General features: G+C 69.1%; 47 protein-coding genes (1 of these 47 running past the window's edge). 18 read left to right on the forward strand and 29 right to left on the reverse strand.

The window, feature by feature from the left end; all coding sequences use genetic code 11:
* Positions 1-558: 558 nt before the first annotated feature.
* The 6 genes from ABD156_RS27580 to ABD156_RS27605 form a co-directional block, all read right to left on the reverse strand.
* Positions 559-1716 (reverse strand): cystathionine gamma-synthase, encoded by a 1158-nt coding sequence (locus tag ABD156_RS27580; protein ID WP_344279839.1) that lies wholly within the window; start codon positions 1714-1716, stop codon positions 559-561.
* A 102-nt stretch (positions 1717-1818) separates the two neighbouring features.
* Entirely contained in the window at positions 1819-2478 is a 660-nt protein-coding gene (locus tag ABD156_RS27585; protein ID WP_344279844.1) for a hypothetical protein, read from the reverse strand.
* Between the two features lie 85 nt (positions 2479-2563).
* Positions 2564-3109: a hypothetical protein gene (locus ABD156_RS27590; RefSeq protein ID WP_344279847.1), complete on the reverse strand. Its 546-nt coding sequence runs from the start codon at positions 3107-3109 to the stop codon at positions 2564-2566.
* Positions 3110-3336: 227 nt separating this feature from the next.
* Positions 3337-4668 carry a hypothetical protein gene (locus ABD156_RS27595; protein ID WP_425546119.1) on the reverse strand — a complete coding sequence of 444 codons (1332 nt, stop codon included), beginning with the start codon at positions 4666-4668 and terminating at the stop codon, positions 3337-3339.
* Positions 4669-4903: 235 nt separating this feature from the next.
* Complete coding sequence (locus ABD156_RS27600; RefSeq protein ID WP_344279851.1) at positions 4904-6274, reverse strand: cystathionine beta-synthase; 1371 nt, start codon at positions 6272-6274, stop codon at positions 4904-4906.
* Between the two features lie 33 nt (positions 6275-6307).
* The gene (locus ABD156_RS27605; protein WP_344279854.1) at positions 6308-7210 is read right to left on the reverse strand and encodes a pentapeptide repeat-containing protein; all 903 of its coding nucleotides are present in this window, start codon (positions 7208-7210) and stop codon (positions 6308-6310) included.
* A gap of 120 nt (positions 7211-7330) precedes the next feature.
* Here ABD156_RS27605 and ABD156_RS27610 point away from each other — a divergent pair, with 120 nt between their 5' ends.
* Positions 7331-8551 carry an acetyl-CoA C-acetyltransferase gene (locus ABD156_RS27610; protein ID WP_344279857.1) on the forward strand — a complete coding sequence of 407 codons (1221 nt, stop codon included), beginning with the start codon at positions 7331-7333 and terminating at the stop codon, positions 8549-8551.
* A 170-nt stretch (positions 8552-8721) separates the two neighbouring features.
* On the opposite strand, the gene ABD156_RS27615 is transcribed toward ABD156_RS27610, so the two are convergent.
* The 4 genes from ABD156_RS27615 to ABD156_RS27630 form a co-directional block, all read right to left on the reverse strand.
* The gene (locus tag ABD156_RS27615) at positions 8722-10254 is read right to left on the reverse strand and encodes a DHA2 family efflux MFS transporter permease subunit (RefSeq protein ID WP_344279860.1); all 1533 of its coding nucleotides are present in this window, start codon (positions 10252-10254) and stop codon (positions 8722-8724) included.
* A 185-nt stretch (positions 10255-10439) separates the two neighbouring features.
* The gene (locus tag ABD156_RS27620) at positions 10440-11717 is read right to left on the reverse strand and encodes a YeeE/YedE family protein (protein WP_377925987.1); all 1278 of its coding nucleotides are present in this window, start codon (positions 11715-11717) and stop codon (positions 10440-10442) included.
* Positions 11718-11869: 152 nt separating this feature from the next.
* Complete coding sequence (locus tag ABD156_RS27625; protein WP_344279866.1) at positions 11870-12487, reverse strand: LppU/SCO3897 family protein; 618 nt, start codon at positions 12485-12487, stop codon at positions 11870-11872.
* A gap of 147 nt (positions 12488-12634) precedes the next feature.
* The gene (locus tag ABD156_RS27630; protein ID WP_182889914.1) at positions 12635-13495 is read right to left on the reverse strand and encodes a Bax inhibitor-1/YccA family protein; all 861 of its coding nucleotides are present in this window, start codon (positions 13493-13495) and stop codon (positions 12635-12637) included.
* Between the two features lie 319 nt (positions 13496-13814).
* On the opposite strand from ABD156_RS27630, the gene ABD156_RS27635 reads away from it, so the two are divergent.
* The 4 genes from ABD156_RS27635 (at position 13815) to ABD156_RS27650 (ending at position 19554) form a co-directional block, all read left to right on the forward strand.
* A complete protein-coding gene (locus tag ABD156_RS27635; RefSeq protein ID WP_344279872.1) occupies positions 13815-15302 on the forward strand; it encodes an MSCRAMM family protein in 1488 nt (495 codons plus the stop codon).
* A gap of 19 nt (positions 15303-15321) precedes the next feature.
* Complete coding sequence (locus ABD156_RS27640) at positions 15322-16035, forward strand: class F sortase (protein WP_344279875.1); 714 nt, start codon at positions 15322-15324, stop codon at positions 16033-16035.
* Positions 16036-16251: 216 nt separating this feature from the next.
* Complete coding sequence (locus ABD156_RS27645) at positions 16252-18243, forward strand: SDR family oxidoreductase (protein ID WP_344279877.1); 1992 nt, start codon at positions 16252-16254, stop codon at positions 18241-18243.
* Positions 18244-18363: 120 nt separating this feature from the next.
* Complete coding sequence (locus ABD156_RS27650) at positions 18364-19554, forward strand: coiled-coil domain-containing protein (RefSeq protein ID WP_344279879.1); 1191 nt, start codon at positions 18364-18366, stop codon at positions 19552-19554.
* A gap of 311 nt (positions 19555-19865) precedes the next feature.
* On the opposite strand, the gene ABD156_RS27655 is transcribed toward ABD156_RS27650, so the two are convergent.
* The 4 genes from ABD156_RS27655 to ABD156_RS27670 form a co-directional block, all read right to left on the reverse strand.
* Entirely contained in the window at positions 19866-21188 is a 1323-nt protein-coding gene (locus tag ABD156_RS27655; protein WP_344279881.1) for an amidase family protein, read from the reverse strand.
* A 10-nt stretch (positions 21189-21198) separates the two neighbouring features.
* Entirely contained in the window at positions 21199-21834 is a 636-nt protein-coding gene (locus ABD156_RS27660; RefSeq protein ID WP_344279883.1) for a response regulator transcription factor, read from the reverse strand.
* Between the two features lie 102 nt (positions 21835-21936).
* Positions 21937-22200 carry a hypothetical protein gene (locus ABD156_RS27665; protein WP_344279885.1) on the reverse strand — a complete coding sequence of 88 codons (264 nt, stop codon included), beginning with the start codon at positions 22198-22200 and terminating at the stop codon, positions 21937-21939.
* Positions 22197-22490 (reverse strand): WXG100 family type VII secretion target, encoded by a 294-nt coding sequence (locus tag ABD156_RS27670; RefSeq protein WP_344279888.1) that lies wholly within the window; start codon positions 22488-22490, stop codon positions 22197-22199. Before ABD156_RS27670 ends, ABD156_RS27665 begins: the two co-directional genes overlap by 4 nt.
* A gap of 319 nt (positions 22491-22809) precedes the next feature.
* Between ABD156_RS27670 and ABD156_RS27675 the strand changes: the two genes are divergently transcribed.
* The 3 genes from ABD156_RS27675 to ABD156_RS27685 all read left to right on the forward strand — a co-directional run bounded on the left by ABD156_RS27675 (position 22810) and on the right by ABD156_RS27685 (position 30880).
* Positions 22810-26049, forward strand: coding sequence for an ATP-binding protein (locus ABD156_RS27675; protein ID WP_344279891.1), 3240 nt, complete (start codon positions 22810-22812; stop codon positions 26047-26049).
* Between the two features lie 64 nt (positions 26050-26113).
* Entirely contained in the window at positions 26114-29734 is a 3621-nt protein-coding gene (locus ABD156_RS27680; RefSeq protein WP_344279894.1) for an ATP-binding protein, read from the forward strand.
* Between the two features lie 69 nt (positions 29735-29803).
* Entirely contained in the window at positions 29804-30880 is a 1077-nt protein-coding gene (locus ABD156_RS27685) for an alpha/beta hydrolase family protein (protein ID WP_344279895.1), read from the forward strand.
* Between the two features lies 1 nt (position 30881).
* Here ABD156_RS27685 and ABD156_RS27690 read toward each other — a convergent pair whose 3' ends face one another.
* The 4 genes from ABD156_RS27690 to ABD156_RS27705 are packed head-to-tail and all read right to left on the reverse strand — an operon-like array spanning position 30882 to position 34469.
* Complete coding sequence (locus tag ABD156_RS27690) at positions 30882-31709, reverse strand: carbohydrate ABC transporter permease (protein ID WP_377925988.1); 828 nt, start codon at positions 31707-31709, stop codon at positions 30882-30884.
* Complete coding sequence (locus ABD156_RS27695; RefSeq protein WP_344279897.1) at positions 31706-32590, reverse strand: carbohydrate ABC transporter permease; 885 nt, start codon at positions 32588-32590, stop codon at positions 31706-31708. Before ABD156_RS27695 ends, ABD156_RS27690 begins: the two co-directional genes overlap by 4 nt.
* A 5-nt stretch (positions 32591-32595) precedes the next feature.
* Complete coding sequence (locus tag ABD156_RS27700) at positions 32596-33861, reverse strand: ABC transporter substrate-binding protein (protein ID WP_344279900.1); 1266 nt, start codon at positions 33859-33861, stop codon at positions 32596-32598.
* Positions 33862-33875: 14 nt separating this feature from the next.
* Positions 33876-34469, reverse strand: coding sequence for a helix-turn-helix transcriptional regulator (locus ABD156_RS27705; protein WP_344279903.1), 594 nt, complete (start codon positions 34467-34469; stop codon positions 33876-33878).
* 401 nt (positions 34470-34870) lie between these two features.
* Here ABD156_RS27705 and ABD156_RS27710 point away from each other — a divergent pair, with 401 nt between their 5' ends.
* Together ABD156_RS27710 and ABD156_RS27715 are read left to right on the forward strand one after the other, a co-directional pair.
* Complete coding sequence (locus tag ABD156_RS27710; protein ID WP_344279906.1) at positions 34871-35842, forward strand: glycoside hydrolase family 3 N-terminal domain-containing protein; 972 nt, start codon at positions 34871-34873, stop codon at positions 35840-35842.
* A 155-nt stretch (positions 35843-35997) separates the two neighbouring features.
* Positions 35998-36240 (forward strand): hypothetical protein, encoded by a 243-nt coding sequence (locus ABD156_RS27715; protein ID WP_344279909.1) that lies wholly within the window; start codon positions 35998-36000, stop codon positions 36238-36240.
* 3 nt (positions 36241-36243) lie between these two features.
* Here ABD156_RS27715 and ABD156_RS27720 read toward each other — a convergent pair whose 3' ends face one another.
* Positions 36244-37665 carry a tetratricopeptide repeat protein gene (locus ABD156_RS27720; protein WP_344279912.1) on the reverse strand — a complete coding sequence of 474 codons (1422 nt, stop codon included), beginning with the start codon at positions 37663-37665 and terminating at the stop codon, positions 36244-36246.
* 99 nt (positions 37666-37764) lie between these two features.
* On the opposite strand from ABD156_RS27720, the gene ABD156_RS27725 reads away from it, so the two are divergent.
* Positions 37765-38673 (forward strand): CE1 family esterase, encoded by a 909-nt coding sequence (locus ABD156_RS27725; RefSeq protein WP_344279915.1) that lies wholly within the window; start codon positions 37765-37767, stop codon positions 38671-38673.
* Between the two features lie 102 nt (positions 38674-38775).
* Here the strand turns inward: ABD156_RS27725 and ABD156_RS27730 are convergent, their stop codons facing one another.
* The gene (locus ABD156_RS27730) at positions 38776-39936 is read right to left on the reverse strand and encodes an FAD-dependent oxidoreductase (RefSeq protein WP_344279918.1); all 1161 of its coding nucleotides are present in this window, start codon (positions 39934-39936) and stop codon (positions 38776-38778) included.
* Positions 39937-40144: 208 nt separating this feature from the next.
* Between ABD156_RS27730 and ABD156_RS27735 the strand changes: the two genes are divergently transcribed.
* Positions 40145-41509, forward strand: a complete 1365-nt coding sequence (locus tag ABD156_RS27735) for a purine-cytosine permease family protein (RefSeq protein ID WP_344279921.1) — start codon at positions 40145-40147, stop codon at positions 41507-41509.
* Here the strand turns inward: ABD156_RS27735 and ABD156_RS27740 are convergent.
* From ABD156_RS27740 to ABD156_RS27760, 5 genes are read right to left on the reverse strand one after another with little or no spacing between them, the layout of a single operon-like run.
* Positions 41478-42353 (reverse strand): hypothetical protein, encoded by an 876-nt coding sequence (locus tag ABD156_RS27740; RefSeq protein ID WP_344279924.1) that lies wholly within the window; start codon positions 42351-42353, stop codon positions 41478-41480. The genes ABD156_RS27735 and ABD156_RS27740 overlap by 32 nt on opposite strands.
* Entirely contained in the window at positions 42350-44839 is a 2490-nt protein-coding gene (locus tag ABD156_RS27745) for an Hsp70 family protein (protein WP_344279927.1), read from the reverse strand. Before ABD156_RS27745 ends, ABD156_RS27740 begins: the two co-directional genes overlap by 4 nt.
* Positions 44832-45332 carry a hypothetical protein gene (locus tag ABD156_RS27750; protein ID WP_344279930.1) on the reverse strand — a complete coding sequence of 167 codons (501 nt, stop codon included), beginning with the start codon at positions 45330-45332 and terminating at the stop codon, positions 44832-44834. Before ABD156_RS27750 ends, ABD156_RS27745 begins: the two co-directional genes overlap by 8 nt.
* A complete protein-coding gene (locus ABD156_RS27755; RefSeq protein ID WP_344279933.1) occupies positions 45332-46672 on the reverse strand; it encodes a hypothetical protein in 1341 nt (446 codons plus the stop codon). The genes ABD156_RS27750 and ABD156_RS27755 overlap by 1 nt, the downstream gene beginning before the upstream one ends.
* Positions 46673-46722: 50 nt before the next feature.
* Positions 46723-47751, reverse strand: coding sequence for a LacI family DNA-binding transcriptional regulator (locus ABD156_RS27760; RefSeq protein WP_344281206.1), 1029 nt, complete (start codon positions 47749-47751; stop codon positions 46723-46725).
* A 130-nt stretch (positions 47752-47881) separates the two neighbouring features.
* Here ABD156_RS27760 and ABD156_RS27765 point away from each other — a divergent pair, with 130 nt between their 5' ends.
* The 5 genes from ABD156_RS27765 (at position 47882) to ABD156_RS27785 (ending at position 52789) form a co-directional block, all read left to right on the forward strand.
* The gene (locus tag ABD156_RS27765) at positions 47882-49201 is read left to right on the forward strand and encodes an ABC transporter substrate-binding protein (protein ID WP_377925989.1); all 1320 of its coding nucleotides are present in this window, start codon (positions 47882-47884) and stop codon (positions 49199-49201) included.
* Between the two features lie 2 nt (positions 49202-49203).
* On the forward strand, positions 49204-50184 hold the full coding sequence (locus ABD156_RS27770) for a carbohydrate ABC transporter permease (RefSeq protein WP_344279938.1): 981 nt from the start codon (positions 49204-49206) through the stop codon (positions 50182-50184).
* 8 nt (positions 50185-50192) lie between these two features.
* Positions 50193-51035 (forward strand): carbohydrate ABC transporter permease, encoded by an 843-nt coding sequence (locus tag ABD156_RS27775; protein ID WP_344281209.1) that lies wholly within the window; start codon positions 50193-50195, stop codon positions 51033-51035.
* Positions 51036-51037: 2 nt separating this feature from the next.
* Positions 51038-52420 (forward strand): GH1 family beta-glucosidase, encoded by a 1383-nt coding sequence (locus ABD156_RS27780; protein WP_344279941.1) that lies wholly within the window; start codon positions 51038-51040, stop codon positions 52418-52420.
* Positions 52421-52555: 135 nt separating this feature from the next.
* A complete protein-coding gene (locus ABD156_RS27785; RefSeq protein WP_344279944.1) occupies positions 52556-52789 on the forward strand; it encodes a hypothetical protein in 234 nt (77 codons plus the stop codon).
* Positions 52790-53322: 533 nt separating this feature from the next.
* Here ABD156_RS27785 and ABD156_RS27790 read toward each other — a convergent pair.
* Positions 53323-53550: a hypothetical protein gene (locus ABD156_RS27790; protein WP_344279947.1), complete on the reverse strand. Its 228-nt coding sequence runs from the start codon at positions 53548-53550 to the stop codon at positions 53323-53325.
* Between the two features lie 268 nt (positions 53551-53818).
* The gene (locus ABD156_RS27795) at positions 53819-54667 is read right to left on the reverse strand and encodes an ion transporter (RefSeq protein WP_344279950.1); all 849 of its coding nucleotides are present in this window, start codon (positions 54665-54667) and stop codon (positions 53819-53821) included.
* Between the two features lie 705 nt (positions 54668-55372).
* Here ABD156_RS27795 and ABD156_RS27800 point away from each other — a divergent pair.
* Entirely contained in the window at positions 55373-56578 is a 1206-nt protein-coding gene (locus ABD156_RS27800) for a glycosyl hydrolase family 8 (protein WP_344279953.1), read from the forward strand.
* A gap of 21 nt (positions 56579-56599) precedes the next feature.
* On the opposite strand, the gene ABD156_RS27805 is transcribed toward ABD156_RS27800, so the two are convergent.
* Both ABD156_RS27805 and ABD156_RS27810 read right to left on the reverse strand, forming a co-directional pair.
* Positions 56600-57136, reverse strand: a complete 537-nt coding sequence (locus tag ABD156_RS27805) for a M15 family metallopeptidase (protein WP_344279956.1) — start codon at positions 57134-57136, stop codon at positions 56600-56602.
* Positions 57137-57220: 84 nt separating this feature from the next.
* A protein-coding gene (locus ABD156_RS27810) for a family 1 encapsulin nanocompartment shell protein (RefSeq protein WP_344279959.1) crosses the window boundary here: on the reverse strand, positions 57221-57671 show its 3' portion. The gene runs 347 nt beyond the window's last position; only the last 451 of its 798 coding nucleotides appear in the window; the start codon falls outside the window, past its right edge; it ends in the stop codon at positions 57221-57223.

Below are 57671 nucleotides of genomic sequence, written 5' to 3' on the forward strand. Positions count from 1 at the left end.
CGAAACCCCACGCGGGATCCGCCGAGACGGCGAATTAGCGAGGTTCCGCCGCCGAAGCGCCCCGAAACGAGCAAGAACCGGGTACGGCAAACGGCTTTGACCAGGCAGACTCCGGCCGAAGCCACACACCAGATTCCGCGCGACGGGCCGATCCAACCACGGCAAGCTCCACCGAAACCCCACACGGAATCCGCCGACACAGCGAAGTAGCAGGTTCCGCCGCCGAACCGCCCGGAAACAAGCAAGAACCGGGTACGGCAAGCGGCTTTGACCAGGCAGACTCCGGCTGAAGCCACGCACCGGGTTGCGCGTGACGGACCACTTCGGTCGCAGCAAGGTCTGCCGAAGGCTCACGCGGGATTCGCTGAGGCAGCGGAGTCCGGCTGCCGGGGTCGCTGCGGGACGAACGAGGACTCGGGCCGTGCGAGCAGCTTTGGGCCAAGCAACCTTATCTGAAGCCGCGCGCTGGACTCCGGATTCGGCTGCCGTTAAGGACGAACCCCACCTAGGAACGGGGCACCAGAAACCAGCCCCGTGCCCCGTCCAAAGAAGAAAAGATCAGCCCAGCGCCTGCGTAAGGTCGGCCACCAGATCGCGGCCGTCCTCGATGCCCACCGAGAGCCGGATCAGGTCTTCCGGGACTTCCAGCGTCGAGCCTGCCGTCGAGGCGTGCGTCATCTTCCCCGGGTGCTCGATCAGGCTTTCGATCCCGCCCAGCGACTCCGCCAGCACGAACAGCTTCGTCCTGGACGCGACCTCCAGCGCGGCTTCCTCGCCGCCCGCCACGCGGAACGACACCATTCCGCCGAAGCGGCGCATCTGCTTAGCCGCTACCTCGTGGCCGGGGTGTTCCGGGAGGCCGGGGTAATAGACCTTGGTGACCTTCGGGTGCTTCGCCAGCGTGCGGGCGACCAAATCGGCGTTGTCGCTGTGCCGTTCCATCCGCAGGGCCAGCGTCTTGAGACCGCGCAGGGTCAGCCACGCGTCGAACGGGCCGGGGACGGCACCGGCGGCGTTGCGCAGGTAGAAGAGCTGCTCGCGCAGTTCGTCCTCGTTGGTGACGACCGCACCGCCGACGACGTCTGAGTGGCCGCCCAGGTACTTGGTGGTCGAGTGCACCACGATGTCCGCGCCGAGGGCCAGCGGGGTTTGCAGGTACGGCGTCGCGAAGGTGTTGTCCACGACCAGCCGGGCGCCCGCGTCGTGGGCGGCGCCGGCCAGCGCGGCGATGTCGGCGATGCCCAGCAGCGGGTTGGTCGGCGACTCGCACCAGATCAGCTTGGTCTCCGGGCGCATCGCGGCCCGTACGTCGTCGATGCGGCTCAGGTCGGCTACCGTGTGCTCGACGCCCCACAGGCTGAGCACCTTGTCGATCAGCCGGAACGTGCCGCCGTACGCGTCGTTGCCAAGCACGAGGTGGTCGCCGGGGCGCAGGACCGTGCGCAGCACCGCGTCGGACGCCGCCATGCCGGACGCGAACGCCAGCGTGTGCCGGGCTCCCTCGAGCGAGGCGAGGGCTTCCTCCAGCGCGGTCCGCGTGGGGTTCGCGGTGCGCGAGTACTCGTAGCCGCCCTCGCGGGTGCCGCCTACGCCGTCCTGCGCGTACGTGGACGTTTGGTAAATCGGCACGATGACGGCACCCGTGCGGGGATCGGGCTGCTGCCCGGCGTGGATCGCGCGTGTTTCAAAACCCAGGACGGAGTAGTCGTCGGCCATGGTTCCCAGGGTACGGGGCACCCCCGACAATCCCATCAGCTGGGAGGCAACTCACCATGCGGGAGAGGCTGCCGGTACAAACCCGCACCGGCAGCCCCGCGGTCACCAGCTCTGCGGCGGCGGGTACGCGCCCTGCTGCGCGGGCGCGCCCGGACGGTAGTTGACCCAGTCGACGGTCGGCTTCACGATCGCCAGCACCAGGGTCGCGACCGGCGGGATCAGCCTGACCAGCGCGGCACCGATGCCCGCGCCCAGAATCTGCGCGCTGCTGCTGCCGTGGAAACCCGAGGTCGCGGCCGAGAAGATGATGATCGACACGATTTGGAACGCGATCGCCAGCCCACAGCCGACAATCGTGCACAGCCGCGCGGACGGCTTGTGCAGAAACAGGCCGATGCCGCCGTAGAACAGCAGGCCGACGAGGGCCGCCTCGACGACCAGCGTCAGGTAGAACTGCCAGAGCAACGTGTCGATGTTCGAGATCACCACGACCGAGGCGATGACCGCGATGATCGCGAAAACGCCGCCGAGGATCGCGAGAATCCCCGCGATGATCGCGGTCGCGCCGTTCGGTTTCGGCTGGTACACGCCAGGCCCGCCCGCGTAGGCCGGGTACGGCTGCCCGGCGGCCGGCGGGGCGAACGGCTGCTGCGGCGCACCGGGGTACGGCTGCGCCGGCGTCGGCTGGCTCGCCGGGTAAGGCTGCCCGGGGAACGGGCCGCTCTGCGGCTGCTGATCCTGCGGGTTCTGGGGGTAGGTCACGGGGAGTCCTCGGTATTTCTGTTCCCGCCGGGCGGCGGGTGGAATGCCTGTATCGTGCCAGGCCCGCCCCGTTTTCGGGGCGGATTTACCACTGTCGCGACGGTGACGAAGCAGGCACCACGGGTACGCGATAACGCAGGTAGCCGAAGGTCCGCGGCAACCCCGCGAACACGAGCACCAGCAGCACCGCGGCCGTCAGCGCGACGCGGTCGAGCGCGGCGAAATTCTCGAAGCGCAGCAACGTCCGGAAGTAGTCGACGTACGCCGGGGAACCGCTGAGCGCGGGCTCCAGCAGAAGCGCGCCGAGTGCGAGCAACGCGCCCGCGATCAGCAGCACAGCTCCTGCTGTCGCACGGAAAAAGGTCGCGATCGCACCGATCAGCAAGACCAGCGAAGCGCCCAGGTACGCGGCGAGATCGGCGAGGGTCAGCGGCGAGAGGTCGCCGAGGCTGAACCCGGACGGAATGTCGAGGAACAGCCTTGCCGGAAGATAGCCGGACGTCGCGGCGGCGATGAGCCCGAACAGCGCGGCGGCGATCGCGGTGCTCCCGTTCGGCCGGTACGGCACCGGATCCGCCGCGGGCGATTCCCGTTCCCGCTGCCGTGCCGGAAGTCCGTGCAGGCCGCTCACGGGAGGTCCCCCTCGGGCTGGGAAGGCGATTCGGACGGCGCTCACCCTAGCCCGGAAATGCGCGATTGGGGACCGGCTTGAGCGCATGGGCGCCGCAATTCCCCCGGCTGCCGGAACGGCCGGGAAAAGGCCACCACCTTTCCCGGAATCCCGCGAAAAACGGACCGGAAACGACGAAGGGCGCCGCCGTCGTGAGACGGAGGCGCCCTTCGCGGAAATTCAGCGGCTCACCACTGCTGCGGCGGCTGCTGGCCCGGCTGGCCGTAACCGGGAGGAGGCTGCTGCCCGCCCGGCGGCGGGTACTGGCCCGGCTGGCCGAAACCGCCCGGCTGCTGCGGCGGCTGGCCGTAACCCGGCTGCTGGCCCGGCTGGCCGTAGCCGGGAGGCGGCTGCTGCCCGAAGCCCGGCTGCGGGTTCGCGCCGCTGCCCGGGTTCGGCCCGCCCGGCTGCGGGAAGCCCCCGCTGCTCGGGTTGGGTCCGCCCGGAGGCGGGAACCCGCCCGGCTGCGGCTGGCCGAAGCCCGGCTGTCCGCCGCCGAAGCCGCCCGGCTGCTGCGGTCCGCCGGGGCCTGCCGGTCCGCCGGGGCCGCCCGAGGACGAGCCGAGGCCGACGTACTGCGAGGTCGCCGGGATGATCGCGACCACGCCGACGATCAGGATGATGATGCCGAGGATCAGCGTCAGCATGCCGCCGCCGCTCGTCGCGCTGGAACCCGCGCCGCCGTACTTGTCGGCGAAGGAGCTGCTGACCGACGTCCCGGACTTCGCCAGGATCGAGAACAGCAGCAACAGCACGCCGCCGACCAGCACGGCGATCGGAGCGAGCTTGCGCATCACGGCCGCCCGCGAGGCCATCGCCAGCGCGACGCCGCCCGCCAGCGCGACCACCGCACCGACCAGGATCATGATCACGTACAGCCAAAGCGTGCCCGGCGAAGCGAGACCGGCCTCGTCGAACAGCTTCTGGTACCGGCTCGAGCTGTCGTACAGCTTCGAGTAGTCGCTGGTGTCGCTCATGTAGCTGAACGAGACGATCAGCGCGATCAGGGCGAGCACCGCGGTGACGCCGCCGGCGATGTAGCCGTACAGCGCGTTGCCGCCGCCGCTCGCGGGCGCGGCGGACGCGCCGAACGGAGCGGGCTGGCCGAAGCCCGGCTGACCCGGCTGCCCGGGCTGGCCGAACGCGCCCTGCGGCGGAGCGCCGAAGCCGCCCTGGTCGTACCCGCCCGGCTGGCCGAAGCCCTGCGGCGGCTGACCCGGCTGACCCGGCTGCCCGGGCTGACCCGGCTGGCCGAAGCCCTGCGGGGCGCCGAACCCGGCGACCGCGGCCGGGTTGTCCGCGGCGCTCGGCGGCGGGGCGTAGGGGATGTTCTGCGGCTGCTGGCTCGGCGGGACGAGCTGCGTCGACTCGGCGTTGCCCTCGGCGCTCACGGGGTTGACCACCTGGGTGGCGTTCGCGTCAGCCGGCTGTCCCGGCTGCACGACCTGCGTCGGTTCCGGGGTGTCGCCGAACGCGCCGCCGCCGTGGGAAGGCTGCTGCGGCTGGCCCGGCTGGACCACCTGGGTCGGCTCCGACGCGCCGAAGGGACTGTCCTGCTGCGGTGTAGGACCACTCGACGGGCCCTGCGGCGGCTGCTGTCCGCCGTCCCAGGGCTGGTTCGGTGGCTGCGGAGCACTCATGTGGGTCTTGAACCCCCTTGACGAGGACGCGAAAAAGTTCTATTCGGCCGTAACGCTATCGGATGCCCGGCCGGGACGCGCGAAGACGCCCCGACCGGCAGCCGTGAGGTTAGACCTATCGGCCCGCGAGGAACGCGAGCAAATCGTGCCTGGTGACGACGCCCGCCGGCTTGCCGTCGATCAGCACCAGCGCGCCGTCGGCCCCTTCGAGCGCCTTCATCGCGGCGCTCACCTGCTCGCCGGCCCCGATCGTGGGCAGCGGCGGCGACATGTGCGTCTCCAGCCGGTCGGCCAACTGGGCCTTGCCGGTGAACAGCGCGTCGAGCAGGTCGCGCTCGTTGACCGCGCCGACCACCTCGGCGGCCATCACCGGCGGTTCGGCGCTGACCACGGGCATCTGGCTCACGCCGAATTCCGACAGGATGGCCACCGCCTCGGCGACCGTCTCGTTCGGGTGCGAGTGCACGAGGCTGGGCAGCGCGCCGGACTTGCGGGTCAGCACGTCGCCGACCGTCGCGCCGGAGGAATCCGGCGGGAGGAAGCCGTAGGACGACATCCAGGCGTCGTTGAAGACCTTGGTGAGGTAGCCGCGGCCGCCGTCGGGCAGCAGCACGACCACGACGTCGTCCTCGGTCAGGTTCTCGGCCAGCTTCAGCGCGGCGGCCACGGCCATCCCGCACGAACCGCCGACCAGCAGGCCCTCCTCGGTCGCGAGCCGGCGCGTGGTCTCGAACGAGTGCGCGTCGCTGACCGGGATGATCTGGTCCGCGACGTTCCGGTCGTAGGTCTCCGGCCAGAAGTCCTCGCCGACGCCCTCGACCAGGTACGGCCGTCCGCTGCCGCCGGAGTACACCGAGCCCTCGGGATCAGCCCCGACGACCTGGACGCGGCCGTCGCTGACCTCCTTCAGGAACTTGCCGGTGCCGGAGATCGTGCCGCCGGTGCCGACGCCCGCGACGAAGTGGGTGATCTTGCCGTCGGTCTGCTTCCAGATCTCCGGGCCGGTGGAGTGGTAGTGGCTGGCCGGGTTCTCCGGGTTGGCGTACTGGTTGGGCTTCCAGGCGCCCTCGATCTCGCGCACGAGCCGGTCGGACACGTTGTAGTACGAGTCGGGGTGCTCCGGCGCGACCGCGGTCGGGCACACGACGACGCGGGCGCCGTACGCGCGCAGCACGTTGCGCTTGTCCTCGCTCACCTTGTCCGGGCAGACGAACACGCACTGGTAGCCCTTGCGCTGGGCGACCATGGCGAGCCCGACCCCGGTGTTGCCCGAGGTGGGCTCCACGATCGTGCCGCCGGGGCGCAGCTCTCCGGAGGCCTCGGCGGCTTCGATCATCCGCAGCGCGATCCGGTCCTTCACGCTGCCGCCCGGGTTGACGTACTCGACCTTGGCGAGCACGAGCGGCTTGAGCCCCTTGGTCAGCGAGTTCAGCTTGACCAGCGGGGTGTTGCCGACGAGGTCCACGATGTGTTCTGCGTACTCCACGCGACCAGCCTAAACAGACGGGTGCCGGACCGGCTAGCGCGGGACCAGGCGGAGCCAGCCGTCGTCGCCGGGTTCCTCCGCCCAGCCGCCGGGCCAGGCGCGGCGGTAGCCGGGTTTCGCGAGGGCTCCGGCCAGCCGGACTCGCGCGTCCTCGGCGAATTCCGCGTGCTTTTCGAACTTCGCGCCGCGGAATGCGTCGCGTTCGCCGCCGATGACGACGCCGCGGAAGTCCGCGCGTTCTTTGAAAGTCGCTTCGGTGAAATCCGCTTTGGTGCGGAATTCGGTGTAACAAAAGGTTGATTCTTCAGTGAACGTAGTTTCGTGGCAGACGATGGAACGGATCCGGCAGTAGGTGAGCGTCAGCTCGACGAGCCGCGCGCCGGAGAAGTCGAGGTCGATGTCCGGCCAGTACGACCCGGCCGGCTCCTCGCCGCCGCCCGGGCGCAGGTGCAGCATCAGGATCCGCTGCGCAGCCTTGCGCACCTGCACCTCTTCGGCCGTGCCGTCCAAGGGCATCCGCAGGTACGCGCAGACGACGTTGACGATGGTCTGCCGCTGGTCCGCGTGGTCCTGGGCGAGCCGTTCGAGCGCGTAGAGCCCGGCCAGCCGGACCGGGGCCTTGTCGCTGCCGAGCTGGTCGGCGGCCTTGCCGTACATGTCGGTGATCCGGCGCTGGGTCGCGTCGTGGTCCTTCTGTTCCAGATCCAGTTCCGCGGACCGCTGCCGCCGCGCGGCGAGCAGGAGCGCGGCCGCGCCGCCGGTCCCGACGACGATGCTCGAGGCCGTGCGCAACGCGTCGAGCCGCGACGAATCCGCCGGAGTGCCGCCGCCGAGCAGCCACAGCAGCAACGCCGCCGCGACAGCCGCGAGCAGCACGATGCCGGTCCCCCACCACGCGATCGTGCGCGTGGACAACACCCGGTTGCGCTCTGTCACGGCGGAAATCCTCCCACGGACGCAAGGTGGTGCATGTCGCCTTCGGCTTTCGGACGGACGCCGGACGCGGCAAGATGGTGAGCAACCGCTTAGTGCCGCCGACCCGAGGATGTGTCTGTCATGCCCGAAGCCGTCATCGTCTCCACCGCCCGCTCCCCGATCGGCCGTGCGGGGAAGGGCTCCCTGGTCGGGATGCGCCCCGACGACCTGGCCGTGCAGATGGTGCGCGCGGCGCTGGACAAGGTGCCCCAGCTGGACCCCGCCGACATCGACGACCTGATGCTCGGCTGCGGCCTTCCCGGCGGCGAGTCCGGCTTCAACATGGGCCGCGCGGTGGCCGTCGAACTCGGCTACGACCACCTGCCCGGCTGCACGATCACCCGGTACTGCTCCTCCAGCTTGCAGACCACCCGGATGGCGCTGCACGCGATCAAGGCGGGCGAGGGCGACGTCTTCGTCTCGGCGGGCGTCGAGGCCGTGTCGCGGTTCGCCAAGGGCAGCTCCGACTCCTGGCCGGACACGCACAACCCGCTGTTCGCCGACGCCGAGGCGCGCACCAAGGCGACCGCCGAGACCGGTGCGGACAGCTGGCAGGACCCGCGCGAGAACGGGCAACTCCCGGACGTCTACATCGCGATGGGCCAGACCGCGGAGAACCTCGCGCGGCTCAAGGGCGTCACCCGCGAGGAGATGGACGAGTTCGGCGTGCGGTCGCAGAACCTCGCCGAGAAGGCCATCGCGGACGGCTTCTGGGCCAAGGACATCACGCCGGTCACGCTGCCGGACGGCACGGTCGTGTCGAAGGACGACGGGCCGCGCGCGGGCGTAACGATCGAGGGCGTGTCCGGGCTGAAGCCGGTCTTCCGCCCCGACGGCCGGATCACCGCGGGCAACTGCTGCCCGCTCAACGACGGCGCGGCGGCCGTCGTGATCATGTCCGACACGAAGGCGCGCGAGCTGGGCCTGACGCCGCTGGCGCGCGTCGTGTCCACCGGCGTCACCGGGCTGTCGCCGGAGATCATGGGCTACGGACCGGTCGAGGCGTCGAAGCAGGCGCTGTCCCGCGCCGGACTGTCCATTTCGGACATCGACCTGGTCGAGATCAACGAGGCGTTCGCCGCGCAGGTCATCCCGTCCTACCGCGACCTGGGCATCGACCTCGACCGGCTGAACGTCAACGGCGGCGCGATCGCCGTCGGCCACCCGTTCGGCATGACCGGCGCGCGGATCACCTCGACGCTGATCAACTCCCTGCAGCACCACGACAAGCAGTTCGGCCTCGAGACGATGTGCGTCGGCGGGGGCCAGGGCATGGCGATGGTGCTGGAGCGGCTTTCCTGAATCCCCGGCCCGGCCTGGCTCAGCTCCCGGGAAAAGTCCGTGAGGGGAACCCTGAGGGACTCTGATTCCCTCAGGGTTCCCCTCACGGACCTCCGGGGCGCATTTCCGCTTGAGCAACGAGAAAGGGCCGCCCGCGAGCGCAACGCGGACGGCCCTTTCCAGGTGAAGCGTCAGTGCATCAGCACCGGCGGAGCGACCTCATCGGTTTCCGTCTCCGTGGGCACGACGCGCTTCTTCGGCAGGAAGAACGCGGGCACCAGGCACAGCGCCAGCAGGACCGTGCCCCACAGGAACGTCGTCGCGAACGACTCGCCCGCGAGGCCGGCCGCGGCGTCGTGGGTGGCCGGGTTCATCGTCGCCGCGGTGGCGACCAGCTGGCCCTGGCTCGTCGGGACGCCGAACTTCCCGGCGAGCAGCGCCGCCAGGATGATCGACATCACCGCGGATCCGATCGCGCCCGCGGTCTGCTGCAGGATGTTCGTCGCGGTCGAGGCCTTCGCCATGTCCTTGGACTGCAACGTCTGCAGCGCGGCCGAGGTGATCGGCATCATCGTGCAGCCCATGCCGATGCCCATCACGAACAGCGCGGCCAGCAGCTGCCAGTACGGCGTGGTCGCGGTGACCTGGGTGAACACCACCATGCCCAGCGCGATCAGGACCAGGCCGGGCACCACGATCCGGCGCGGAGCGATCTTGTCCGCCAGCCGTCCGGTGATCGGCATCGCCAACATCGCGCCAAGGCCCTGCGGGGCCAGCAGAAGACCCGCGTTCAGTGCGCTTTCACCGCGCACCAGCACGAAATACGTCGGCAGCAACAACATCGCCCCGAAGAACCCGACGCAGAACACGGCCATGGTGATCATCGCGACCGAGAACGACCGGTTGCGGAACAGCTTCAGGTCGATCAGCGGGTGTTCCATGGTCCGCGCGCGGAGGACGAACGCGACCAGCAGCACGATGCCGACCAGCGCGGGCAGCCACACCTCGAGGTCGGCGACGGTGCCGGTGGACGGAATCCGGGAGACGCCGAAGATCAGCGCGGCCAGCCCCGGCGACACCATCAGCATGCCGACGAAGTCGAACCGGTTGCCTGGTTCCGGGTTGTCCTTCGGCAGCATCCGCACCGCGAGCAGGAAAGCGATCAGGCCGATCGGGACGTTGATGTAGAAGATCCAGCGCCAGCTCACCTGGTCGACCAGCCAGCCGCCGAGGATCGGGCCGCAGATCGGGCCGAGCAGCATCGGCACGCCCAGCACCGCCATGACCCGGCCGATGCGTTGCGGACCGGCCGCGCGGGTCAGGATCGTCATGCCCGCGGGCATCAGCATGCCGCCGCCGAGGCCCTGCACGACGCGGAACGCGATCAGCGATTCGACGTTCCACGCGAGCCCGGCCAGCATCGAGCCGACCAGGAAGGTGCCGATCGCGAGCAGGTACAGCCGCTTCGTGCCGAACCGGTCGGACGCCCATCCGGTGACCGGGATGACCGTCGCCAGCGCCAGCATGTAGCCGGTCGCGACCCACTGGATGGTGTCGAAGGACGTGGTGAACTGAATGGTGAGCTTTTGAAGCGCGACGTTGACCACGGTGGTGTCGAGGATCGCCATGATGGCGCCGAGCACCACCACGGAAGCGACCTTCAGCACTCCCCGGTCGAGTTTGTCACCGGCATCCGGCGCGGCCGGAGTCGCTGGTGCGGACATGCGGAACCCCATCTGTTAGTGGTGAAGCGCAAGCCCGCGACGCGACGATACGACAGCGGTTCCCCCTTGCGCGCGCTCCAGACTAGCCGAGCGGCAAGCGGGGACGCAGCCTTTTTCGCTGCCGGACGAAATACGTGGGGACTTTTCGCCCAGTCACGATGACCTGCGAAAAGCCCCCACCGGGGTCAGCAGATACTGTCCGTGCGCACAGGGTTGCCCAAACCGAACAACGGCCGCAGTTTCAGCCCGATCCAGGTGCCGAAAAGCGCGAACGCGCCCCACAGCCAGCCGTGCAGGCTGCCGACGGAAATGCCGCCCAGATACGCGCCGATGTTGCAGCCGTTCGCCAGCCGCGCGCCGATGCCCATCAGGATTCCGCCGAGAATCGCGGCGACGGCGGTGCGCCACGGGATCGAGCTGTGGATCTTCCACGCGCCCGCGGCCGCCGCGGCGACGAACGCGCCGATCATGATGCCGATGTCGGTGAGGCTCGTCTTGTCCTGCCAGATCGGCTTGGACAGCGACGTCGCGTTCGCCTTCAGCTGCCAGAACTCCCACTGCTCCGGGTGCAGTCCGAACACCTGGAGAATTTTCGCGCCCCACAGGCTGAACGCGCTCGTGACGCCCCAGATGCCGCCGGAAACCAGGTACACCGCGCCGGCCAGCACGCCGAGGACGACCGCGCCGACGAGGATCGGCCAGGAGCCGCGGAAGATCCGGGCGAACCCGCGCGCGGTCGGCACAGTGTCGACCGGCGGCGGCACGCGGCGCTTCTGCACGATCCGGGTCGCGAGGACGATCGCGACGAGGACGGCGATCGTGATCGCCCACGAGCCGAACCAGCCGACGTGGTCCGACAGCAGGAATCCGGAAACCTGCGGCCAGCCGGTGAAAAGCGGGTAGCCCCACGTGTAGAGGACCGATCCGGTGATGAAACCGCCGAGGGTCAGCACGATCGTCGACTGCCCGGCCCCGACCGCGAAGAGCGTCCCGGACGCGCACGCGCCGCCGAGTTGCATGCCGATCGCGAACAGCGTGGCTCCGACGAACAACGCGAGCCCGATCGGCCCGACGTTCGCCACCGGCAGCGGTTTGCTGCCGAAGAGGCCCGCGCCGGTGCCGCAGATGAGTGCGATGAGCGTCGCGGCCGTGCCGAGCAGAAGTGTGTGCGCGCGCAGGCCTTCGCCGTTGCCGACGGCGATCAGCTGCCGCCAGGCGGACGTGAAACCGAAGCGGGAGTGGAAAAGGGCGAGGCCGAGCAGCAGCCCCAGCACGAGCAGGACCCCGAATTTCGCGCCGTACGCGGCCCAGACGTACGCGGTCAGCCCGACCGCGAGCACCGCGGCGACGGCCAGCGGGATGACCTTGACCGGCTCCTCCGGTTGAGGCGCCGGAGCCGCGCAGGAGGTTGGGAAATCGAGGAGTTTTCGCTCTTCGACAGGGGAATCGGTGGTCGCCACCACGTCTCCTGGGGGTGTCGGGGATTAACGGGTCCCGCCCGGCGGCGGGCGGCGATCCACGTTAGGTCCCGGTGAGGCCCGGACGCAGCCTGTCTCACGGAGTGCGACGAACGGCCGAAACCGGGCGTCCGGACGGCCCCTTTGTACCGCCTCCGTCAGCTCTTGATGCAGATGGCTTCCTCGGGATCGGAGTACCAGCGGGCGGCGGTCGAACCGCTGCCCTCGCACGCCGAACGGTCCTTGGCGCCGGGCACCAGCTTGACGATCTCCGCGTTCTTCTGCGGATCGGTGCACGGCACCTTCTGGTACGTCGTCGTCGCGGTCTGGAGCCCGGAGAGGCAATCCCCCTGCTGCACATTGGGGACGAGGCAGAGCACGCGGCGGTTCTTGCCGCCGGTGGTGTAGCGGTAGTAGTCGCCGCGCGGGCAGGTTCCGCTCCGGTTGGCGCGGACGACGGCGACCTTGACGTTCGCTCCGGGGTCGGCGCAGTCGACGGTTTTCGTCGTCGTGGTCGAGCCGGACTTCTCGATGTGCATGCAGTCGCTCGCGTGGGTGTTGCTGGTCGAGTTGCCGAACGCGAAGAACCCGATGACGACCCCCGCCGCCACGACCACCACCGCGACGGCGACCAGCACGACGGTCCTGGTCGGGAAGTTTCGCTTCGGGCTCTGCCGCGGCGGCATCCCGCCCGGGCCGTAGTGCTGCTGGAACGGAGACGGCCCGTTCTGGCCGTAGCCCGGCTGCGGTCCGTGCCCGTGCGGCGGGACGCTCACGTGATACCTCGCAAACCCGAAAGAAACATTCCGACCGGGCACATCCAACACGACGGCCGGGCGGGCTCGCAGAGGTTCGCGGCAGAAAAACAGAAAAGGCGCTCCGCGTAACGCGGAGCGCCCCTTCCCGGCAACCTGTGCGAGAAGCTAGTCGCGCAGGTAAGACAGCAAACGCAGGATCTCGAGGTACAGCCACACCAGCGTGGTCATCAGGCCGAAGGCGGCGTACCAGGCCCACTTCGACGGCATGCCGGCGCGGATCATCTTGTCGGCCTGGTCGAAGTCGAGCAGGAAGCTGAACGCGGCGATGCCGATGACCACCAGGCTGAAGACGATGGCCAGCGGGCTGCCGTCGCGCAGCGGGTTGAAGCCGAAGAACACCGCGGTGACCAGGTTGACCAGCATCAGGATGGCCACACCGGCGACCGCGCCGACGATCCACTTGGTGAGCTTGGGCGTGACCTTCACCGCGCCGGTCTTGTAGACGACCAGCATCGCGACGAACACGCCCGCGGTGCCGATGAGCGCCTGCAGGGCGATGCCCGGCAGGAACACCTCGAACAGACCGCTGAGCGCACCGAGGAACAGGCCCTCGGCACCGGAGTAGACGAGCGTGAGGGGACCGCTCGGCTTCTGCTTGAAGATGATCACCAGAGACACGACGAGGCCCACCACGAGCCCGCCGATCAGCGCGCCGAGGAGCGGACCGCTCGGCGAAAGCCTGCCGAGGGAATCGCGCACGAGCTGGGACTGCGCCCAGATCGCCGTGAGCACGCCGACGACGAGCGCGACGCCGAGCGACATGCCGGTCTTGATGACGACGTCGTCGACCGTCATCGGACGGTCGGCGGAGGCGGTGCCCATCTGGCCGGGGCCGTAACCCGGGACGCCGCCTTGCCCCTGCGGCTGGCCGTAGGGCTGGTCGAAGCCGACGTTCGGCCCGTACTGCCCGGTCGCGGCCGCGCCGCGCGGGAGATTGCGGAACGCCGGGTTGCTGCTGGAACGCACCTGTCCTCCTGGACTTTATGGCACCTTGCATCGGGTTCAACGACCGCGGCGGCTCGCTGGTTCCCGTTCGGGTAAAGCCAATTTTACTCATCACCCGCACGGGTGGGCGACCCCCGTTACGGCCACCGTAGGCGATGAAGGTCACGACCGTTCACCGCAGGTCACCCGATGGTCTCTAGACAACTCCCATGGTGACCCGCGAACCTTCACATCGCGTGTCCGGGAAGTGACCGAACGCGTGTCGGGGAGTTGTTCGATCAGGTGAACTGCGAGAACGCCGTTCAAGCGTCGGCAGGCACGTCGAAGGAGCCAACACACCATGGGGTGGATCTCACGCCCGCGCGCTCGCTGGCGCGCGGCCACCGGGCTGGTCGCGACCGCACTGCTCGGCGCACTCTCCGTAACCACGCCGGGAATCGCCTCGGCCGCCGCGGACCCGGTCAAGGGCCCTGGCCTGAAGATCGTCCACGACGAGGGCGGCACTCCTTACGAAGATTGGCTCGGCTCGTACAAGGTGGGCGGCAAGAACGTCTTCTGCGTCCGGTTCCATCTGAAGGCGCCGGGCAGCGACGAGGCGTACCAGCCCGGCGATGAACTGCGGACGAAGTGGAACGAAAAGCTGGAGCCCGACGTCGCGGGCAACATCTCGTATCTGTTGCTGCGCTATGGCAACACCACTAACAACGACGAGGCCGCCGCGCTGGCCCACCTGCTGCACTCGTGGACTGCCAAGACGCACACTCCTGGCGACACGGACTTCGGCACACCCGCGGACAAGGCGGCCTATCCCGAGCAGAAATACTTCACCGCGCTCACCCCGGCCGCCAAGGACGACGTGGCCAAGATGAAGGCCGAGGCCGAGGCGAACCGCGGTCCGTGGACCGCGTCGGTCACCGTGCCGAAGGGCGATCAGCACCTCGGCCAGCCCGCGACCTGGACGGTCACGGTGAAGAACTCCGAAGGCAAGGGCATCCCGGACGTTCCGGTGAAGCTGACCGCCACCGACGGGACCGTCGGCCAGGCAGACAAGAAGGCGGACGCGGAGAAGGCGTCCGACTCCTCTTCCGGCAACTCCGCGCCGCAGGCCGCGCAGAAAGACACGACGCTGAAGACCGATGCGAACGGCACGGTCACGGTGAAGGTCACGCCCACCGGTGATCAGCCGAAGCTCGCCGCCTCGTTGTCCGCGCCCGCGGACAAGCCGACTGTGCAGAACCCGGTCAACACCAAGGACGGGATCCAGAGCGTCGTCGGCACCGGCGGTGAAAAGCAACTGACCGCCCAAGGCGTCGTAGCCGTGGCTAAGCCGGGCAAGGTGCAGGTCACCAAGACCGACGCCAAGACCGGCAAGGGCATCGGCGGCGCGACGCTGCGGATCACCGGCAAGGACCGCAAGAGCGCGGCCACCAGCCAGGACGGCAAGGCGCTCAACGGGCCCGACGGGCAGCCCGCGGTGGTCACCACCAGCGGCGACAACGGGACGGCGACCGTCGAGAATCTGCTGGCCCCGCAGGAAGTGTGCGTGGTCGAGGTGAACGCGCCGCCGGGCTACACCAACGCGTTCGACCCGAACAACCCGCCCGCCGCGTGCGGATCGCTGACGCCGGGCGGCACACTGGCGCTGACAGTGGCCAATACGCCGAACGAAGTGCCGCACGCGATTCCCGCCGGCGATCTGCCGGTGACGATGGCCAAGGGCACTGTCGAGACGAGTTTCTCCACGGGCGGCATCGCGGGTCTCGCGGCGCTGGTGCTCGTCGGTTCGGCGCTGGTCGGGTTCGCCGCTCGGCGGTCGGCTCGGCGGTAATCGAAAGCAGCAAGGGCAGATGACCGGAAAAGGACGGCTGATCGGCGGGTTCGTGCTCGGCGCGGCAAGCGTGCTGGCAGTAGAACTCGCGACGGTCGTGATCAGTTCGCCGCCGACGACGGTGGTGGCCGGGAGCGCGTCCCCGGTCGCCGCCGCCGTACCGGCCGCTTCTCCTCAGCAAGTGGCTCCCGCGCCGCCTCCGTCGAGCAGTTCGGCACCGCCTAGCAGCTCGGCGGCAACTCCGCCGCCGCCTGCCGCGCCCGCGGAGCATCGGCAAGCGCCCGAACCCGGACCGCAGGCGCCGGGCACGATCCGGCTGCCCGGCGGCGGGACCGCGGCGATGGTGCGCCAGGATCTCGGGCCTGGCAACACGCTTCCGGTGCCTTCGGACATCGGCCAAGCGGCGTGGTGGGGCGCGGAGCTGGAAGCGGTCAGCGGCGCGAGCGTGTTCGCGGGCCACGTGAACTGGCGCGGCGCGACCGGTCCGTTCTCGGAGCTGTGGAGCGAACGCATCGGCGGCGTGGTGACGATCGTGGACCGCGCGGGCAAGACGAGCCGGTACCGGATTTCCCAGCTCGTCACCGTGCACAAGAACGACCTGCCGAGCCGGGCCGACGATCTCTTCGGGCAGGCCGGGCCGCATCGGGTGGTCCTGGTGACCTGCGGCGGACGCTGGATCGGCGGCAGCGACGGGTACGAGGAGAACCGCGTGGTGATCGCGGACCCGGCGTGAGGGGTCCCCTCGTGCCCCGCTGAGACCGCGCGAGGGGGCCGTTCGCGCAGTTTCCGCCGCGCCCTCCGTTCGCGGAAATCGGCCGCCACCTGCGGAACCCCTTGCGGAAGCTAAGTTACTTGCGAGTAACCTCACCCTGCCGCGTTGTGGTCAGAGCGGCGTCCATGCAGCAGAATGCCCATGGGTCAAGCGGCGGCACGGCGGAGGGTGATGGAGATGGCGACGTTCTTGGTGACAGGCGCGACCGGGTTGATCGGGCGCCAGGTCACCCGGCGGCTGCTCACCCGGCCGGACGTGGAGCGGGTCGCGCTGGTGGTGCGCGCGTCGTCGCGAGAGAAGCTGGCCGCGCTCGTCGACGCGTGGCCGCATCCGGACCGCGTGACGCTCGTGACCGGCGATCTCGGCGAACCGCTGATGGGAGTGTCCGAAGCGGACCGGGAGGCGCTGCGCGGCGTCGACCACGTCGTCCACCTCGCCGCGCTCTACGACATCACCGCCGACGACGAGACCAGCATCCGGGCCAATGTGGACGGTACGCAGAACGTCCTCGACCTCGCCGCGGACCTGAACGCCGGCTGCCTGCACCACGTCTCGTCCGTCGCGGTCGCGGGCGACCACGAAGGACTGTTCACCGAGGACATGTTCGACGTCGGCCAGCGGCTGATCACGCCGTACCACCGCACCAAATTCGAGGCCGAGAAGCTCGTCCGGGACCAGCACGAGGTGCCGTGGCGGGTGTACCGGCCCGCGATCGTGGTCGGCGATTCGCAGACCGGCGAGATGGACAAGATCGACGGCCCGTACTACCTCTTCCCCGCGATCAGCAGGCTCGCCGGGCTGCCCGACATCCCGTCCGCGGGCCCGGATCTGGGCGACACCAACGTGGTTCCGGTCGACTACGTCGCGAAGGCGCTGCTGGAACTGGTCACCACGCCGGGTCTCGACGGCCGCGCCTTCCACCTGGTGAACCCCGAGCCGCAGCCGGTGGTGTCGGTCTACAACGCGTTCGCCCGCGCCGCCGGAGCGCCGACGATCACCGTGCAGCTCGGCGACAAGGTGTCGAAGGGAATCGTCGGGCTGGTCAAGCTCAGCGAGCACATTCCCGGGTTCACCATCGCCCGCGACGCGGTGCTGGAGCGGCTCGGCATTCCGCCGGTGCTGCTGGAAACGATGGATTTCCCCTCGGTGTTCGCCTCCGCGGAAACGCGCAAGGCATTGGCCGGAAGCGGCGTCGAGGTGCCCCGGCTCGACGAATACGCCGCGACGCTGTGGCGCTATTGGCGTGAGCACCTCGACCCGTTCCGCGCGCGCAAGCACGGTCCGCGCGGCGAACTGGACGGCCGCCGGGTGATCATCACGGGTGCGTCGTCGGGCATCGGACGGGCCACCGCGCTGAAGGTCGCCGCGGCGGGCGGGGTGCCGCTGCTGGTCGCGCGCCGGCAGCACGAGCTGGAAGAAGTGCGCGACGAGATCATCGCGGCAGGCGGCACCGCATCGGTGTATCCGGCGGACCTCACCGACGAGGATTCGGTGCGCAAGGCCGTGGACGCGATGCTGTCCGAGCACGGCCGGATCGACATGCTCGTGAACAACGCCGGCCGGTCGATCCGGCGGTCGATCAAGCTGTCGTACGACCGGATGCACGACTACGAACGCGCGATGGCGATCAACTACTTCGGCGCGGTGCGGCTGATCCTGGCGGTCCTCCCGCACATGTCGGAGCGGAAATTCGGGCACATCGTCAACGTTTCCTCGATCGGCGTGCAGGGAATCGCACCGCGCTTTTCCGCCTATGCCGCGTCGAAGGCCGCGCTGGACTACTTCTCCCGGATCGCGGCGACCGAAACGCACGGCGACGGAATCACCTTCACCACCATCCACATGCCGCTCGTGCGCACGCCGATGATCCGGCCGACGAAGATCTACGACGCCTTCCCCACGAAATCGCCGGAGCAGGCGGCGGACATGGTGCTGAAAGCGCTGGTGCAGCGGCCGAAGCACATCGGCACCCCGGCGGGCCAGGCGATCGGGCTGACCTACACGCTCGCGCCGGGGCTCACCGACGCGATCGCGTACCAGGGTTTCCGGATTTTCCCGGACTCCGCGGCGGCGGGCGGCAGCGGGAAACTGAAGATCGGGAGGGGCGAGAAACACCTGTCCCGCGCGGCGATGGCGCTGGCCCGGCTGTCGCGCGGCTTCCACTGGTAGTGACGGCTTCGCGCGGCGGGTGAGGCCGTTCAGGCGAGATCGCCACGAAGAATCGACCCGGGGCGGTGATTCACCACTCCTGGCGGCACGCACGCCAGGTGCGCGGGTACGGTCGTGGGCATGGTTCCCGAGCGAGACAACGGCCTCCTCCCGCTGCGGCGCGAGTACACGGAAGCCTGGCGCGGCTTCGACCGCACCGAGGTGCGGCAGTACCTCGACCACCTCGAAGCTCAGCTGCACCGGCTGATCACCGACCGCGACGCGGCTGCCACGCAGGTCGCCACGTTGTCGCGCGAGCTCGAGGCGGCGCGCGGCGAGGTGTCGAAGCTGCAGTCGCGGGTCGAGGAGCTGCTGAAGCCGCCGGAGCGGCTCGAGGATCTGGACGAGCGGATGCAGCGCACGGTCTCGCTCGCGCACGCGCGGGCCGACGAGATCACCAAGCGCGCGCAGGTGGCGGCCGAGAAGCACTGGGCGTCGTCGACCGAGGCGTCCACGAAGCTGCGCGAGCGCTACCACCGCTTGGTCGAGGAGTTGGACAAGCAGGCCGAAGCGCTGCACTCGGAGCACGAGGCCGCGCTGAAGGAAACCCGCGCCGAAGTGCAGCGGCTGACGGTCGAGGCGGCGCAGCGCCGGGAACTCCTCGACAACGAAGCCGAGCGCAAACGCCGCAAGATCGAGCGCGATTTCGACTCGAAGATCACCGCCGAGCGCACCGCGCACGAAAAGATGATCACCGACCAGCGCACGGCCAGCAAGAACCAGGCCGAACGCCGGATCGCGGAAGCCACCGCGGAGGCGACCCGCCGCGTCGAGGAGGCGACGGCGGAGGCCAAGCGCCGTCTCGACGAGGCGACCACGCAGGCGGCCCAGCGCACCACCGCGGCGACGCGGAAGGTCGAGCGGCTCGCCGAGATCCGCGAACAGGCCCGCAAGAACCTGGCGATGGCGGACGAGGTGCTCGGCCGGAGCGAGGGTCTGCTGACGGCGCTGCCGTCGGAATCGGTGCTGCCTGCTGCGTCGAAGCTGGTCGGCGGCGACGACCCGGCGAAGCCGGACCCGTCGCCCGCGCCGGTGGAGTCGAAGGCTGCTCAGTCGCCGTCTCCGTCGCCTAAGCCGAAGGCCGAGAACGGTTCTGCCGCGAAGACTCCGGCGGGCAATGGCTCGACCGCGAATGGCGGTGCCGCAAAGGGCGGATCGGCGAACGGCGGGTCGACGGAAAGCGCGGCTGGAAACGGCGCGAAGACCGGAAACGGCGCGACGGGGAATGGCGCGAAGTCCCAGCCGCAGACGGCGGGCAAGCCGAGCAGCTGACCCGCGGAGCGCAGTGAGCCCGCCGACCCGGAAACGGTTCGGCGGGCACTAGCGCACGGTTATCAGAACAGGCCTGCCACGTGCGGCTCGGCAAAGAGCACGCCGACGGCTCGACCGGCAATTGCGCGACCACGACATCCCGTCTCGAACAGCGACGGGCAACCGGCAGACGCGCCGCTACGCCGCGAGCCAGCGGTCCAGCAAGGCAGCCCCGCTCGGCCCTGCGGCCAGGTCCGTGAGGGCCACCCTCACCGACTCTGATTCCCGCAGGGTTCCCCTCACGGACTTCAGCCGTCTGTGAAGGGCGTGGACTAGACCGTCCGCGGCCAGGGGTTCGCCGACTCCAGTTCCGCGGCCAGTCCCAGCAGCAGCGGCTCTCCGCCGGGACGGGCGACCAGCTGCACGCACAACGCCAGGTCGTGGACCGGATGCCGGGCGACCGGGACCGACAGCGCTGGATACCCCGCCAGGTTCCACGGGCCGGTGAACGACGCCACCCTCGACGACGGGACCGCGTTCACCAGCCAGGATTCTCGGTGCCAGCGGCGGGCTTTCAGCGGCAGCGTCGCCAAAGTCGGCGTCACCAGCACGTCGTGCGACTCGAAGAATCGCGCCGCGATCGCTTGCCATTCGTCGCGGGCCCGGTCGGTGACCAGGCGCGACGTCAGGCGGCCGAGGCGGACGTGGGCGCGGGTTCGGGGTTGCAGGCGGGACCGGTCGAACGAGCCCGCGACCTGCTCGGCCGGACCGGCGAACCAGCGCGCGACCAGGCCGCCCAGTGCGCGGAGCGGATAGGCGGGGGTCGCGGAGACCACCTGGTGGCCGGATGAGCGCAGGAGATCGGCGGCCTGGTCGACGGCGGCGCGCAGGGGGCGCGGCAGCGGGGCCCGAGTGAACGGGACCTGGGTGGAGGTCGCGATTCGTTGCGGGCCTGGAGTTGCGAGCGTGGCCCAGTCTGGGCGGTCGGCCAAGACCGACATCAGGAGAGCGGCATCGGCGCTGGTGGTCGCCAGCGGGCCGTGGGTGGAGAGGCCGAACCAGCCTGGGTTGTCTTCGCGGACCACGTCCCGGCCGGGTTTCAGGCCGACGATTCCGCACATTCCGGCGGGGAGGCGAATGGAGCCCAATCCGTCGGTGCCGTGGGCGATGGGGACCAGACCGGCGGCGACCGCGGCGGCGCTGCCGCCGGAGGAGCCGCCGGCGGTGAAGGACGGGTTGCGCGGGTTGCGGGCGATGCCGTCCGGATCGTCGCTGGTCGGGAAGATGCACAGCTCCGGCACGCGAGTCAGGCCGACGATGACCGCACCGGCGGCGCGCAGGCGGGCGGCGATCAGGCCGTCGGCATCGGCCAGGGTGCGAGGGCCGGCTTCGGAACCCCAGCCCAGGTACTCGCCGGCGACCTCGGTGACGTCTTTGACCGCGACGGGGACACCGGCCAGCGGCAGCGAAGCCAGGTCCGGGCGGGCCGCGACTTCAGCGGCTTCGGCTCGTGCCTCGGCAAAGCGCACTCGGCGGAATGCGCCGACGACGCCGTCCGCCGCCGCGATCCGGGCGAGTGCTGCTTCGGTCACCTCGACCGGGTCCAGCTCCCCTGCCCGCACTCCGCGAGCGATCTCTACCGCCGTCTGCGCCATGATCAGAACATTAGATCGCGCCGGCGCGCAGGGCATAGGCCACGGCGTGGGCGCGGTTGTTCAGACCGCATCGGGTCATCAAGCCGTACAGCACGTTCTTGACCGTCCGCTCTGAATAACAGAGCTTCGTCGCGATCTCTTCGGTGCCGTAGCCCTCGGCGACCAGCCGCAGCACGTCGCATTCGCGCGAGGCCAGGCCGGACAGCGTGAGGCCGTTCGGCTCCAGCACGTCGCGGCGCATCCGCTGCACCTGCGCGAGCAGCGCGCCCTGCAGCCGCGGCGGCAGCGTCGCCGTGCCGTCCCCGGCGGCCAGCACTGCCGCGACCAGTTCGCCGCCGCCGGTTTCGCGGCGCGGCAGGATCGCGACGACGCCGCATTCGACGGCCGTCATCAGGTCGCTCTCGCGGAAATGGTCGACGACGATCACCAGATGCGGCCCGGTCAGCTGCTCGGACTGCCTGCCGAGCTCCCGCACCTGCGACAGCACCCGGTCGGTGACGTGCTCCTCCATCACGAGGACCACGTCCGCCTGGCTCGCCGCGTCCTGGCCGAGCAGGACCAGCTCCGGACGCGAACCCAGCAGGCTCGCGGCTCCGGCCCGGGTGATCGGGTCCGAGGCGAGCACTGCGACCTTGACGAGCTTCACGACTACCCCCTCCACATTGCCTGCACGCAGTGTGGAGGGCGAGACTTCACGTTTTCTGGCGTGCTCGTGAAGGCCGGTGAAGAAAATCGGCGTTACCGCAGCTCAGCCGCCTCTTTTCGGGTCTTCGGCGGAGATTTCGCGGAAGGCTTCGGCGGCCCGGTCGAGGCATTCGGGCATCCGGTCCAGCGCGGTCGACCACTCCCGTTTGGCCTCCCGGTAGCGGGCCCGCGCCGCCGCGGGCCAGCTCGCCATCTCGGGCTCCACTGTGGACTCCAGCTCGGCGAGCACCGCGCCGAGGTCGCCGGTGGTCCGGCGGATCCGGGACAGCACCTCGGCGGCCTGGTCGAATCCGGGATCGCCGCTCATCGACGGTCGGCGCACCGCAAGCGCTCATCTGAGCACTCAGCGGCCGGAGACGCGGCGGTACCGCGCGCGACGTCCGCGAGATCTGCCAGACTGCCCAGAATGCGATCGAACTGCTGCTCCCAATCGTTCATCGCCTGGCCGAACCGGACCGCCGCCTCGCCGCGCCACGACGCCTGCAGCGCCGCCATTTCGCTGTTCACCGTGCCGAAACAGGCGTTCGCGGCGTCGATCGCCGCCTCGAACCTCGCCGCCTGGTCTGCCAAGCCCGCCGGGGCCGGAACCGGGTCCACGCCTCCTCCTCACCGTCCGCACGTCCCGACCGCGATCGAGCGCGCGGGTTCCTCATCGAGGCTGCCGCAGGGATTCCCGTTCGGAAACCGGCGGGCGAGGCCGATGCCCCTTTGTCGCGGGAGGTGTGCCTGCCGGACCGCCCGGCCGGTTTGCCCGGCGTTCACCGCGGGGCCGCCCCCTCGACTCTGTCCACCAGACAATTCGCTGGACAAGACCGGCAAAAGCAACCCGGGGCGGTCCCGCCACGTCACCTTTTCGGCGTAAGCTCACCAGTGGCATCCGGCGTGTGACGATCCGTCAGCGCGTGAAGGGAGACCGATGTCGGCATCCGGCGGCGTCCCGGCGCCGGAAATCCAGCTGCTCGGACCGGTACGAGCCTGGCTCGGCGACCGGCAGCTCGACCTCGGTTCCGCTCATCGGCGCACAGTCTTCGCGGTGCTCGCCTTCTCCCCGAATCGCACGGTCTCCCGCGAAGTGCTCATCGACGCGGTGTGGGGCGACGCGCCCCCGGCCAGCGCGCAGGGGAGCATCTACACCTACATCTCCGGTCTGCGCCGCGTCCTCGAACCGGGCCGCCGCAAAGGCGCCGAATCGCGGCTGATCGCCTCCACCGGGTCCGGCTACTCGCTCTGCATCGAGCCGGAGCAGATCGACGTCCACCGCTTCAGCGCGCTGCGCGACCTCGGCCACCGGCTGCTCTCCGAGGGACGCCGGGCTGAAGCGCGGAGCGTGCTCGACGAGGCTCTCGCGGAGTGGGACGGCACGCCGCTGCAATGCCTGTCCGGTCACTACACCACCGCGCAGCGGGTGCGGCTGGAGGAACTCCGGCTGGCGACCGTCGAACGCCGGGCCGAGCTGGCGATGGACTCGGGCGAGTCCGCCGGGCTCGTCACGCAGCTCGGCGAACTTGCCGCGGACCATCCGTTCCGCGAGCCGCTGCACGGTCTGCTCATGCGAGCACTTGACCACGCGGGCCGGCATCACGAGGCGCTCACCGTTTACACCGAACTGCGCGAGCGGCTGGTCGAAGCGTCCGGCACCGAGCCGGGGCCAGCGCTGCGGGAGCTTTACGAAAAGCTGCTGGCCGCCGACGAGGCGGTCACGCCCACGCCGGTCACCAAAGTCCCGCGCTTCCCGTTGCCGGTGCTGCCGCCGCGCCCGGCGACGTTCGTCGGGCGGGAGAACGAGCTTCAGCTGCTCAGCGAGGCCGTCGCCGGTCTCGGCGGCGGCCTCGGCCGTTCGGTGTGGGTCAAGGGCGAACCGGGCATCGGCCGGACCGCGCTGCTGGCCGAAACCGTCGCGCTGGCCCACGAAACCGGCTACACCGCGCTGTTCGCCGCCGCCGATTCGCTCGACCAGGGCTTTGCCTTGCGTCCGCTGCTGGACGCGCTCGGCGTGCACCCGCGTGCCTCGGATCTGCGTCGCGCGGAACTGGCGGTGGCGCTCGCCGAGAACCCGGAGCTGGACCCGGTCGAGGGCATTCTCGGACTGGTCCGGCAGCTTTGCGCGGACGGTCCGCTCGCGCTCGTGGTCGACGATCTGCAGTGGGCCGACGAAACCACGCTGCAGGTGTGGCAGCACCTCGCCCGCGAGACCCGGCGGCTGCCGCTGCTGCTCGTCGGAGCGAGCCGTCCGCTCCCCCGCTCGGCCGCGCTCGAAGCGCTGGCCGCGGACCTGTCGTCCGGCGGGACCTCGCCGCTGTGCCTGGAGCCGTTGCGGGACAACGAGATCCGGAAGATTTCCGCCGACCTCACCGGCGCACCGCCGAACCGGATGTTCTCGCTGCTGCTCGGCCACGCCGCCGGAAATCCGCGCTACGCCACGGAAATCGTCGAGACTCTGCTCGGCAATTCGATGATCCTGCTCGACGGTGCGCACGCGATCGTCGACGGTTCCTCGTGCCGTTCGATCCCGTCGCCGCTCGGGTCGCGGATCACGCTGTACCTGATCTTTCTCTCCAGCTCCGCGCGGGACTTGTTGCGCTGGGCGGCCTTGCTGGGCAAGGAATTCTCGCTCGCCGACATCGCGATCGCCACCGAACGCGCGCCGACCGCGCTTGTCGCCGCGGTCGAGGAGGCCCTTACCGCGGGGGTGCTGGTCGAGTCCGGCGATCTGCTCGCGTTCCGGCATCCGTTGCTGCGCCGCGTGTTGTACGAAAAGACGCCTGCCGCGATGCGCGTCGCGCTGCACCGGCAGCTGGCCGAGGCGCTCGACGGAGCGGGGGCGGGTGCGGAACGCGTCGCCGAGCAGCTCGCCGCCGCGCCCGCGCAGGTGGACCCGTGGGTCGCGAACTGGCTGGTCGAGCACATCGGAACGGTCGCCGCGCAGTCGCCGCGGATCGCGGTGGACCTGCTCAAACAGGTGGTCAAGCAAGCCGTGCTGCCTGCCGAGGCCCGCGAACCGCTCACCGCCACGCTCGCCCGGCTGCTGTTCTGGCTGGGCCGGGAGCCGGAGGCGGAGGCGCGGTCGGTGGTCGCGCGCACCAAGGACAGCAGGCAGGCCGCGGAGATGCGCTGGATCCTCGCCTACATCTATTACCGCCGCGGCGAATTCGCCGAAGCTTCCGCGGAAGTCCGCCGTACGCTGGCCGATCCGAAGGTGCCAGAGATGTGGCGCGGGCGGCACGAAACGCTGCGCGTGACTATCGAACGGTTCGCCGTCGATCATCAAGCAGCGGCACCGGATCTGTCCGAACTTGGCGTGCTGGACGGCCTCGACAACGACGCCGATCTGAGCACCGCGCGCAGGCTGGCCGCGACCCGCGCAGTGCCTGGCGAGATGCACCTGGCCGGCGCGGTGCACTACTACTGGCGCGGCCGCTGGAGCGAGGCTCTCGCCGAACTCGACACGGTGATCCGCGGCGGCGCGGAAACCGCGTCGTATGTGTTGCGCAGCCCGGGATCGGCGTTGCTGGTGCACGGCGTCGGCGCGTTGATCGCGAGCCACCGCGACGAGCCGGAGGAGGCACGCGCGCATCTCGACGCGGCGGCCCGGCATCAGTTCCCGCACGGTCTCGAGCCGAACGGCGGCGACTACCTGCTCGCCGCGCGCGCTCAGCTCGCCGAGCTGGAAGGCGATCCGGAAGCCGCTCTCGCCGCGCTGCTGCCGCTGCTGGAGCAGAGCTATCCGCCCGCCGCGCGCCAGCAGTGGCTGCCCGACCTCGCCCGGCTCGCCATGCAGCTCGGCGACCAGCCCCACGCGTTCCGGGCGCTACGGCTGATGGGCGACACCAGCGGGTACGACACTCCGCCGTCGCACACCGCCGCGACCGCGCACTGCCGGGGCCTGGTCACCGCGGATCCGGACGCGATCCTCGGCGCGGCCACGCACTACGAGGCCGCGGGCCGGATGCTCAAGCACGCGCGCGCCAGCGAGGACGCCGCGATCCTGCTCGCCGAGTACCGCCGTCTCGACGAGGCGCGCACGGCTTTCCTCGCGGCACTCACCAGCTACACCTCGGTCGGCGCGGCTTGGGACGTGCGGCGGGCCGAGACTCGGATGCAGCCGTACGGCATCCGGCGGGCCAGTCCGGTCCGCGCGCGTGCGGCAGGAGAGTAAACCGGGGTGGACTCGCGTCCATGATCGAGGCGGTAAACTCGGTCGACACGGCGAATGGAACGGCATGCCAGGGGATGTGCGGGTAACGGCGCTCGGCCCGCTGCGCGCCTGGCGCGGGACGACCGAAATCTCGCTCGGACCCGCGCGGCAGCGGGCGGTTTTCGCCATGCTGGCGGTCGCCGCCGGACGGCCGGTGCCGCGCGCCGAGCTGATCGCGGGCGTGTGGGGCGAGTCGCCGCCGGCCAGTGTCGAAGGCAGCGTGCACACCTACATCTCCGGGCTGCGCCGCGCGCTGGAGCCCGAACGCACCCGGTGGTCCGCCTCGACCGTGCTCGGATCCGGCCCGGCCGGCTACACGCTCGACCTCGCGCCCGAAGCGCTGGACGCGGCGAGGTTCGAGCAGCACCGGGAAGACGGCAAACGCGAGGCCGAGGCCGGAGCGCACAACCGCGCGGTGGCCGAATTCAGCGCCGCACTCAAGCTCTGGCACGGCGAAGCGCTGTCCGGCGTGCCCGGCAATTTCGCCGAACGGCATCGCGCGTATCTAGCCGAGCTGCGGCTGGACACGCTGGACCGGGCTGCCCGCAGCAGGCTGGAAATGGGCGGACACCAGGAGATCGTCGCCGAGCTGACCGCGCTCACCGCCGAATATCCGCTGCGCGAATCGTTGCGGGCCTCGCTGATGCTCGCGCTTTATCGCAGCGGCCGGCATTCCGACGCGCTCGACGTGTTCCGCGACGCGCGCAGCACGATCCGCGCGGAGCTGGGCGTGGAGCCCGGGCCGGGGCTGCGCGAGCTGCACCAGCGCGTGCTCGCCGAGGACCCGGCGCTCGACCTGCAGCGACCGGCGATGCCCGAGCCGGTCGTGCGGGTGCCGCGAGATCCGTTGCTCGGCCGGGAAACCGAGGTGAGCAAGCTGCACCAGCTGCTCGACGGGGTCCGCGCGGGCCGGGGCAAAGCGGTGTGGATCGAGGGCGAAGCCGGGATCGGGAAGTCGGAGCTGCTGGCGCACGCGTTCGGCGACGCTGGTGGCCTGCAGGTCGCCTGGGTCACCGCGGACGAGCTGAGCATGCGGTTTCCGTTGCAGGTCATGCACGAATGCCTGGCGATCGACCCGCACTCGCCGGATCCGCGCCGCGCGCGCGTCGCGTTGAGCAGCGAGGAACCGACGCGGCGCGGCGTCGACCCGGTGCTGGACTCGGTCGATCGGCTGCTGGCGCTCGTCGACGAACTGTGCGCCGAATCGCCGCTGCTGCTCGTGGTCGACGACCTGCAGTGGGCGGACGAGTCGAGCGTGCTGGTGTGCCATCGGCTGTCCGCGGCCGCCCGGCAGCTGCCGTTGCTGCTGGTCGCCGCGACGCGACCGGCACCGGAGCGGCCGGAGATGACCCAGCTGCGCCGCGGCGTCGAGACGCGCGACGGGATCGTGCTCGACCTCGGTCCGCTCGGCGAGGACGACGTCCTGCGCCTGTTGCGGAGGCAGATCGGCGCGGACCCAGGACCGCGGCTGCGGGACCTGACCGCGCGCGCCGGCGGCAATCCGTTGTATCTCAAGGAAATGCTGGACGCGCTGATGCACTCGGGCGCGGTCGAGCAGCGCGACGGGCTCGCCGACGTCCCCGATCCGCTACGGTTCGAGCCGCCGGAATCGATTGTCGCAGCAGTCAACCGGCGGCTGGAGCTGCTGCCCGAGCAGACTCGGCACGTGCTGGGCTGGGGCGCGATTCTCGGCATGGAGTTCGCGGTCGGCGATATCGCGGCGGTGCTCGGACAGCGGCCGTCGGACCTGCTCGGCCCACTCGAAGCGGCCGTGGCGGACAACATCCTGCTCGACACCGGAACCCAGCTCGCGTTCCGGCTTCCGTTGCTGCGTCAGACGTTGTACCACCACCTGCCGCCGGAAACCCGCGCCGCGCAGCATCGCCAGGCCGCTGAAGCGCTGGCCAAGATCGGCGCGCCGGTGAAGCGGGTCGCCGAGCAGCTCGTGGCCGTCCCGTCCACTGTGGACCCGTGGGTGCTGGACTGGCTCGTGGAGCACCAGAGCGCGGTGTCGAACCGGGCCCCGCTGATCGCGGTCGAGCTGCTGGAGCGCGCGCTCGCCGTGGTCGAGGACGACGATCCGCGCCGCGAGCCGTTGCTGGTCGCGCTGGTGCGGGTGTTGTTCCGGCTCGAACGGAGTCCCGAAGACCTTGCGCTGCAAGCATTTTCGACGGCCCGCGATCCGGACAACGCGGCGGAGATGCGCCACATCGTGTCGGCGATGCAGTTCCGCCGGGGCGACGCGCGGCTCGCGGTGGAGACGCTCGGGAATCCGGCGGAGGATCCAGGAGTCCCGGAGCTGTGGCGGGTCCGGGGTCGCCACCTGCTCGCGAACTACCGGCGCGGCGGTCTCGACGACCTCGATGTCGCGGAGGAGAACGCACATCACGCCCGGGCCGAGGCGAACGGCGACGGCTACCTCACCGCGCACGCGCTGCAGACGTTGTGGCTGGTCGATTCGGTGCGGCGGCATCATTCCAGCGCGCTGAAGCACGTGGACGAGGCGATCGCGGCCGTCGGCGACGAGCACGAGCTGGCTGATCTGCACCTGGATCTGCTGGACAATCGCGTCTTCACGCTGCAGAACCTCGACCGGCTGGACGACGCGAACCGCACGCTGCAGGAGGCCGCCGAGGTGACGCGGCGGCACAGCATGCCGAGCGGGCTGCAGGTTTCCGTCGCGGTGCACCGGTATTGGGAAGGCCGGTGGGACGAAGCGCTGGTCGAACTGGACACGGTGACCGAGGACGGTCCGGCGATCACCTTTTTCGGGCTGCGCGAACCGGGGGCGGCCGCGCTGCTGCTGCACGGGGTCGCGGCGCTCATCGCGGCACGGCGGGGCGAACGCGCGCAAGCGGCTGCGCTGCTGGACGCGGCGGAGGAACACGCGCCCGCGACGAGTGCCGAACGGGAGAGTTTCGACTTTCTGCTGGCCGCGCACGCGCTTGTCGCCTACCAGCAGGGTGATCTGCAGAAGGCGATCACGGTGTTCGAGCCGATCCTGAACCCGACGTACGCGCAGATGATGTTGCGGCATCAGTGGTTGCCGCAGTTCGCCCAGATCGCCTTGGCGGCGGGCGACCGGGCGGCGGCGGAGCGGGCGCTGGCGGTGTGCGTCGAAGAGGCGGAGAAGGAGCTCGAACCGGCGCGGGCGTTCGCGGCTGCCGAATGGTGTCGCGGGTTGCTGGACGAGGATCCGGAGCCGGTGCTGCGGACGGTGGAGCATTTCCGTGCGGTGGGGCGGAAACCGGAGCTGGCCAGTGCGTTGGAGGACGCGGCGGTGCTGCTGGCGCGAGTCGGCCGGTTGGACGCCGCGCAGGCCGCGTTTGATGAAGCAGCTTCGCTGTACACCGAACTCTCGGCGGCCTGGAATCTGGAGCACGCGGAGACGCGGTTGCAGGCGGTCGGCGTGCAGCGTGGGGCTTCGCTGGCGTCGGCGCGGCCCGAGCATGGCTGGGAATCGCTGTCGACGCTGGAGGTCCGCATCGCTCGGCTGGTCGCCGCTGGCCGGTCCAATCCGGAGATCGCGACGGAGCTGCGCATTCCGCGCCGGACGGTCCAGGCGCACGTCGTGCGGTTGCTCGGGAAGCTGGACGCACCGTCGCGGAGCGAGCTGGCGACCACCGTGGCGCGCCGGACGGGTTGACGAAAGTCGGGGGTCGCTGGAGACGGTCGGCAGGGGCGGGCATCCCGGGCAAACCGGCAGAGTTCCGGCATGCGCTTCCGAACCGTTCTCGCCGCCGCCCTCCTCGTCACCGCACTGGGCTCCGCTCCCGCTGCGGCCGAAACCGCGGTCACCTTCGAACTTCCCACGCCGTCCGGGCCGCACGCGATCGGCGAACGCGACGTCCACCTCGTTGACCAGGCGCGGAATCGGGAGCTGATGATCAGCGTCTGGTACCCGACCCGGCCCGGCGCTGGCCCGAAGGCGCGGTATCTGCCCTCGGGGGCCGCCCAGTACTTCGACCAGGGCGCGGCACCGGCGCTGGGGCTGCCGACCGGGAAGGTCGACTGGGCGGCTGTCGAGACGCATGCCCGGGCGAACGCGCCGGCGCAGGGGCGGTGGCCGGTGGTCGTGTACTCGCCGGGCTGGGCGTCGCTGCGGGCACTGGGCAGTGCGACCGCTGAGGATCTCGCCAGCCGCGGGTACATCGTGGTGACCATCGACCACACCGGCGAGGCGCCGTTTGTCGTGTTCCCGGACGGGCGGGTGGTGTTCTCTCAGGGGAGCAAGGACCTGGTGGCGGGGATGCGTACGCGGGTCGCGGATGTCCGGTTCGCCCTTGATCAGCTGCCGGGCATCCCGGGGCTCGGGCAGTCGATGGACATGAGCCGGATTGGGGCGATCGGGCATTCGTTCGGCGGGGATACCGCTGCCGAGGTGTCTACAGTGGACTCCCGGGTGGATGCTGCGGCCGATTTGGACGGTTGGCTTGCCTATGACGTCGATGGCAAGCAGCTCACCCGCGCTGGTGCGGAGGGGGTTTCGCGGCCGGTGTTGCTGATGGGGTCGTCCGGGAGCACCAGTGACGGGCAGGCGCGCAGCCATCGGACGTCACCGGCGTGGAAGTCGTTGTGGGAGCACACTTCTTCTCCGAAGCAGGACATCACCTTGGCTACCGCGATGCACTACAGCTACACCGACGTGCAGTGGTTCCTGCCTAAGCTGGCGCAGCGGGTGCCGGTCGATCCGAAGGTACAGCAGACGCGGATCGGGACTATTGATCCCCGGACGAGCATCGCCGTGCAGCGGTCTGCGATCGCTGGATTCTTCGGGCGTTACGTCTCGTGAGTTACGCCCGGGTCAGACCGGTCGAGATGCTGCGCACCAGGTTTCGGCCAAGTAGCAGGAAGAGAATGATCACCGGCAGCACGCCCAGCGTCGCGCCGGTCAGCATCAAGGCGTAGTCGGTGAAGTAGCCGCTGGCCAGCTGGGACAGGACTACCTGAACAGTCGGCGTTTGCGCCGGGTCGAGGACCACCAGCGGCCAGAAGTAGTCGTTCCACGCGCCGAGGAAAGTCACCATGGCCAGGACAGTCGCTTGTGGACGGATCGCCGGGACTGCCACGTGCCAGAACGTGCGCAACACCGACGCTCCGTCCACAGTGGCCGCGTCGACCAGGTCTTGGTCGATCGAACCCTCGCAGGCCTGGCGCATCCAGAACACGCCGAACGCGCTCACCAGCGCGGGCACGATCACCGCTTCGAGCCGGCCGTACCAGCCGAAATCGCTCACCACCAGGTAAAGCGGGACGACGCCCAGCTGCGCTGGCACCATCGCCGAGCCGACCACCAGGAGGAACAGCGTGTTGCGGCCGCGGAACCGGAGCCGGGCGAAGGAAAAGCCGGCGAAGCTGGACAGGACCACATTGGACACCATCACCGTTGTTGCGACGATCAGCGAATTGCCGATCGCCAGCCAGAAGTCGACGGTGGCGAACACGCGCTGGATGTTGTCGAAAAGGTGGCCGCCGGGCAGCAGCAACGGCGACGTCTCGCCGATCGCCGCATTGTCCCGAGTGGACACTGCGAACGACCAGTACAGCGGGAACAGCGACGAAGCGACCAACCCCACCAGTACCGCGTACACCCAGCCCCCGGCCCGGCCCCGGCGGATCACGGCGTACCTACGAAGCGGCGGACGAGCCGGTAGTTGAAGACCGCGAACACCAGGCAGATCAGGAACATCACCCAGGACAAGGCCGCCGCGTATCCGGCGTCGAATTTGCCGAAACCCTTTTCGTACAGATACATCGTGAGGGTCTGGAATTGCCGGTCGTTGCCGCCTGCGCCGCCGTTGCCGGTGGCGTCGAACAGCTGGGGTTCGGCGAACAACTGGAGGCCGTTGACCGTGCCTGCGACCGCGGTGAACGCGATGGTCGGCCGGATGCCGGGCACGGTGATCGACCAGAACGACCGCCACCGCGAAGCGCCGTCGAGCGCGGCCGCCTCGTACAGATCCTGGGGCACCGCTTGCATCGCGGCCAGGTAGATGAGCGCGTTGTAGCCGGTCCAGCGCCACATCACCATGCTCGCCACCGCGAGATGCGACGACCACTGGTGCGACTGCCAGGAGATCGGCGGCACGCCGAACCAGCCGAGCACTTCGTTGACCACGCCGTAGCCCGAGCTGTACAGCTGCGCGAACACCAGCCCGACGGCGACCACGGACACCAGGTTCGGCAGCAACAGCCCGGCCCGCCACCAGGTCGCCGCGCGCAGCGGCCGGTCCAGCAGGGCGGCGATGCCGAGCGCGAGGAAGAACTGCGGAATCGCGGCGAGCAGGAAGATGCTGACGGTGTTGAAAAGCGCGTTGTAGAACCGTGGATCACCGAACAGCTCGACGTAATTGGAGAAGCCGAGGCCGCCTTCCGGACCGGAAAGCAGATCCCATCGATGCAGCGAAACCCACGACGTGTACAGCAGCGGGAACGCGCCGAACACTCCAAAAAGGACAAAGAACGGCAGAATGAAGACGTAGGGGGTGAGCTTCCTGTCCACGACGGCTACTTGATCGCGTCGCGGCCCATCCGGACCGCGTCGGCCCACGCCTGCTCGACGTTCTCGCTCCCGTCCTCGATCCGGCCGAGCGCGCGGCCGAATTCGGGACGGACGTCGGCGTCGTGCAGGCCGCGGTAATTCGGCCGCAGCCGATCCGCCGACGCCGCGTAGATCTGGCCGACCGGCGCGTTCGAGAAATAGGGATCGGTGTGGGCGATGACCTGCGGATCCTGATACACGCTCGGTTCGCTCGGCAGGATTCCGTCGGAAAGGAAAAGCCGTTTCTGCTGCGCGGGCGCGGTCAGCCACTGCGCGAGATCGTAGGCTTCCTTCGGGTGCGCGCTCTGCTTCGGCACGGCGAGGAAGGAACCGCCCTGGTTGCCGCTGTTGCCCGGCACCGTGGTGACGTCCCATTTGCCGCTGACCGCGTCGCCGCCAGCTTCCTTGATCTGCGTGAGCATCCACGCCGGACACGCGATGGTCGCGAAGCTGCCCTGTTTGATCGCGACGTTCCAGGCCTGCGTGTACGTCGTCGCGCCGGCCGTTTCATGGGCTTGCGCGAGGCCGCCGGACAATTGGAAGGCGTTGCGCACGCTGGGGTTCTGGTCGGCGATGTAGGAATCGTCCTTGGCGGAGAAGTAGTTCTCCGGCGACTGGTTGAGCATCGCGGTATAGACGGTGCCCGCCGAATCGGCGAACTTGACCTTCGGCAGCTTCTCGGTGAACCGGGCCGCGGCATTCGCGTAACCCTGCCAGTCCGGCATCAGCTCCGCGACGTCTTTGCGGTCGGTGGGCAATCCGGCCTGCTGGAACAGATCCCGGCGGTAGCACATCGCGAGGCTGCCCATGTCGGTGCCGAGCCCGAACACGTAATCGCCCGAGGTGCCCTGCGCCCACTTCCACGACGCCCATTGCTGCTTCAGCTTGTCCGCGCCGAAGCCGGCCAGATTGACGAATTTGTCCTTGGCGCGGATGTACTTCGGGAGGTACTGCTCCTCGACCGCGACGACGTCGGCCGCGCCGCGCCCGGCCGCCAACTGCGTGGCGAGGCTCTTGAAATGCGTGTCGAAATCGGTGACCCGGCTGCGGATCTCGATGTTCGGATGGTCTTTCTGGTACTGCTCGAACAGCGGCGCGTAGCCGAACTCGCCGAATGTCGCCACGCTGAGCGTGATCTTCCCCGAGGACGCGGCGGAACCGCACGCGGCCGCCAGTACCAGGAATGCGGCGGCGAGCGCGGCAACGGCCGGGCGCCGGGTCAGCTTTCGCACGTGGTGAGCATCCTTTAAATCACTCCGGCGCGCAGCGCGTAGGCGACGGCGTGCGGACGGTTCCGCAGCTTGAGCCGGTTCGTCATACCGTAGATCACGTTCTTCACGGTCCGCTCCGAGTAACAGAGCTTGTTCGCGATTTCCGCGGTGTCCCAGCCCTCGGCCATCAGCCGCAGCACGTCGACCTCGCGCGGCGACAGGTTGGTGTGGTCACCGCCCCGGCGCAGAGTCTCGGCCTGGTGCAGCAGATCTCGCATCGAGGTCTCGCGCCCGGAGGCGGCGGCCACGATGCTGCGCACCAGCTGGTCGCCGCCGATCGCGTCGCGCGGCAGCACCGCGGCGACGTGCCAGGCGGCCAGCTCGGCCAGATCGTCGGCGTCCACGTACCCGGCGACGAACACGATGGCCGCGGGCGTTTCCGAGGCCGCGGCCCGCAGCGCCGCCTTCACCTCGCGAGTGACGCGATTCGCGGCGAACACGAGCACGGCCGCTTCACCGCGCTGCTGGCCCGGCATCACCCGCACCTCGCGGCGCGTGCGCAAATGGTCGATGAGGCCCGCGAGGGTGATCGGGTCCGAAGCCCATGCCGCAACCTTGACCTGATTCATCGCTGCCTCCCCGGTGCAGAGCACTCGCCTGTCGTGTTCCAGCAGTGTGCCCACCGCGGCTTCACGAAATCTCTAGTCGGGACGCGCTCATTCTTCACAGCGTGAAGTTGGGCCCGCCGGTGGGGTTCGGTTACCGTCACGGAGACCTGTCCGGACATGCAGAGGAAATGATGAAGGCGCACGCACGACCCCGCTGGATCACCGCAGGCGCCGTCAGCGGCTTAACGCTCATATGTGCACTTTCCGCGTGTGCCGGCGATCGTTCCGTTTCCGGAACAGCAACGCCCACTCCGCTCACAGCGCCGAGCGCGGGCAGTTCGCCGCAAGCAGCTCCACCTGCGTCAACCTCCCCTTCGCAGACTGTGCCGGGACAGCTGACGTGTGCGGCCGCGGTGTCGTCGATGGATCCGCGGGCGCGCGTGGCGCAACTGGTCGTGCCGGGCGTCAACGCGGGCGACCCGGCGGCCGTCGCGCAGCTCGTGCGGACGCAGCAGGTCGGCGGGATCTTCGTGGGAGACAAAAAGACCACGCTGTTGCAAAATGGCGCGCTCGACGGCGTCCAGCGAGCCGCGAAGATCCCGGTTTCGGTCGCGGTCGACGAGGAGGGCGGCCGCGTGCAGCGCATCGACGACCTCGACGGCTCGCTCCCGAGCGCCCGGCAGCTGGCGGCCTCGAAGACGCCGGACGAGATGCGCGCGATCGGCGAGCAGCGCGGCAAGCAACTGCGGGCACGCGGGGTGACCGTCGACTACGCCCCGGACGCGGATGTGAGCAACGAACCCGACGACGCGGTGATCGGCGACCGTTCTTACAGCCCGGATCCGGAGAAGGTCCGGCAGTACGCGATGGCGTTCGCCGAGGGCCTGCGCGCGGGCGGGGTGCAGCCGGTGCTCAAGCATTTCCCGGGCCACGGCCACGGATCCGGCGATTCGCACCGCGGAACCGTCGTGACGCCGCCGCTCGACCAGCTGCGCCGGGTCGATCTGGTGCCCTATCGCGATATCTCGGAGTACGGGCAGGTCGGGGTGATGGTGGGGCATCTGGAGGTCCCTGGGCTGACCGGGGACGAGCCCGCGTCGCTCGCGCCGGAGGCGTATCGGTTGCTGCGCAACGAGTTCCACTTCACCGGGCCGGTGATCACGGATGATCTCGGCGGGATGAAGGCGATCACGGACCGGTTCGCGCTGCCGGACGCTGTGCTGAAGGCGTTGCAGGCGGGGGCTGACCAGGCGTTGTTCTCGTCCGGGCACAACGACGTGGGGGCCGTGGTGGATCGGCTTCAGCGGGCGGTGGAGAGCGGGGAGTTGCCCAGCGCGCAGGTGACGGCTTCGGTGGAGCGGGTGTTGGCGGGCAAGGGGTTTTGCCGTCCTTGACCTGGGTTGGGTGCCGGGTAGCGTCGGAGCGTGAAGCCGATTCTGCTGCTCGACGTGGACGGGCTCTCGCTGAGCGGACCGGTGCCGAGCTGGCGTGGGCGACCTCGTGGGAAGACGAGACCAACACCAGGATCGGCCCGGCGCTCGGGTTGCCCGTGGTCGGCGTGCGCGCCTATGACCAGCATCCAGACTGGAAGTTCGGCGCGGTCGGCCGCTTCGCAGCTGGCCGGCCGTTGGCGTGGCTCGACAACGACTTCGATCTGTTCCCCAGTGCCCGGCAGCGATTCCTCGAACGCCGGGGTGGCATCGCTACCGCGCTGATTCCGGTCAACCCGGCGACAGGCATAGGTCCGGACCACCTTGCCGCAGCGGAAACCGCGCTCCGGCAATGCTCCTGAGGCTCAGTCCTCCTCCGCCATGACCTGGGCCAAGACAGCGGCAGCACTCACCGTCTGCGGATGGTCCTCCCCCAGCGCCCTGCGGCACCTCGGCAGCAGATCCTCCAGCACCGCAAGAGCCGCGGCCCGGTCGCCGAGGCGGAGGTGGGCCTGGACCAGGTTGCCGGTCGTCCGCAGGGTGCCCAACGCGTCGGGGCCGAGGGCACGACGGCTCCGGGCGATGACGTCCTCCGTCTGGTCGCGGGCGCGTTCGTATTCGTTCAGCCCCATATACGCCACGCACAGGTTGCTCGCGACGGTCAGCGCCAGCGGATCGTCCTCGCCCAGGACACGGCTCACCCTGGGCAGGAGGTCGGTCAGCAGGTCGCGCGCCTCCGGGTAATCCGTGGTGCCCACCAGGCAACCCGCCAGGCGGTTGGCGACGGCGAGGGTGTCCGGGTGGTCTTCGCCGAGCGCGGCGGTCCATTCGGCGTGAAGGATGCGGCCCAGGGCGACACCGGGGCGGGCTTGGCCGGAGACGAAGAGGTAGCGCAGCACTCGGATGAGCAGCGCGCGGTACTCCGGCGGTTCGTGGCCGCGGAAGTCCGGTTCAGCGGCAGCCATCCGGATGGCATTGGCGACCCGGCGGTACTCGGGCCACGATTCCTTCAGGTCGGGGTCCAGGTCCACGGAGGCCGGAGCCTCCGCGAGAGGCGGCAGCACCGGATACGGCGGCGGTTGTGGGCCATCCCAGAGTGAAGCGGGCGCGCCGTCGAGCAGGCCGGCCGGGCAGCCTCGTTCGTGGAACAGGTCGCAGCCGGAGTTGAGCACTGAAGGCGAGCGGCCGGAGAAGAGAACCGGCACCGGATACGCGTGGAACGGCTCGCCCTCGTTGTCGATGACGGTGGTGCCGTGGCGACCCGCGCAGGTCCAGTCCACTTCGAGGTGCCAGGCGACCTCGTGGGTCGTGGTGATCGGTTCGATCTCGAATTGCTCGATGTCGGTCGCGCTGACGGTGAACGGGAAATCCGGGCCTTGCGCGACCAGCCGCGGCGACGGGGCGTCGAAATCGGTCGTGAACGGGCGCGGTTCCACCAGGCCGCCGATCCGGACCTGCAGGCAGGCCGGGCGCGGAGGGGTCCGCGAAACGATCACGACCCGCGCGGATTGCAGGACGACGGCGCGGGTCGTCCTGGCTTCCACGGTGATGATGTGGACGGTTCCGCCGGGGACGGCGACCCGCGGTGGATCGGTGTCGAGCACCAGGTCAGCGAGGGTGCCGCCGGGTCGCAGCCGGACCGAGGCGAGGAGCGGGTCGGCCAGCTCCTCCGGGGTGTCGCCCGACCGGCCGACATTGATGTCGCCGTGCACCGCCCCGGCCATCACGACCTTGTCGAAGCGGCCGCCGGTGATGCGGTTGGCAGAGGACTCTTCCGCGTCCGTCACCCCGGCGAGCCTAGCCGTTAACTCAATGAACGAAAGGTTCGTCCGGGGCCGATCCGGGGTGACTATGGTCGCGCTCGCCCGTCGATCGAGGAGGATCGGATGTCCGGACGTTTCCGTGCAGGCGTTGCCGTAGTGGCGGCGGTCATCGGGCTCGGGGTGCCGGCCGCGCCGGCGTCAGCTGAACAGGTACCGACGACGACGGGGTGCGGGCAGGCGGCTCCCGGAGCGGGCACCACGACGGTCGAGCATCTGACGTCCGGCGGGATCGATCGCGAGTACCGGATCTACGTGCCCGCGCGGTACAATCCGCACCGGCAGTACCCGGTCGTCCTCTCCTACCACGGACACGGCCGCACGTCGGAGTACCAAGAAGAACTGTCTGGCTTCTCCGGTTCGGACGTGATCGCGGTGTACCCGCAGGGCGTCACCGGCACCGACGGCAAATCCGCCTGGACCGGCGCGCCCTACTCGGCCCCGGTCGACGACGTCCGGTTCACCGGCGACCTCCTCGACTCGCTGCAGCACCGGATGTGCGTGGACCCGGCGCGAATCTACGCGGCGGGCAAATCGAACGGCGGCGGGTTCGTCGGAGTGTTGGCGTGCCGGATGGCCGACCGGATCGCCGCGTTCGCCCCGGTTTCCGGCGCGTTCTACCCCCAGGGCGGCGCCTGCCAGCCGAGCCGGAAGGTCGCGCTGCTCGACTTCCACGGCACGGCCGACACCACCATTCCGTACACCGGAAATCCGGCTAAGGGGCTGCCGTCCATTCCGGACTGGCTGAACGGCTGGGCCGCGCGCGACCGGTGTTTTCCTTACCCCGTCTCGGTTTCTCCGGTCCACGACGTGGTGAAGCAGTGGTGGCCCGGATGTTCGCTGGTGCATTACCGGGTGGAGGGGGCCGGACACGTCTGGCCGAGCACGCGGCCGAACAACGATTCCGATACCCCTGGCCCGATCGACGCCACCCCGGTGATTCTTCAGTTCTTCAAAGCGCATCGCCTCACCTGAGTTCCCGCACCGACTGGGCCGCGGTCCGTGAGGGGAACCCTGAGGGAATCAGAGTCCCTCAGGGTTCCCCTCACGGACTTTCACCGCGTGCCCGGCGCAGTCTCAGCTGACCCGTTCCGCCGGTTCCCGCTTCTTGGCGAGCATCCGCCGGAACCCCTCGGCCACCACCTTCGCCGTATCCTTCCCGTGGTCGGCGGTGATCCGCTTGACCATCTCCGCGGATTCGGCGGCGACCTCCTCGCTGCGCGCGAACATCCGTTCCTCGTGCAGGGTCAGCGCGGTCTCGACGTCGCCCGGATGCGCGACGAGCAGTTCGGCGAGGTCGGAGCCGTCGAGCATGGCCAGGTTCGCGCCTTCCCCGTTCGGGCCCTGCAGGTGGGCCGCGTCGCCGATCAGCGTCACGCCCGGGGTCCGCTCCCACCGGTGCACGCCCGGCAGCCGATAGTGCCGGCGCAGGATCGGCGGGGTGTCGCCGCCGGAGATCAGCTCGCGGAGTTCCGGGGCCCAGCCGTCGAATTCGGCCTCGATCCGGGCGAGAGCGGCCGGGGTGTCGAGGCCTTCGAGTGCGTCGAACCATTCCTGCGGTTTGTTCAGCATCGCGTAGGTGTGCAGCGCGTCGCGTTCGCGGTGCACCATGATGCGCCGGTCCGGCCCCGGCGCGCCCATTCCGCCGCCGCCCACGACCTTCGCGGCCGCCGGGTGCCGGGTTTCGGCGTCGTAGAGGTAGGTCTCGACGAACGCGAGGCCCATGTACTCCGGCACTGCGTCGGACAGCAGCGGCCGCACCCGCGACCACGCGCCGTCCGCGCCGACCAGCAGCTTCGCGACGACCGAACCGCCGTCGGCGAAGGAAACCTCGTGTCCGTCGGCGACCGTGCGGACGTTGCTGACCTTCCGACCCCACTGGACGGTGCCGTCCGGGAGCGAGTCGAGCAGCATCTGCCGGAGCTCGCCGCGCAGCAGTTCGGGGCGGCCGCCAGTGCCGTCGTCGGGATGGTCCAGCAGCACGGTGCCGTCGGGGTCGATGATCCGCATCTGCTGGCGGCCTTCGAGGATCAGTTCGCGGAACTCGTCCATGAGACCGGCGGCCTCGACGGCGATCTGGCCGTTGTAATCGTGAATGTCCAGCAGTCCGCCCTGGGACCGCGACATCGGCGACGACTCGGCCTCGTAGACCGTGGCCGGGATCCCGTGCAGGTACAGGACCCGGGCGAGGGTCAGTCCGCCGAGGCCGGCGCCGATGATGGTGACTGGAGTCTGCATTGTTCTCCCCTGTGAGCTGGTGACCGCTGAAGAGTGGCGGCGTCGGCTGGCACCGGCCGCACACTCCGCTGGCAGTCCGCTGCCAGGCGCTGACAGCTAGTCAGGGTCTGGGATCCGAGACAGAATCATCCGGCGGCTACTTGGCCGGCAGGCCCGCGCTGACGTTGAGTTCGTCCAGCGCATTCACCGAAGATCCGCGGGAGGGCACGTGGCGGCCACATTGGAGCGACGCTCGATCGACCCGGTGCCCGAGTCCGAGCGGCACGGGCACCCGCGCAGCCTGTTCACCCTGTGGTTCGCCGCGAACACGCAGATCACCTCGGCGGTCACCGGCGCGCTGACGGTGCTGGTCGGCGTGCATCCGCTGTGGGCGATCGTCGCGGTCGTGCTCGGCAACGCACTCGGCGGCGTTCCGATGGCGCTGCACGCCGCGCAGGGGCCGAAGCTCGGCATCCCGCAGATGATCCAGTCGCGCGCGCAGTTCGGCGTGTACGGCGCGGCGCTCCCGCTGGTGCTCGTCGTGGTGATGTACCTCGGCTATTTCGCGAGCGGTTCGCTGCTCGGCGGCCAGGCGGTCGCCCAGATCACGCATCTGCCGACGGACGCCGCGATCGCCGTCTACGCACTCGCCTCGGCGCTGATCGCGATCGTCGGGTACCGGCTGATCCACCGGTTCGGCTGGCTCGCGTCCGCGCTGTCCGTGGTCGTCTTCCTCTACCTGACGATCCGGCTGGTCAGCGGGCACGACCTCGGTGCGGTGCTCGCCGCGCCGCACCTGGACTTCCCGAAGTTCCTGCTGGCGATCTCGCTGACCGCGTCGTGGCAGCTCACCTTCGGCCCGTACGTCGCCGACACGTCGCGCTACCTGCCGTCGGCGACCTCGGTGCGCGCGACGTTCTGGTGGACGTACGGCGGCACGGTGCTCGGCGCGGTGTGGGCGATGTCCTTCGGTGCGATGGCGTACGCCATTGCCGGGAAAGCGTTCAAGGGCCACGAAGTCGCGTACGTCGTCGGCCTCGGTGGCGAAGCGTTGTTGATCCCGCTGTTGCTGGCTATCGCGCTCGGCAAGTTCACGGTGAACGTGCTGAACATCTACGGCGGCTACATGACCGTCGCGACCGCGCTGACTGGCTTCGGCCGTCGCGCGGCGCTCTCGCAGGCCACGCGGATCGGCTACATCGCGGGCGTCGGCGTGGTCGGTGCGGTGATCGCCATCCTCGGCCGCGGGCAGTTCCTGTCGAACTTCGTGCTGTTCCTCGACTTCTTGCTGTACTTCCTCACGCCGTGGAGTTCGATCAACCTGGTCGACTTTTACCTGCTGCGCAAGGAGAAGTACGACCTGGCGGCGCTCTACGACCCGAATGGCCGCTATGGCCGATGGGCTTGGCCCGCGCTGACTGCTTACGTGCTGGGGATCGCGGTGCAGATTCCGTTCGCCAACGTGGAGGGCATTTTTGTTGGGCCGATCGCGCCGCTGCTCGGTGGTGCGGACATTTCGTGGCTGCTGGGGTTGATCGTGCCTGGCGCGTTGTATGTGGCGTTCATGCGTCGGTCGGCCGCACTTCGAGCGTGACCGTGCGGGCCGGGGTCGCGCCTTGATCCGCGCTCGAGATCGCGAACGCGGTCAACGGTAATCCGCTCGCTCCGGCCAGCACCCGGGCCGCGGAGGACGCGCGAGCCAAGGAGACTGTCGAGCCGCCGCTTGACGGGCCGCCGGGGACAGCGATGCCGTGGCCGATCACCGTTATGCGCACGGATCGTCCTTTGAGGACGTTCGCCCATTCGGTCAACGCCGTTTGCCCAGCCTCGTTCGGCGTTGTCGCGTTAGGACTGAACAGGCTGCGGTCGAAGCTGACAGCTACAGCGTCGGTTCCTGCCTTCGTGGTCACTCCTGGCGCGACCAAGGTCTTCGCCAACTGGTTCAGGCGCTCCTGTCGCTCCTCAGCCGCAGCGGCATCGCGGGATTCCTCGCCGTGCAGGCGATCCACCTCAGCGCGGAGACCGTCATCCGGCTTGGCCGCCATGGCCACCGGAGCAGGAGGCGGCTGACGCGTCGTCAGGACCACCCCGCCCGCGATCGCGCCGCCGATCAGCACCACGGCCCCGGCAGTCAGCAGATACCGGCGGATCGGCCGGTGCCGCAACCGTCCGGAATGGACTTTCGCGATCACCCGGCGTCCTGCCTCCGCCGCGGAATTGTCCGGCTGCAAGGCAAGCACCGCCGCCCACGCCGCATCGGCCGCGGCGAGATCGCCGGTTTGCGCGTGGACGCGCGCCAGCAGATCGAGCCGGGCGGGGTCGCCCGCTGAGTCTGGCTCCAGAAGTGCGACGGCCGCTTCGTAATCGCCGCGACGGGCGAGGTCGGCACCTTCGGCGAGGACGAGTTCCCGTTCCAGCGCCTGCGAAAGCCCGCTCATTCGCGCTCCCCGCGAAGAATGCCGCCACCCGGCTGACCCGGCCGGTCATTCGGAAGCAACCGACGCAACCGGCGGTTGACGTCCGGCAGCGCGGCCCAGTTCGACGTCGCCACCACGTGTTCGCCCTCGCGGATCAGCTCCCGCGCGCGAGCCGGATCGGACATCGTGTCGCGCGACGCCCGCAGCGCGTTGAATACCTCGAGATCCAGCGAACCGTCCCGGCGCAGCAGCAAAACCTGCAGGTCCAGCGCCCGATCGGACAACCGCTCGCCCGCCTCGGTGTCGTGCGATTCGGCGATCGCCGCGTACCGGCGTTCGATCTCGGCCAGCTCGGTCCGGTCCTCGTCCGCACCGACCCGGTCGACCAGCTCGCGGCAGTGGTCGATCTGGTCCCGCAGCCGTTCCAGCACCTCGGGAACGCGCAGCTCTGCTTCGATGTCGTCAAGGTCGGCCTGCACGTCGCGCATCCGCCGTTCCGCGGCGACCGCGGCCCCCTCGTCGGTGCCGCCGGAGCGCACCTCGTCCCGGACCGCCGCCACACTGCCCTGCTCGTCGAGCCGGTTCAGCAGCCCGCGTGCCCGGTCCGAACGCGTCCTTACGACCTCACTCCGCACCTGTTCGTGGCGCGCCTCCAGCTCGTTCAACAGCCGCCGCAGCGTCTGCGGGTCCGGCACATGCTGCTGTTTGAGATCGATGACCGCCTCGAACTCGTTGTCCAGCAAGGGAACCTCGGCGACCACGGACACCTGCCGCGAATCGTCCATCTCGAAGGTCATCACAACTTCGCTGCCGCGCGGCAGATCGAACCGCACGTCCTTGGCGCGAATCTCGATCACGCCCACCTGCTGGTTGCGCTCGCCGCGACGGCGTTCGCCTTCCGCGACCGGGATCCGGATCACCGAGGACGTGTTGCCGCGCTGCAGCGTCGCCGTGGTGAAGAACGTCTGCCGCTTAGCCGCCGGCAGCGGCGCGTTTTTCATCAGCATCGGGGTGAAGGAACCGTCGGCCTCGGTCAGGCCGACTGTGTTGACCACGGTCTGACCCATCATTTCGTTGAGCTGGTGGGTGATCGTGAGCGAGTCGGGCTGTACCGGAACGCGCGCGCCGGTCGGGTCGAGCAATTCGATCTCGAAGCGGTTCGTGCTCAGCTCGTCGAGCACGACGTCGACAGTGAAAGTGCCGTCAGCGGAAAGGGAAACCTCGGACGTTCGGTAGACCGGCCTGCGCTGCGGGGCGCTGAGCGCGATCCGGAACCGCGACCAGTCGGCTGAGCCGTCCGTCGAACAGCGGCCGGAAACCGGCAGGGTCGGCAGGCTTGTGGTGGCCGGATAGGACAGTTCCAGGGAGTATTCCCCGCGCTTTGCCGGGCGTACCGCGCGCGGGCGCGCCACTGTTCCGGCGTAGGCGGCCGCACCGCGTGCCACCACGGTGCTCGGGTCCTGGCTGTGGTCGAGCGGAATGCCGAGACCGGCCGACGGATCGGCCAGCAGTTCACGCAAACCAGGCGCGAGGGTCGGACCGCCGACCAGCAGCAGCCGGTCGATGTCCGCCGGACGCAAATTCGCCGACTCCAGCGCGGATCGGCACAACTGCACCGCGCGCAGGTAAAACGGTCGCGCCGCCTGATCGACCTCCTCGCGGCGCACGACGTACTCGAACATCTCCTCCTGGCCGTCGCCCCGGTCGAGGTCGAGCATCACCTGGGTCTGTTCCGCCTGGGAGAGCTGGATTTTCGCCGTCTCGGCGGCGCTGCGCAGCCGCGCGAAGTTCCGCCGCCAACGCGGATTCTCCCGGGTGAAATCACTGAGGCCGAGTTGCCGGGCCGCCTCTGGTGCGAGTATCTGGTCCAGTACGGCCTGGTCGATGTTCCGGCCGCCGAGGTGGGTGTCGCCCGCGTGGTGCAGCACGCTCAGTTCCCCTTCGACAGTGCTGACCACCGCGGAGTCGAACGTTCCGCCGCCGAAGTCGAACACCATCCAGTGCGCGCCTTTGCTTTCGTTCTGGAACCCGAACGCGAACGCCGCCGCCGTCGGTTCCTGCAGCAGCGGGCAATTCCCGGTGAACCCGGCCAGTTTCGCGGCTTCCTGCGTCGCCTCGGTCTGGTTGAGCAGGAACGCCGCGGGCACGGTGATCACCGCCGCGTCCGGCATTTCCCGTGGAACGACGGAACTTCGCAGCGACCGCAGCACTTCCGCGGACAGTTCCACCGGCGTCATGCTGAACCCGGCCTTCGGGAATTCGCGTCGCGCGTCCGGCAATCCCATGGCCTGCTTGAATTCGATCTGCACGCTTTCCGGATCGTCCTCAAGCCTTCGCCGCGCTCCGGCGCCGACTTCGAGCACACCGCGCCGTCGGCTCCAGACCGCGGACGGCGTGTAATCCATCTGCGCGTTGTTCTTGATCACTACCACCGCACCGTCCTCCAGCACCGCGATCGCGCTGTTCGTGGTGCCGAGGTCGATCCCGAAATCGATCGTGTCACGCATCCGCTTCCCCGTTCCCCCGGGCGGCCGGGCGCCCGACGATGACCTGTCCCATCTGGATCCGGCGGCCGGTCAGGTAAATCGACGGCCGCACGGTTTCCACCACCCGCTCGACGTCCAGGTCCGGTTCGTCCTGGAACAGCAGCACCTCGAGCGCCATCCCCGAGCCGAAGGGAATCCGGTCGTGGTCCTGCACCAGCACCCCCGCCGCGTCGAGCGCGTCCTGGCTCGCGCTGAGGAACCGGCCCGCCTGCCGCGCGACCCGGTCCTCGACCCCGGCGAGCTTGCGGCGCGCCCGCCACAACGCCGTCGCCGCCTCCGCCAAGTCCGATTCGGACAGTGGCGACGCACTGTCCTTATCGGTCAACACCGCGGAGAGTTGTTCCAGCGCGTCACGAAGCCGAGCGCGCTCCTCCTCGCGCAGGCCAGGTTCAGCGATCCGGAATTCCTTGTGCTGCTTGCGTTGCCGCGCTTCTTCGCCCCGCCGGTCTCGCATCACAAGCCCCTCTGCACCCGAACGAACGGGGCGACATACACCAGCACCACCGCCACGACAACGGCAAGCCAGTGCGGCACCTCAATCAGACTGAGCACCGGATAAACCCCCAAGTCCAGCCCCAGCAGGGCCGGATACCGCCCCGAGGTCGTCCATGGCCGAGCCGCCACAAAGCAATTCATCAACGCCCCGGCAACCGCGCCGGGAAAGACGAAGGCCAAAATCGCGTCCTGTGGAAGCTTCAGGACCAGGAACACCGCCGCCGCCACCGCGTGCAGCAACGCGCCGCCGATCCGGGCCGCCGAAGGCTCCCGCTCCGGAGGACGGCTGGGCACATACGCCGTGGCAGCGATCTCGTTGCGCGCCACAGCTTCCAACGTCTCCGGATCGCGGCTGCACCGCCGAGCGACCGCGAACACCTCCCGGACCAGCCCCGTCCCGCCTCCCGCGTCCGCCAGCGCGACCCCGATATTGTTCGCCACCACTGCGATCGACTCCGAAAGCGACGCCGTACGCCGGAATTCCGCCCTCGGCACGACCTCTTCGAGCCGGTCGAACAACGGCTGGGTCTCCTCGACAGCCCGCCAAGCGGCGGCCTCGGCCCGGTTCCCGTCCAGCTCGCCCCGCAAATCCTTGAGCAACGACTCGGCCCGCCGATACGTCCCGTCGGCGATAGCCGCACGCGCGTCCTCGACGGCATGACGATCAGCCCCGAACACCGCGAGATACCCAGTGAACCGCCGCGGCTCCGCCGACCGGGCCGCCACCTCGATCAACGGCGCGAGCAAAGCGTCCGGCAAGGCGAGCCGCATCCCGTCCACAGTGGATTCGTCCAGCCGCCGGTCGCCCAGCTTTTCGACGCGGTGATTCAGATGCCGCCAGAACGATTCGCTCCGCAGGACCGCTCCCCAGCACCGACCGGCCTCGGTCCACAATGGAGTGGGGTGGTCGTCGGTGCGGTCCGCTTCCGCGTCGAGGGCTGCCGCGTAGGCGGCGACCGCGTTGTCGTGCTTCTGGTGCAGTTGGAGCGGACACCCGCAGTCGCTGGGCAGGCCCCAGGTCCAGAAGACTTCGTCGACGAGCCGGTGCTCGGCGTTGCCGAGCGCGTCGAAGGCCGCCCGCACCTCGTCGACGGTCGCGTCCGCGGGCACCCCGTCGGGTGTTGCACCGCCGACTTCGAGCACCCCTAGGACTCGAAGGCGCCGTTCACGCACCTCCCGCCGCGTCGCGGTCGCGGTGAGCCCGACGATCCGGAAGGGATTGCGCCGGTACAGCTCGGGCGTCGCCACCTCCCGCACCCGCGCCGCGGCGGCCCGGCCGCGCCCCTCGTTCGCTCCCATGCCGGGGAAGGTAAGGCGAGGCGGCTGGGAGGGGTCCCGGAAGAGCCGGGCTAGCTGGACTCGCGGACGACCAGCGACACCGGCAGGATCTGCGCGCCCGGCGCGACGTCCTCGCCGTCCAGCAGCCGCATCAGCGTCGAGACCATCGCGTGGACCTGCTCGCGCGGATCCTGGTGCACCGAGGTCAACGGTGGCGTCATGGCCGGGGCCAGCGCGGCGTTGTCGTCGAAGCTGACCACCGCGACGTCGCCGGGCACGTCGCGTCCAGCGTCCGACAGCGTGCGCAGCGCGCCGACCGCCATCATGTCGCTGCCGACGAACACCGCGTCGAGATCCGGTACCCGTTCCAGCAGCGCGGCCATCGCTTTCGCGCCTCCGGCCAGCGTGAAGTCGGCCTCCTCGGACAGCCCGGCCGGGTCGATCCCGGCGTCCACGAGCGTCTTGCGCCAGCCGGCGAGCCGGTCGATCGGCGCGCCCTGGTCCTGCGGGCCCGCGATGGTCGCGATCCGCCGGCGGCCGGATTCCACCAGGTGCGTCACCGCTTGCCGGGCGCCGCCCTCGTTGTCGAAATCCACCAGGTGCACGCCCCGGCGCAGATCAGCGGCCTGCCCGCCGAACACCGTGGGCAGCTTCAGCAGCCGCAACGCCCGGGGCAGCGGATCGGCGCGATGCGGAGCGAAGACGAGGACGCCGTCGACGTGCCCGCCCTCCAGAAACCGCACGGTGCGGCCGAGATCTTCGCGGGTGTCGCTGAAGAGCAGCACCATCTGGCAGCCGACGTCGGCCAGTTCCCGGTAGCCCGCGCGCATCACCGCGGTCCGGTACGGATCGTCGAGCAGCCGCGCTTCCGGCTCCGACAGCACGACCGCGATCGCGCCGGTCCGCCGGGTGACGAGCGAGCGCGCGGCCTGATTCGGCGAATACCCGAGGTCCCGCGCCGCGGCCAGCACCTTCTCGCGCGAGCGCGCGCTGACGTACGCGTCGTCGTTCAACGCGCGCGACGCGGTGGACCGCGAAACCCCGGCGAACGCCGCGACGTCCTCCAGCGTCGGCCGCTCGTCCTCGGACCGAGGCGCCACTTCGCCCACCCCCTGACTGTCGGTCGGGCCAGCTTAACGGCGGCCGACCGGGAGCGCTCCCGGAGACTCTGGCCTTGACATCCCTCGTTACCTGCAACACACTCGTGCGGCATCTGGGAGCGCTCCCAGAATGACTTCCAAGGGGTTGACGACGGTGACAACGTTCCGGAAGGGCCTGGTGCTGGCACTGGGCATCACGATGACCGCGGTGAGCGCCGCGGCCTGCGGCGGCGACGGAGACGTGCCCGCGGCGGCCGGGCCGAACGAGCATGTGGAGCTGACGCTCGCGACGTTCACGGAGTTCGGCTACGAGGCACTGATCCCGGAGTACGAGCGGCTGCACCCGAACATCAAGATCACCCACCGCAAAACCGGGCAGGGCGGCCCGTACGCGCAGGACATGATGACGAAGCTCGCCGCCGGCTCCGGCCTCGCCGACGTGCAGGCCGTCGAGGAAGGCCACCTGTCGGACATCCTCAGCAAGTCCTCGAAGTTCAACGACCTGAGCAAGATCGGGCCTTCGAGCGTGCAGCCGGACCGCTGGCTTTCGTGGAAATACGACGCGGGCAAAGACAAAAACGGCAAGCTGATCGGCTACGGCACGGACATCGGCCCGCTCGCCATGTGCTACCGCAAGGACCTGCTCGCCGCGGCCGGGCTGCCCAGCGACTCGGAGGCGGTGAAGCCGCTCTTCGCCACCTGGGACAGCTATTTCGCCGCAGGCGCCCAGTACACCGCCAAAACTGGCAAAGCGTGGTTCGATTCGGCGGCGCAGAACTTCAACTCCATGGTCAACCAGCTGCCGGTCGGCTACCTCGACACCAGCGACAAGCTCACCGTGGAAAACAACCAGGGCATCAAGGACGCCTGGGCGAAGGTGACCGACGCGGTCGCGAAAGGCGAATCGGCGAAGCTCACCGCGTTCAGCAACGAATGGAATTCCGGGTTCAAGCAGAGCGCGTTCGCCACGAAGGCTTGTCCGGCATGGATGCTCGGGGTGATCAAGGAACAGGCCGGGCCGGACAACGCGGGCAAATGGGCGGTCACCGCGGCATTTCCCGGCGGCGGCGGCAACTGGGGCGGTTCGTACCTGACGGTGCCGGCGCAGAGCAAACACCCGCGCGAGGCCGCTGAACTCGCCGCCTGGCTCACCGCGCCGGAGCAGCAAATCAAGGCGTTCGAGGCCAAGGGCAACTTCCCGAGCCAGGCGAAGGCACTGGAAAGCCCGCAGCTGTTGAACGCGACCGACGCGTACTTCGGCGGCGCGAAGATCGGCGAATTGTTTGCCGAGCAGGCGAAGAAGGTGTCGAAGCCGCAGTACAAGGGCCCGAACGACGGCCAGATCCAGGAAAACGTCTCCAGCCCGGCACTGCAGTCGGTCGAACAGGGCGCTTCTGCCGCGGACGGCTGGCAGCGACTGATCGACGGCGCGAAGAAACTCACCCGCTGACGATGACTGTCACCGACAAGACCGCTCCGGAACGCCGGGCCACGACGCGGCAACACGCTGCGGCGCGGCCCGGCCTCCGCGACCGGCTGGCTCGCTGGGATGTCAAAGTCTCGCCGTATCTCTATGTGGCGCCGTTCTTCATCGTGTTCGCCATCGTGGGCATGTTCCCGTTGCTGTACACCGCGTACGTGTCGTTGTTTTCCTGGAAAGCCGGAGACGACAACCCGGACTTCATCGGACTCGACAACTTCAAGGAACTGTTCTCGGACACGCAGTTCTGGCACGCGCTGGAAAACACGGTCAGCATCTTCCTGCTGTCCAGCGTGCCTCAGCTGATCATCGCGGTGCTGCTCGCCGCGGTGCTCACGCTGCGGTTGCGCGGCGCGACCAGCTGGCGGGTCGGCATTCTGCTTCCCTACGCGGCAAGCCTGGTGGCGCTCGGGATCATTTTCGCCAACCTGTTCGGCCCGCGGTACGGGCTCGTCAACGGCGTGCTCCAGACACTCGGACTGTCCCCAGTGGACTGGCAGGCCAACCGGTTCGCCAGCCACGTCGCCATCGCGATCATGGTGAACTGGCGGTGGACCGGCTACAACGCGCTGATCGTTCTCGCCGCCATGCAAGCCATTCCGAAGGAATTGCACGAGGCCGCGCTGATCGACGGCGCGGGCACCGTACGGCGCTTCACCCACGTGACATTGCCGCTGCTCAAACCCACGCTGATCTTCGTGACCATCACCTCGACGATCGGCGGGCTGCAGATTTTCACTGAGCCCAAGCTGTTCGACGCGATGCCCGGGTCGAACAACGGCGGTTCCACACACCAGTTCCAGACCGTGACGCTGTATCTGTACCAAACCGCTTTCGAGAATTTCAATCTCGGATACGCGTCCGCGATCGCCTGGGTGCTTTTCCTGATCATCGTCGTGATCGCGCTGATCAACTACTTCGTCACCGGGCGGCTCGCAGGGAGGCGTGGATGAGCGTCCAAATGAGTCTGCGGGCGCGCGCGGCCCAGCTCGGCAAGCCGCGCAAGGCGACCTACGGCGTGCTGATCGTGTTCGTGCTCGGTTCGCTGTTCCCGTTCTACTGGTCATTTCTCGTCGCCAGCCGCGACAACGGAATGCTCACCGAACGGATCCCTCCGCTGCTGCCAGGCGGCAACTTCTTCGCCAACGCAGCCCGGGTTTTCGACACCGTGCCGTTCTGGCGGGCGCTCGGCAACAGCGTCCTCGTGTCCGGCACAGTCACGCTCACCACGGTGCTGTTCTCGTCGCTCGCCGGATTCGCCTTCGCCAAACTGCGTTTCCGCGGCCGCAACGGCTTGTTCGTGTTCATCGTGGTGACGCTCGCGGTCCCGACCCAGCTCGGCATCATCCCGCTGTTCATCGCGATGTCGAAACTCGGCTGGGCGGGCGGACTGCAGTCGGTGATCGTGCCGAATCTGGTCACCGCGTTCGGCGTGTTCTGGATGCGACAGTACACAGTGGACGCTTTGCCGTACGAGCTGATCGAAGCCGCGCGCGTGGACGGATGCAGCATGATCCGGATCTTCTGGAACGTGTGCCTTCCCGCCGTCCGCCCGGCCGCCGCGATCCTCGCCATGTTCACGTTCATGACGTCCTGGAACGATTTCCTGTGGCCGCTGGTGGTGCTCGACGCGGGCAACCCGACCGTCCAGGTGGCGCTGGAGAAACTGCAGAGCGGCTACTACGTCGACTACTCGCTGGTGCTCGCCGGCACCACGCTGGCCACGATTCCGATCCTCATCGTCTTTCTCCTGCTCGGCCGCCAGATCGTGGCCGGGATCATGCAAGGCGCCGTGAAAGGGTGACCATGTCCGCACAGCCGACCCCCGACGTGCTCGCGTTCCCGGACGCGTTCGTCTGGGGCGCCGCCACGGCGGCCTTCCAGGTCGAGGGTTCGACCACAGTGGACGGACGCGAGGCGTCCGTCTGGGACACCTTCGCCGCACGACCAGGCACGGTCGCGGGCGGCGACACCGGCGACCCGGCGGCCGACCACTACCGCCGCTACGCCGAGGACGTGGAGCTGATGCGCTCGCTCGGACTCACCGCTTACCGGTTTTCCCTTTCCTGGCCGCGAATCCTGCCGCACGGCACGCCGGAGGCGCGCGGGCTGGAGTTCTACGACCGGCTCGTGGACCAGTTGCTGGCGGCGGACATCCAGCCGTGGGCGACGCTGTATCACTGGGATCTTCCGCAGTCGCTGGAGGACCGCGGCGGCTGGACCGCGCGCGACACGGCCTACCGGTTCGCCGAGTACGCCGAGACCGTCGCAGCCCTGCTCGGCGACCGCGTGGCGAGCTGGTCGACGCTGAACGAACCGTGGTGCGCGGCAATGCTCGGCTACGGCTCGGGCGTCCACGCGCCTGGCCGGACCTCCCCGGAAGGTGCGGTGGCCGCAGCGCATCACCTGCTGCTGGCGCACGGGTTGGCGATGGACGTGCTGCGGCAGCACACCAGCTCCCCGTCCGGGATCACGCTCAACCTGTACCCGGTCGTCGCGGACTCGGACGACACCGAAGACACCGACGCCGTCCGCCGGATCGACGGACTGCAGAACCGGCTGTTCCTCGACCCGCTGCTGCGCGGCGGCTATCCCGCCGACCTGCGCGAGGACCTGGCCCGATTCGGTTTCGACGCCGTGGTGCGCGACGGCGACGAGGCGGTGGTCGGAAAGCCGATCGATTGGCTGGGCGTCAACTACTACCGCGGCTACCGGGTGGCCGGTTCGGCACGGGCGGGAAGCAAGCCGGCGGGCCGGGAATGGCCGGGAGCCGACCAGGTGCACTTCGTCCCGGACCTGGCCGCGCCGCGCACGGCTTCCGGCTGGGAAGTACAACCCTCCGGACTCACGGAATCACTGCTGCAGGTGCATCGGGATTACCCGCCGGTACCGTTGTACGTCACCGAAAACGGCGCGGCGTACCCGGACGTGCTCCGCGACGGCGAGGTTTCCGACGACGATCGTGTCGCTTTTCTCGACGCGCATCTGCGGGCTTCGCACGACGCGCTGGCCCGCGGAGTGGATCTGCGCGGGTATTTCTACTGGTCGTTGCTCGACAATTTCGAATGGGCGGAGGGGTACGCGAAACGCTTCGGTCTGGTGCACGTCGACTACCGCACCCAGCGGCGTACGCCGAAGCGCAGCGCGCGGTGGTATGCGGAGGTGATCGCGCGCAATGCGCTGAGGTGACCTACTCCCGGGTTTACTCGCGCCGCCAGGAAAGACTTTCTCTGCAGTTTTCGCGTCACGGTGCCCGGGCGCGGCCGTCGGACCAGTGCCGGGGCCGCCCCGAACGGCCCCGCGAGCGGAGACTGGGAGTGTCCGATGACGGTGCGGAGCCGGGTGACCGACGAGGTCACCACGTGGCTGACCGGGGAATTCGCGGGCCGGGTGCCCGCCGAGGCGGTCGAGGTGGTGGTGCGCGCGGCCGGGCGCGACCTCGACGGCAGAGTCGTCCCGGACGACCGAGGCGACCTGCTCTACCGGGTGGCGCGGGCCCGGCTGGTGCGGATGCTCTCCGCGCCCGAGGAGCCGCGGATCCCGCGTTCGCGGCGGTAAACGCCGTTCAGCCCTGGGCGCGCGTTGTGCGGGGGCTAAGGCTGCGGCCGGACGTTCCCGGCGCTCGAGTCAACCGGGCGTGTTGTCCGGGGAGCAAGGCTGCGTTCGGGCCTTCCCCGGTGGCCCGAAGCAACCGGGCGCGCGCTGCCCGGGGTGCAAGGCCACGTCCGGGCTTTCTCCAGCGACCCGAAGCAGCCAGGCGCACGTTGCCCGGGGATCAAGGGCGCGCCCGCGGCCCGAAACAGCCAGGCGCGCGTTGCCTGCGGAGCAAGGCCGCATCCGTGCTTTCTCCGGAGGCCCGAAGCAACCAGGCACGCGTTGTCCGGCGAGCAAGGCGGCACCCAGACTCTCTCCGGTGCCCCAGAACAACCGGGCGCGCGTTGTCCGGCGAGCAAGGCCGCGCCCAGACCCTCTCCGGTGCCCCAGAACTACCCAGGCACGCGTTGTCCGGCAAGCAAGGCAGCTCCCATGCCTTCCCGGTGGCCCGAAGTAACCGGGCGCGCGCCGACCGTGTTCGGTGCGGCCGGGAGCGGTTACGAGCCCGGCAGCACCCGGCTGCTCAACGGCGCGTGCGAGCGCTCCGGCGGCCACCAGACCTGCGCGGGTGGCGGGGGAACGTCGTCGTCTGGGAGTTCGAGCGCGTCCGCGCCGCTCTGCCAGCGGTTCCAGTGCACGGAGCACAGCCCGCGCCACAAGGAATCCTCCGCACAGTCCCGCCGACGGCACTTGCGCACCTGCTGCCCGCTATCAATCACGTCCACGACTCCAAACCGCGCTCAACCTCCCCGCCGGCTCCAGTCTGCCCCGGCACCGGCGGGAACGCCTCGTACTCGAGCCAACACAACCCTTGTGCAGCAACGGAACGAGAGATCTCACCCTACTCCAGGCACCTCTGCGCGCACCGCGCGACCACAGTGCACTCTTTCAGCGGTTGACGGTTCACCACTTGCCCATTGCGGGCGAATACTTTGTGCCGCAACGGAGAGTCAGCGCGCGACGGCGCAGGGTAGATATGTCCACAATGGATGATCAACGACCGGGGTGGTTCGCGTCGTACTCGTGTGCGGCGGTGCGCTGGGGGCGGGTGCGGAGGAGTTGCTCGTCCGGGGAGTCGTCCACATCGGCCAGTCCGAGCGCGACGGCGCGGCGGATTTGCTCGCGGTTGTCGCGGACTACGGAGGAGAAGAAGTCGTCGATGCGAGGATCCAGGAGGACTTCCAGCAGGACTCGGAACGATGTGTCCACGGTGGCTCGGACGATTTCGTCGTGGAAGGGGAGCCTGCGCAGTTTGCCCAACTGTGGGTCTTCGGAGATCTTTTCGGTGATGATGGCGCGTAGTTCGGTCTTGTTTTCGCTGAGGGATTTGGCCAGGTTCTCGGGGTAGTTTCCGGTTTCCAGGACCTTGACTACCTCGTCCAGGACAGCGATGGTGACCGGCTTTTTGATGGCGCGGACTATGGGTTCGGAGAGTTTGTCCACTAGACGGTAGGTGAATTGTTCGCCGACGGCTCGGTCTGCTGCTCGGCCTAGGCGGATGATCAGGAGGATTACGCCTAGGACGTGGTGGTTCGCAGTGAAAGCCGGGTGGGCGACGGGGATCATCGCGAAGATCTCGTACCAGGTTCGGGCCAGGAAGGCTGCCCGCCAAGCCTGTTTGCGCCAGCGGTGGAGCAGTTCCAGGAAGAAGATGGCGCAGATGGCGCAGTCGGTGATGAAGAACCAGTGGCTGATGGCTGGTGGGGGTGGGCTGATGAGCAGCCAGCCCAGCATTCCGGTGGAGATTACGGCTAGGGCGAGCATGATCCAGTCGTCTGCCCGGACGTTGCCGGGGAGGATGCCGCTGTTGAGTTCAGCTTGGGCCGAACGGCCGGTGGTCATGCTGGCTCCCTGATCCCTGGTTGTTGCCGGGGGTGATGATCCCATGCTTGCGTGGGTGGGGCTGGGAATCTTGTAGGGGCGTGGCGGACTGCTCGTGCTTCGCACATCGCTGGTTGGGACTGGGGGCACCCCGAAGCTTGATTGTGCTGACGGTCTGAGGGTGCTTGTCAAGGCGGGAAAGATGCCTTGACAAGCACCCTCAGACCGCAGGAGAGCTTCGTATCGGGGTGCGGGGGTGGTGTGGGTGCATGGTTGGTTGGGTGCGCTGGTGCGCCACGGAGTGGGCGAGTTGGGTGCGCGGACTGCGGTTGGGCGGGCCGCGGTTGGGCGGGCCGGCGGTTTGCGACGGGGTGCGCGCGGGGCTCGCTAGACAGGGCTGACTAGCGCCCCAAAGTGGCGTTCGGTGCATCTGACGCACCGAACGCCACATTGGGTGCGTCGCATGCTCCCAATGCCACATTGGGTGCGTCGCAGCAGCGGCGGGCGCTGTCCGTGAGGGGCCCCTTGAGGGAATCGGAGTCCCTGAAGGTTCCCCTCACGGAACGCCAACGGGCCCGGAGGTCGTGGAAGCAGGCTTACGGAAAGCTTCGGAACCGGTACACCTGGACCATCCGAGCCGGACATCTTGACACGATCACCCCACTGGCAGCAGGCTTTTCCCCAACGCCGCCTAGTTAGGAAAGTTTACTAACAAGGAGTCTCTCCATGCCCGCTTCCCGGAAGGTGGCGCTGTTCGCCGCCGCTTCCGTTTCGCTTACTGCTGCGTTGGTCGGTGCTGGGCCCGCCACCGCGGCTTCTGTGGCGCGTCCGTTTCCCGCGCACGTCACCTATCAGACCGGTGTCCGGCCGTCGGTCAGCCAGGCCGAGCAGGACGCCGCGGTCAAGAAGCAGTACGACTCCTGGAAGAAAACCTACCTCCGCCAGGCTTGCGGCGGTTACCTCGTCTGGGCCACCGACGACGCGCCCAACAAGGGCACCGTTTCCGAGGCGCAGGGTTACGGGATGAACATCGTCCCGCTGATGGCGGGGTACGACGACCAGGCCAAGACGATTTTCGACGGGATGTGGAAGTTCGTCCAGGACCACCGGGACAGCAAGGGGCTCTTCCAGTGGGTGATCGACGGCAAGACCTGCAAGTACTCCGACGGCGGCACCCCTGACTCCGCCACCGACGGCGACCTAGACGTCGGCTACGGGCTGATTCTCGCGGACAAGCAGTGGGGCGGCTACAGCGCGGCCGCGAAGGACTGGCTGGCCAAGGTTTACCAGCATGACGTCACCTCCGACGGGCATCTCAAGATCGCCGACGACGCGGGCAACGACGACACCCGGCCGTCGGACTTCATGCTCGACCACTTGCGCGCGTTCGCGAAGTACGACACCGCGCACGACTGGAACAAGGTCGTCACCCGGACTGAGCAGCTGATCACCCAGTTCACCGCCAAGTATTCGCCGAACGCGAATCTGCTGTCGGACTTCGTGGTCGGCGCGAACACCAGCAGCCCGAAGCCCGCGCCGGCGGATCATCTCGAGAATCAGCCGGACAACATCGTCGGGTACAACTCCGTTCGCGTGCCTTGGCACATGGGCACTGACGCGCTGCTCTACGGCGGCAAGGTCGCGACCGACGTCGCCAAGAAGGAGTCGGCCAGCTACAAGAGCAAGTCCGGCGGCAACCCGGCCAAGATCTATCCGCACACCAAATTGGACGGTACGCCGACCAAGACCAGCGACCAGTCTGAGGTGGCGGCCAACCCGGTGGGGGTCGCGGCGATGGTCGCCGGCGATCAGGCGTGGACCGATTCGCTGTGGAAGTACATGGCGGGCAACCCGTATGACGACACTTACTACGGCGAGACCATCAAGTTGCTGGTCTACCTGGTGATGTCCGGCAACTACTGGGCCCCGTGACCCGGACCGCCCGTACGGACGCTAACCGGCGGCGTCCGTACGGGTGGGCGGGCACTTGCCGCCCGGGGCGGTGAGCAGTTCGAAGTGCCACATCTCGTTCGAGTAAACCTGGCACAGTCCGTATTTCGCGCCGTGCTGGATGAGCCAGTCGTCGGCGCGGGTGGGGGCGACGTCGACGGCCTTGCCGGACACATGCGTCGATTGTTCCGGCGTGTTCACGTACTTCCGCGCCTTTTCCAGGCTGCCGTACTTTTCGATGCCCGCGTCCAGCAGTTTCTGCTGGTACTCCCTGGTTCGCCAGCCGGACGCGATGTGAATGTCCACTTTGCGCTGACGCGCGTCGGTTGCCGCGTCCTGCAACGCTTTTCGCAACGCTGGGTCAAGGTTCCCGACGGCCGGGTAGTTCGTGTCGAACGGCGTGAGCATGACGCCCTCGGGAGCGCCGCCTTGAGCTGGGTCGTGATCCGGGTCGCCGTCGAGGACGGCGAGACCGGAGCACCCGGCGACAACGACCATGGGCAGCACGAGCAGCACGTTCTTGATCTTGTTCTGCGGCACGCCGCAACTATCGCGAGCGGGTATCCCCGGAAGGTTCGGCGAATGTCCGCTCCGCGTAACAAGACCGCATGATCAGGTAACGGCTCAGGCGGTCAGCCCGATCCCCGCTTCGGCGGTGTTCACGAGGAACGTCAGCGTCTCGTAGAAGTACAGCTCCACAGTGGACGCGTCGTGGCTGGAGTACCCAATGGACAGATCCTGTCCGAAGTGGAGTTCGTAGTCGCCGCCGCGAGTGGACAGCACACAGGCTCCGCTGATGGCGGGCGTGCGGATGAGGTCGCCGTCCACGATCTGCTTCAGGTGTTCCAGCACCGGATAACCGTGGTTGGCCGCCTCGTACGCGGCGGTGAACTCGTCGTCGCTGAGCAGCACGGTGTACGGCCCGGCCACGCCCGCGTCGCGCAGTTCGGCGATCGCGTCACCGATGGCCTTCGGGTAGCCGGGAGCCTCCGGCGGCAGCGCGATCGGCGAGAGCGACGACGCCGGGCGGATGCCGGTGATGCCTGCCTCGGCGAAACCGTCGAGCACGATCCGG

It is taken from the genome of Amycolatopsis albidoflavus, from assembly GCF_039525725.1.
Classification (GTDB): Bacteria; Actinomycetota; Actinomycetes; order Mycobacteriales; family Pseudonocardiaceae; genus Amycolatopsis; species Amycolatopsis albidoflava.

Excerpts from the sequence above, each read along its gene's own strand:
- ABD156_RS27580 (WP_344279839.1), bottom strand. The coding sequence starts at position 1,716 with ATGGCCGACGACTACTCCGTCCTGGGTTTTGAAACACGCGCGATCCAC.
- ABD156_RS27610 (WP_344279857.1), top strand. The coding sequence starts at position 7,331 with ATGCCCGAAGCCGTCATCGTCTCCACCGCCCGCTCCCCGATCGGCCGT.
- ABD156_RS27615 (WP_344279860.1), bottom strand. The coding sequence starts at position 10,254 with ATGTCCGCACCAGCGACTCCGGCCGCGCCGGATGCCGGTGACAAACTC.
- ABD156_RS27635 (WP_344279872.1), top strand. The coding sequence starts at position 13,815 with ATGGGGTGGATCTCACGCCCGCGCGCTCGCTGGCGCGCGGCCACCGGG.
- ABD156_RS27640 (WP_344279875.1), top strand. The coding sequence starts at position 15,322 with ATGACCGGAAAAGGACGGCTGATCGGCGGGTTCGTGCTCGGCGCGGCA.
- ABD156_RS27645 (WP_344279877.1), top strand. The coding sequence starts at position 16,252 with ATGGCGACGTTCTTGGTGACAGGCGCGACCGGGTTGATCGGGCGCCAG.
- ABD156_RS27650 (WP_344279879.1), top strand. The coding sequence starts at position 18,364 with ATGGTTCCCGAGCGAGACAACGGCCTCCTCCCGCTGCGGCGCGAGTAC.
- ABD156_RS27655 (WP_344279881.1), bottom strand. The coding sequence starts at position 21,188 with ATGGCGCAGACGGCGGTAGAGATCGCTCGCGGAGTGCGGGCAGGGGAG.
- ABD156_RS27665 (WP_344279885.1), bottom strand. The coding sequence starts at position 22,200 with ATGAGCGGCGATCCCGGATTCGACCAGGCCGCCGAGGTGCTGTCCCGG.
- ABD156_RS27675 (WP_344279891.1), top strand. The coding sequence starts at position 22,810 with ATGTCGGCATCCGGCGGCGTCCCGGCGCCGGAAATCCAGCTGCTCGGA.
- ABD156_RS27680 (WP_344279894.1), top strand. The coding sequence starts at position 26,114 with ATGCCAGGGGATGTGCGGGTAACGGCGCTCGGCCCGCTGCGCGCCTGG.
- ABD156_RS27685 (WP_344279895.1), top strand. The coding sequence starts at position 29,804 with ATGCGCTTCCGAACCGTTCTCGCCGCCGCCCTCCTCGTCACCGCACTG.
- ABD156_RS27705 (WP_344279903.1), bottom strand. The coding sequence starts at position 34,469 with ATGAATCAGGTCAAGGTTGCGGCATGGGCTTCGGACCCGATCACCCTC.
- ABD156_RS27710 (WP_344279906.1), top strand. The coding sequence starts at position 34,871 with ATGGATCCGCGGGCGCGCGTGGCGCAACTGGTCGTGCCGGGCGTCAAC.
- ABD156_RS27725 (WP_344279915.1), top strand. The coding sequence starts at position 37,765 with ATGTCCGGACGTTTCCGTGCAGGCGTTGCCGTAGTGGCGGCGGTCATC.
- ABD156_RS27730 (WP_344279918.1), bottom strand. The coding sequence starts at position 39,936 with ATGCAGACTCCAGTCACCATCATCGGCGCCGGCCTCGGCGGACTGACC.
- ABD156_RS27740 (WP_344279924.1), bottom strand. The coding sequence starts at position 42,353 with ATGAGCGGGCTTTCGCAGGCGCTGGAACGGGAACTCGTCCTCGCCGAA.
- ABD156_RS27745 (WP_344279927.1), bottom strand. The coding sequence starts at position 44,839 with ATGCGTGACACGATCGATTTCGGGATCGACCTCGGCACCACGAACAGC.
- ABD156_RS27750 (WP_344279930.1), bottom strand. The coding sequence starts at position 45,332 with ATGCGAGACCGGCGGGGCGAAGAAGCGCGGCAACGCAAGCAGCACAAG.
- ABD156_RS27755 (WP_344279933.1), bottom strand. The coding sequence starts at position 46,672 with ATGGGAGCGAACGAGGGGCGCGGCCGGGCCGCCGCGGCGCGGGTGCGG.
- ABD156_RS27765 (WP_377925989.1), top strand. The coding sequence starts at position 47,882 with ATGACTTCCAAGGGGTTGACGACGGTGACAACGTTCCGGAAGGGCCTG.
- ABD156_RS27770 (WP_344279938.1), top strand. The coding sequence starts at position 49,204 with ATGACTGTCACCGACAAGACCGCTCCGGAACGCCGGGCCACGACGCGG.
- ABD156_RS27775 (WP_344281209.1), top strand. The coding sequence starts at position 50,193 with ATGAGTCTGCGGGCGCGCGCGGCCCAGCTCGGCAAGCCGCGCAAGGCG.
- ABD156_RS27780 (WP_344279941.1), top strand. The coding sequence starts at position 51,038 with ATGTCCGCACAGCCGACCCCCGACGTGCTCGCGTTCCCGGACGCGTTC.
- ABD156_RS27785 (WP_344279944.1), top strand. The coding sequence starts at position 52,556 with ATGACGGTGCGGAGCCGGGTGACCGACGAGGTCACCACGTGGCTGACC.
- ABD156_RS27795 (WP_344279950.1), bottom strand. The coding sequence starts at position 54,667 with ATGACCACCGGCCGTTCGGCCCAAGCTGAACTCAACAGCGGCATCCTC.
- ABD156_RS27800 (WP_344279953.1), top strand. The coding sequence starts at position 55,373 with ATGCCCGCTTCCCGGAAGGTGGCGCTGTTCGCCGCCGCTTCCGTTTCG.